Origin of the sequence: Mesorhizobium sp. M1252 (assembly GCF_040318265.1) — a bacterium.
Taxonomy (GTDB): domain Bacteria; phylum Pseudomonadota; class Alphaproteobacteria; order Rhizobiales; family Rhizobiaceae; genus Mesorhizobium.
Genome location: NZ_JAMYLX010000002.1, coordinates 113622 through 169702, shown reverse-complemented (window position 1 = coordinate 169702; position 56081 = coordinate 113622). Strand labels below are relative to the sequence as shown.

Below are 56081 nucleotides of genomic sequence, written 5' to 3'. Positions count from 1 at the left end.
TGCGCTACCACGTGCTCGGCGGCACGCTGTCGCCGCTCGACGGCATCGGTCCCGAACAGCTCAACGTGCGCTCGCTGGTCGACCGCGTTGCCGGCGGTGAGGTGAAGGAGGTGATCCTTGCCGTCAATGCCACCGTCGAGGGCCAGACGACGGCGCACTATCTCACCGACCAGTTGTCGGGCTTCGAGGTCAAGGTGACACGACTTGCCCATGGCGTGCCGGTTGGCGGCGAGCTTGATTATCTGGATGAGGGTACGCTGGCAGCCGCGTTGCGATCGCGGACGGCGTTTTGACGCAATTGGCGGGGATGCTCCGGAGATGACAGCATTCCTTCGGGCCCCCCTCTGTCCTGCCGGACATCTCCCCCTCAAGGGGGGAGATCAGCAGCTTCTCGGGCGGCATTCTTCTTTCAACGCTGGTGGTAGGCGAAAACCGAAGCGACAGCCAATCTCCCCCCTTGAGGGGGAGATGTCCGGCAGGACAGAGGGGGGCGCGACAGAACGCGGATCTTTCGGATTGGCGCTCGTTGCGCTCCTCGCATCCCTTGTTGCCCTGCTTTTTGTAGCCCCCGCCTCCGCCGCCAAAATCGACGACCAGTTCCGCGCCTGGCTGCAAACCGATCTCTGGCCGGAAGCCCAGACCAAAGGCATCTCCAAATCCACTTTCGACGCCGCTTTCGACGGCGTGAAGCCGAACCTCAAATTGCCCGACCTCGTCCTGCCCGGCGAGAAACCCAAAACTCCGCAAAAACAGCATCAGGCCGAGTTCGGTTCGCCCGGCGCCTATTTCGCCGAAAAGACGGTGCGCGCCGTCACATCAGGCGGGCGCACGCGCGAGGCGGCCAACGCCAGGACGCTGGCTGCGATCGAAAAGCGCTACGGTGTCCCGGGCGAGATACTGTTGGCGATCTGGGGCCGCGAGACCGGCTTCGGCGCGGCGAAAATGCCCTACGACGCCTTCGAGGTTCTCGGCACCAAGGCGTTCATGTCGACCAAGAAGGACTTCTTCCGCACCGAGGTACTGGCGGCGCTCGAGATCGTCGAGCGTGGGTTGGCGCCGGTCGGCGCCATGAAATCGTCCTGGGCCGGCGCGCTCGGCCAGCCGCAATTCATGCCGACCTCGTTCCTGAAGCACGCCGTCGACTACGACGGTGATGGGCACCCGGACATCTGGAATTCGACGCCGGACGTGCTGGCCTCGATCGCCAACTATCTCGTCCGCTATGGCTGGGTGAAGGGGCGTGTCTGGGGTTTCGAGGTGACGGTTCCGGAAAGCGTTTCCTGCTCGCTCGAAGGTCCCGACCAGGGCAAGAAGATCTCAGCCTGGGTGGCGATGGGAATCAGCCGCGTCGGCGGCAAAGCCTTTCCGGCCGGCGAACTGAAAGCGGAAGGATTCCTTTTGATGCCGGCCGGACGCAGCGGCCCCGCCTTTATCGCCACGCCCAATTTCTACGTGCTGAAACAGTACAACACCAGCGACCTGTACGCCCTGTTCATCGGCCATGGCGCTGACCGCATTGCACATGGCGATGCTGATTTCGTCGGCAACTGGGGTGCGGTTGGCGGCCTGCATCGTTCCGACATCGCCGCGCTGCAACGGGCGCTGGAGGCCAAGGGCTACGATGTCGGCAGCGCCGACGGCCTGCCCGGCTTCAAGACCCGCCGCTCGATCGGCAGCTGGCAGGAAAAGAACGGCCGCCCCGCCACCTGCTTCCCCGACGCCGATCTGGTTGCTGCCATCAAGTAACACCGAAAAGAGCAGATTTTTCCCCATCGGCGGCTGCAATTGGCTCGCCCATGCTTCGACGCGCACAGCATATTCCGGTCCAGTATGCCGGCTCGCAAAAATGCCCGTTGCCGGTTGGAGGGCTGCCGGATAGGGTGTTGACCAACTGGAAAAAAATCAACACGGTATGGGGTCTAACGGTCGTCCTCCGGCCGCGAAAAAGATTACTGCAGCCCTGAGCCGGGAACTCGGGGTCAACAATCAACAAAACAGGGAACAATCATCATGATGATGGAAAAGTTTGCTCTACGTTCGCGCGTCTGGCTCGCAGGTGCTGCCATGTCCGCTCTGCTCATTGGCGTCGCGCCGGCCTTTGCCGTGACCCCCGCCGACACGCTGGTCGAAGGTTTTGCCATCGACGACATCATCTCCATGGATCCGGGCGAGGCGTTCGAACTGTCGACCGCAGAGGTCACCGGCAACACCTATGATCTGCTGGTCCGCCTCGACCTCAGCGACACCTCCAAGGTCAAGGGCGACCTTGCCGAGAGCTGGACCGTTTCCGACGACGGCCTGGTCTATACGTTCAAGCTCAAGCCCGGCCTAAAGTTCGCTTCGGGCAATCCACTGACCGCGGCCGATGTCGCCTATTCCTTCGAGCGCGCCATCAAGCTGGACAAGCCGCCGGCATTCATCATCAACCAGTTCGGCATCAGCGGCGACAATGTTGCCGACAAGGCCAAGGCCGTCGACGACACCACCTTCCAGTTCACCGTCGACAAGGCCTATGCGCCGAGCTTCGTGTTAAACTGCCTGTCGGCAACGGTCGCTTCGGTCGTCGACGCAAAGCTGGTCAAGGAACATGTCGCCGCGGTGACGCCAAGTGCCGACTACAAATGGGACAACGATTTCGGCAACGCCTTCCTGAAGACCGGTTATGCCGGCTCCGGCGCCTACAAGCTGCGCGAATGGCGGGCCAATGAGGTCGTCGTGCTCGAGCGCAACGACAATTACAATGGCGAGAAGGCCAAGCTCGCCCGCGTCATCTACCGCAACATGAAGGAAAGCTCGGCACAGCGCCTGGCGCTCGAAGCAGGCGACATCGACGTTGCTCGCAACCTCGAGCCGAACGATCTCGACGCCATCGCCAAGAATGCCGATCTCACCACGACCAGCGCGCCGAAGGGCACGGTCTATTATATCAGCCTCAACCAGAAGAATCCGAACCTCGCCAAGCCCGAGGTTCGCCAGGCGTTCAAATATCTGGTCGACTACGATGCGCTGAGCACGACCATCCTCAAGGGCATTGGCGAGATTCACCAGACCTTCCTGCCCAAGGGCGTTCTGGGCGAACTGGACGAAAATCCGTTCAAGTTCGACGTCGCCAAGGCCAAGGAACTGCTGACCAAGGCCGGCCTGGCCGACGGCTTCAGTGTAACCATGGACGTACGCACGGGACAGCCGACCACCGGCATGGCGGAATCGATCCAGCAGACGCTTGGCCAAGCCGGCATCAAGCTGGAAATTATCCCCGGCGACGGCAAGCAGACGCTGACCAAATACCGCGCCCGCAATCATGACATCTATATCGGCCAGTGGGGCCAGGACTATTTCGATCCGAACTCCAACGCCCAGACCTTTGCCTCAAACCCGGACAATTCGGATGAAGGCAAGACCAAGACGCTGGCCTGGCGCAATGCCTGGGACATCCCGGACCTGACAAAGCAGACCGAAGCAGCCTTGCTGGAGAAGGATGCCGGCAAGCGCGCCGATATGTACAAGAGCCTTGAAAAGACGATCCTCGACACCAGCCCCTTCGTCATCATCCACCAGCAATTGGAAGTGGCAGGCCTGCGCAAAAACCTGAAAGGCTTTGCGCTCGGTCCGAGCTTCGACACCAACTTCGTCGGCCCGGTCTCCAAGGAATAGCGCCGGCGGACGCGCCCTGATGAGCGCGATTGAAAACCAGGCGACGGCGGGGCAGGGAAGCGCCCGCGCCGTCGCTATCTTGTTGGCGATCGGCCGCTTCCTGGTCATCGCCGTCACCACCTATCTCGGCCTGCTCGCGGTGACCTTTTTCATCGGCCGCGTCATCCCGATCGATCCGGTGCTGGCGGTGCTCGGCGACCGCGCACCGGCCAATGTCGTCGAGCGCACCCGCCGCGAGATGGGGCTCGATCTTCCGTTGATCGAGCAATTCTATATCTATCTCAAGCATGCGCTGAACGGTGATTTCGGCACCTCGGTGCTGACCACCAATCCGGTGATGACCGACATCCGCCGCGCCTTTCCGGCAACGATCGAACTGGCGACGCTGGGCACTCTGATAGGCTCGTTGATCGGCGTGCCGCTCGGCGTGCTGGCAGCGGTAAAACGCGGCAGTCTCATCGACCAGATCGTTCGCATTGTCGGCCTGATTGGCTATTCCGTGCCTATCTTCTGGATCGGGCTTCTGGGGCTTGTCCTGTTCTACGCCAAGCTCCAATGGGTAGCTTTTCCCGGCCGCCTCGACATCGTCTACGAGTACACATTCACACCGATCACCGGCTTCTACCTGCTCGACGCCGCGCTGCAGGGCCAGTGGGATGTCTTCTACGACGCTTACCGCCACATCATCCTGCCGGCAGGGCTGCTGGGCTATTTCTCGCTCGCCTATATCAGCCGAATGACGCGCTCCTTCATGCTGAACGAGCTGTCGCAGGAATACATCGTCGCCGCGCGCGCCAAGGGCCTGTCTGAAACGCGAATCATCTGGGGCCATGCGCTGCGCAACGCCGCGGTGCCGATGGTCACGGTGATCGCGCTGTCCTATGCCGGGCTGCTCGAAGGTTCGGTGCTGACCGAGACGGTGTTCTCCTGGCCCGGCATCGGCCTCTACATCACCAATTCGCTGCAGAACGCCGACATGAACGCCGTGCTCGGCGGCACCATCGTCATCGGTTCGGTGTTCATCGGCATCAATCTCCTGTCCGATGTTCTCTACAAGGTGCTCGATCCGAGGACGAAGACAGGATGAGCGCCGAAGCAATCCAAACGCGCCGCGATTGGCTGCTCAGCGATCGGCCGGCCTCGCGCATGCAGGCAAGGCTCGGCCGCGCCTATGTCGCCTGGCGGCGCTTTTCCGCCAACCGGCTGGCGTTTCTCGGCCTGCTCATCATCATCGCGCTGCTGCTGGTCGCCGCCTTTGCCGATGTGCTGGCGCCCTATTCGCCGACCATCGGCGATCTCAAGAACGCGCGGCTTTTGGCGCCGAGTGCGGCGCATTGGTTCGGCACCGACGATCTCGGCCGCGATATCTATTCGCGCATTCTTTTCGGCTCGCGCTGGACGCTCTACGTCGTCATTCTTGTCGCCGTCATCGCAGCCCCCATCGGCCTTTTGGTCGGCACCGTCGCCGGCTATGCCGGCGGCTGGACCGATGCCATTCTGATGCGCATTACCGACATCTTCCTCGCCTTTCCCAAGCTGATCCTGGCGCTGGCCTTTGTCGCGGCCCTTGGCCCCGGCATCGAAAACGCGGTGCTGGCCATCGCCATCACCTCGTGGCCGCCTTACGCCCGAATTGCGCGGGCCGAGACGATGACCGTGCGCAATTCGGATTACATCAAGGCGGTGCAATTGATGGGCGCCTCTCCGTTCCGCATCGTGCTGCGCCACATCATGCCGCTATGCATCTCTTCGCTCATCATCCGGGTGACGCTCGACATGGCCGGCATCATCCTCACCGCCGCCGGCCTCGGCTTCCTTGGCCTCGGCGCGCAGCCGCCGCTGCCGGAATGGGGCACCATGATCGCGTCCGGCCGTCGCTTCGTGCTCGACCAATGGTGGGTGGCCGGCGCGCCCGGCTTCGCCATCCTGATCGTCAGTCTCGGCTTCAACCTGCTGGGCGACGGCCTGCGCGATGCGCTCGATCCCCGGAGTGGCGACCAATGAGTGGTGACCAATGAGCGGTGCACTTCTCGATGTCGACGACCTGCGCGTCACCTTCCCGACTCGGACCGGCCTCATCCAGGCGGTGCGCGGCGTCACTTTTTCGCTTGGCCGAGAGCGGCTGGGCATTGTCGGCGAAAGCGGCTCCGGCAAGTCGCAGACCGGCCGCGCCATCATGGGGCTGACGCCGCCGCAGGCCCTTGTGTCGGCCAAGAAGCTCGCCCTCGACGGCATCGACCTTCTGGCCATACCGGCCCGTCAGCGCCGGGCGCTGCGCGGCAAACGCATCGCCATGATCCTGCAGGATCCGAAATATTCGCTCGACCCCGTGATGAGCATCGGCCGCCAGATCGTCGAGACGCTGCGCACGCATGAAAAGGTCTCCAAGGCCGAAGCGCGCGAGCGGGCGCTGGCCATGCTGGAAGCTGTGCAGATCCGCGATCCCTCGCGTGTCTTCGACCTGCATCCGCACGAGGTGTCCGGCGGGATGGGCCAGCGCGCCATGATCGCAATGATGCTGATCGCCGGACCGGAACTGATGATCGCCGACGAGCCGACCTCGGCGCTCGACGTCACCGTGCAGCTCGATGTGCTCGGCATCCTCGACCGCTTGGTCAGTGAGCGCGGCATGGGCCTGATCTTCATCTCGCACGACCTGCGGCTGGTCGCCTCCTTCTGCGACCGCGTCATCGTCATGTATGCCGGCAAGGTGGTCGAGCAGCTCAAGGCGTCGGAGCTGCGCGACGCCCAGCATCCCTACACGCGCGGCCTGCTCAACTGCATGCCCAGGATCGGTTACGAACGCCACCCGCTGCCGGTGCTCGACCGCAAGCCGGAGTGGGCGGCATGACGCCAGCCATTTCGATTGAAGGGCTGGAGGTGGTGTTCGACCGTTTTCGCGCGCTGAAAGGGGCGAACCTCGAGGTGAAGTCCGGCGAATCCTTCGGCCTGGTCGGCGAGAGCGGTTCCGGCAAGTCGACGCTGCTCAAAGCCATTGCCGGCCTGGTGCCTGTCGCATCCGGTACTATCACGGTCAATGGCAAGACGCTGGGAGCGCGCCGCGACAAGGCTTTTTATCGCGAAGTGCAGATGGTCTTCCAGGACCCCTATGGTTCGCTGCACCCGCGTCAGACCGTCGACCGCCTGCTACAGGAACCGCTCGCCATTCACGGCTTTGCCGATGGCGAGCAACGCATCCAGCGCGCCCTCGACGAGGTCGGATTAGGCAACGGTTTCCGTTTCCGCTACGCGCACCAGCTCTCCGGCGGTCAGCGTCAGCGCGTGGCGATCGCGCGCGCGCTCATCCTCGAACCGTCGATCCTGCTGCTCGACGAACCAACCTCGGCGCTCGACGCTTCGGTGCAGGCCGAAGTGCTCAACCTGCTGGAAGAGGTTCGCCGTCGGCGCAAGCTGACCTTCCTGATGGTCAGCCACGACCTCGCCATCATCACCCATATGTGCGAGCGCCTGATGGTGATGCAGAACGGCGAAGCGGTGGAAAATCTCACCGCGAGCCAGCTGATCGGGCATCGCGTAGAGAAGGATTATACGCGCAATCTGTTGAGGGCGAGCGAGGGGTTTGTGCGGACCGCTTGAATCTGGGGTTTCCTATGGCGGAATGGACGTTCGAAGACCCACCCAATGTCGCGGTGTTGTCGGACAGAAGCATATTTAAACGTGCTGACTGGATCGCATACGTTGTGCACGAAGCTGATGACGACGATAACCACAACGATGAGGGTGGCAGTTGGCAATTTCATAGCAACGACAAGCAAAATCGAGATGAACCCGAGCTAATGCTCGTCAGCCTCCAGAATGTGGTTCAGCGGGATGAGAGCATCCTGGAATTGGCCGATTTGCCAAAAGGCTGGCATGCTTGGCGCAGTTCAAAATTGTCGCCTTGGCAGCGCGCTAAATCACTCCCTGTACCCTCCAACGACAACGAGTGATGCAGGAGGGCTAAGTCGAGCTTTGCGCCAGTTCGCCGTTCTCTGGAACAGATGGTTCGTCCCCCTGCTTAGGCTCCTTGATCCTGAACCACGTCACATAAAGCGCCGGCAGGAACAGCAGCGTGATCGCCGGCGATGATGCCGCCCATCATGGCGTATGCCATCGGGCCCCGGAACACTTCGCGCGCGATCGGGATCAGCGCCAGGCTGGCGGCCGCGGCCGTCAGCGCGATCGGCCGCATGCGGTGCTCGGTCGCTTCGATACGGCTTCCCAGCGGTCTTGGCCCTCGGCCACCAGATCCTCGATCTGCACGATCAGGATCATCGAGTTGCGGATCAGGATGCCGATCAGCGCCAGGACGCCCAGAATGGCGACGAAGCCGAGCGGTGCGCCGCTCGGCACCAGGGCCGCGACCACGCCGATCAGGCCGAGCGGCGCCACCGCCACCACCAGGAACAGGCGCTGAAAACTTTGCAACTGGATCATCAGGATGGTCGCCATCACGAACAGCATCAGCGGCACCACCGCTGCGGCTTTTTGCGCTTTCTTCGACCGAGCCGGCGGTTGCAACGGAATAGCGGGCGGTAGTTTGGCGATGAAGGCGTCGACCGACGGCTTCAATTCGTTCACGACGGTGGCCGGCAGCACGTCGCCAACGAGGCCTGCGCGAACGGTGATCATCGGGATGCGGTTGCGCCGCCACACCGTCGGCTGTTCGAGGTCGTAGCGGAAGTTCGCCACCGCGGCGAGCGGGATCGCTTCGCCGTTCCCGGTGACGGGTGAGCTGTCACGGACTGCCCCGTACGTGTATCGGTCGGCTGGTTAAGACCGGTCTGTCGAAGTGGCCCGCATCGACGACAGGCCCAATCGCCCGGCGGCGGTGCCAACTTGAGGAAAACGTGAAATAAGGTCAGAAGAGGCCTTGGCATTCATCTAACGAGAACGGGCGTCGGCCCGATGAGGGACGAAATGAAGAACGCAGCCATTTCTGAGCGCAAGAACCAGTCGATCTCGCGCGGCGTCGGCATGACGACGCAGATCTATGCCGACCGCGCCGAGAATTCGGAGATCTGGGATGTAGAAGGCCGCCGATACATCGATTTCTCCTCCGGTATCGCCGTCGTCAACACCGGCCACCGCCATCCCAGGGTGATCGAGGCGGTCAAGGCACAGCTCGACCGCTTCACCCATACCTGCCACCAGGTCGTGCCCTATGAGAGCTATGTCAGGCTGGCCGAACGGCTGAACGGCATGCTGCCCGGCAAGTTCGAGAAGAAGACCATCTTCGTCACTACGGGTGCTGAAGCCGTCGAGAACGCCATCAAGATCGCCCGCAACGCCACTGGCCGCCAAGCCGTCATCGCCTTTGCCGGCGGCTTCCACGGCCGCACCTTCATGGGCATGGCGCTGACCGGCAAGGTCGTGCCCTACAAGGTCGGCTTCGGCGCCATGCCGGGCGACGTCTACCACGCGCCGTTTCCGGTGCCGCTGCACGGCGTGTCTACAGCCGATTCGCTGGCCGCACTCGACAAACTGTTCAAGGCCGATGTCGATCCGGCTCGCGTTGCCGCCATCATCATCGAGCCGGTCCAGGGCGAGGGCGGCTTCTACGACGCGCCGCGCGAATTCCTGACGGCGCTGCGCAAGCTCTGCGACCAGCACGGCATGCTGCTGATCGCCGATGAGGTGCAGACCGGCTTTGCCCGCACCGGCAAGATGTTCGCCATGGATCATCATGAGGTCGCGGCCGACATTACCACCATGGCGAAAAGCCTGGCCGGCGGCTTCCCGCTGGCGGCGGTCACCGGCCGCGCCGAGATCATGGATGCGCCCGGTCCTGGCGGGCTCGGCGGCACCTATGGCGGCAGCCCGATCGGTGTCGCCGCAGCACACGCCGTGCTCGACGTAATCGAGGACGAAAAGCTGTGCGACCGCGCCAATACGCTGGGCGCCCGGCTGAAACAGCGGCTGCAGTCGATCCGCGACGATGTGCCCGAGATTGTCGACATCAGGGGTCTCGGCTTCATGAACGCGGTCGAGTTCAACGACGTCAAGAAGGGCCTGCCGTCGGCCGAGATCGCCAATGCGATCCGGCTGAAGGCGCTCGACAAGGGGCTGATCCTGCTGACCTGCGGCGTCTACGGCAACGTCATCCGTTTCCTGGCTCCGATCACCATCCAGGACAATGTCATGAACGAGGCGCTCGACATTCTGGAAAGCTCGATCCGCGAAGTCTGCGCTGCCTAGCGCAAACCCTACCTCCCCCTTGTGGGGAGGTCGGACCGCAGGTCCGGGTGGGGGGCCTCGCGCCGACCCCAACCCCGCTGCTTCGCAGCGACCCTCCCCACAAGGGGGAGGGTAAGTGCGTCTAGCCCGCAGCCCGTGCCGGCTCATCCTGCTGGAACGCTGCCAGTGCAGCCTTCAGCCCGTCAGGTCCCTCAGCAATCGTCTGCGCCATCGGCGAAAACCCGGCCCCGAGCATCTTGCGGCCCAGCATATGGTCGCCCGGCCTGTTGACGGATTCGATGCCGAGCAGCCGGCTTCCAGCATAGTGGTAGATCGAGAACTTGTTCTCAGCGAGGTCGCCCAGCACGACATGGCTGTCGCCGCCCGAGGTCAGCCCGACCATCTGCAGTTTCATGTCGCCGATGTCAGACCAGAACCACGGCACCGCCGCATACGCGTCCGTATGGCCGGTGATCGTGCGTGCGGCAAGCCGCGCCTGGTCGGTGGCGTTCTGCACCGATTCCAGCCGCACGTCGCCGCCGGTCGACCAGTGGCGGTAGGAAGCGGCGTCGCCGATGGCCAGAATATCAGGCACTGAGGTGCGCATCTGTTGGTCGACGCGGATGCCATTGGCGACAGTCAGTCCGGCAGCCTGCGCAAGTTCGACATTCGGCACGGCGCCGATGCCGACGATGACCATGCGCGCGGGCAGCCTTTCGCCGGTGGAGGTGATGGCAGCGCAGACATGGCCGTTTTCCCCTTCCAGCCCGGCAATGGTGGTGCCGGTGAGGATACGCACGCCGATCGCCTCCAGCCGTTGGCGGACATGGCTCGCCACCACCGGCGCCACGGCGCGGCCAAGCAGCCGGTCGACAGCCTCGACCAGGGTGACGTTGCGGCCGGCGGCCCTCAGCGTTGCCGCGATCTCCAGCCCGATGAAGCCGCCGCCGAGGATGACCACGTCTTCGCTTTGGGCGCTGAGCGCGCGGATCAGCCGCGCATCGGCGATCGAGCGCAGCGACACCACGCCCGAGAGGTCGGCGCCCGGCAGCGGCAGAAGCCGCGGCCGCGAACCGGTGGCCAGGATGAGCCGGTCGAACGGCAGCACGCCGCCGCCCGCTACCTCCAGCTTGCAGCCTGCCGTATCGAGGCTGTCTATTCGGATGCCCGGCCTGAAGTCGATGGCGCTGCCGGTGTAAAAGGCCTCGCCGCGCAAGGGTTGCGGCTTGGCATCGGCGTCCTTGATGAAGGTCTTCGACAGCGGCGGCTTGTGATAGGGCAGATCGGTTTCGTCGCCGATCAGTATGACAGGCCCGTCATAGCCTTCCTCGCGCAGGCTGGCGGCCGCTTGCACGCCCGCATGACCCGCACCGACAATGACGACCCCGTTCTTCATCGCAACCCGAATTCCTGTTTCAAATCTGGAGCATGATGCCGAAAAGTGTGAAGCGGTTTTCGGACGACATCATGCTTTGATTGTGAGCCGTTCCGCCAGATGGCGATTGTCTGCCGCCGTCGCAAGAGCCCCGGTCCGGGTCGCACCCGGAACGGTCGCTTGTCAATCGCGGCGTCTCTCACCTTGGCTGCTGGCTACGATTTAAAGTTGATAGTGCTAGTTTAGAATAATTCTAAACTGTTGTTTCAATTGAATTTTCTAGGGTTCACCAGTTGACTTGCGGCCTCGCCATCGTTTTATGGAGGCTCGCGCGTCAGCGCATCCCTTTGATGTTTGGGCCTTGAACCCGTTCGATTGGAGGCATTTGGTGTCTTTCTCCCGTGAGCCGCAGAGCGGCGCGGCATCTGTGGTGTCCTACGGCATGCCTATGTCCCGGCACCGTTTGGCACGCGCGCCTTTTACCGAATCCCCTTTGGACTGGAGACTGATGATGACAGCGCGATATGGCGGCAGACTGGCTGCGATCGGTGCCACGGCTATGTTGACGGCGGCGGTTTTCATCCTGCCGGCCAAGGCGGCGGAGATCGATGCCAAGGCGGTCATCAAGACCTATTCCGACATCGCGCTGGCCAAGTACGAGGATTCGCTGACCACGGCGCAGGCGCTCGACAAGGCTGTCGACGCGCTGCTTGCCAACCCGTCGGCGGACACGCTGAATGCCGCCCGCGATGCCTGGAAGGCGTCGCGCGTGCCCTACCAGCAGACCGAGGTCTACCGCTTCGGCAACAAGATCGTCGACGACTGGGAAGGCAAGGTGAACTCCTGGCCGCTCGACGAAGGCCTGATCGACTACGTCGCCAAGAGCTACGGCACCGAGTCCGACGCCAACGCGCTCTACACCGCCAATGTCATCGCCAACAAGGACATCGAGATCGACGGCAAGAAGGTCGACGCCTCGAAGCTTTCGCCGGAGTTCCTCGCCGGCACGCTGCAGGAGGCCGGCGGCATCGAGGCCAATGTCGCCACCGGTTATCACGCCATCGAATTCCTGCTCTGGGGCCAGGATTTGCACGGCACCGGCCCGGGCGCCGGCGAGCGTCCGTTCACCGACTACGACCTCAAGAACTGCACCGGCGGCAATTGCGATCGCCGGGCCGAGTATCTGAAGTCGGCCAGCGATCTTCTGGTCTCCGACCTGCAGGAGATGGTCGGCAACTGGAAGGAAGACGGCGCCGCCCGCAAGAACCTCGTCGATGGCCAGCCGAACACCGCTATCTCGGTGATCTTCACCGGCATGGGCTCGCTGTCCTACGGCGAACTGGCCGGGGAGCGCATGAAACTCGGCCTGCTGCTGCACGATCCCGAAGAGGAGCACGACTGCTTCTCGGATAATACCTACAACTCGCATCTCTATGACGCCATCGGCATCCGCGCCGCCTATCTCGCCAGCTACACGCGCATCGACGGCACCGTCGTTTCAGGCCCGTCGGTGCACGATATGGTCAAGGCGGCCGATCCGGCGATCGACAAGGAACTGTCCGACAAGCTCGATGTCTCGGTCGCCAAGATGGAGGCGATCAAGGCGCGGGAAGTGGCCGGCGAGGCCTACGACCAGCAGATCGCCGAGGGCAACACCGAAGGCAATGCTACCGTGCAGGCGGCAATCGACGCGCTGGTCGACCAGACCAAGTCGATCGAACGCGCCGTCGGCGCGCTGAAGCTGAACAACATAGCCTTCGAGGGGTCCGACAGCCTCGACGCACCGGACAAGGTGTTCAAGTAGCACCCCAACCAACTACCAGCCAAACGGCGCGGAGGGGCGCCGTCAGCCAGAGCCAATCCATGCTGATCTGCCATTGCAACATCATCACCGAAAAGGAGATTGAGCAGACGATCGTCGATCTGCTGGATCAGGACCCCTGGCAACTGATCGTGCCGGCGAAGGTCTATCACACGATGCAAAAGCGCGGTCGCTGTTGCGGCTGCTTCCCAAATGTGGTCGAAACGATCATTCGGGTCACCGAAAATTACCACACCCGTTCGGAGGCGAGCGGCGTGGACATCGTTTCACACCTGGATCGCGTCAGAGGCCTGCGCGTCCAATATGGGAGCAGAATCCATGAAAGGCGAACCGCAGATCATCGAGCGGCTTAACGAGGCTCTGTTCCTGGAGCTTGGCGCCGTCAATCAATACTGGGTGCATTTCCGCCTGCTCGAAGATTGGGGATATGCCAAGCTGGCAAAGAAGGAACGCGCCGAATCGATCGAGGAGATGCACCATGCCGACCGGCTGGTGGCCCGTATCATCTTCCTCGAAGGGCATCCCAATTTGCAGTCCGTGGCGCCGTTGCGCATCGGCCAGAACGTCAAGGAAGTGCTCGAATCCGATCTCGCCGGCGAATATGACGCACGCACCGCCTACAAGCGTTCGCGCGAGATCTGCAACGAAGCCGGCGACTACGTGACGATGAAGCTGTTCGAGGAATTGCTGGCGGATGAGGAAGGTCACATCGACTTCCTCGAGACGCAGCTCGACCTCCTTGCCTCGATCGGCGAGGAAAAATACGGCCAGCTCAACGCCGCATCGGCGGACGAGGCGGAATAGGACCATGCAGGAATGCGGCGCCCCATAGATATTCTGCGCCGCTTGCGGCGGGCCGCCGGCCCGCTGCTCCTCAAAAACCCGCGATATCAGGCCTTTCGCGGGCTTTCGGTTGTAACCCTGGCGGCAATTTTGGCCCCGGCCCTGGCCGGATCGTCGGAACCGGTCGGCCTCGCCACGAGCCGCACCGACCTGACGCCGAAGGACCAGGCCCGCGTCCTTGCCGTTACCAGGCCAACCCAGGATTTCTCCAAGCCCGAATCCTTCGAAACGATGCAAGGCGGCGCCGGCACGTCGCGCAAGCAGGTCGACCGCGACGCCTTCTCGCAACCCTCTGAAAACATTACCTTCGAGGAACAGGGCAATTTCAAGCTCGGCAATGCGCTTTTCCGCAAGAACTGGGTGTCGTCGCCATCCTCGACCCAGGCCTCGGACGGTCTCGGACCCCTGTTCAACGAGCGCGCCTGCCAGAATTGCCATTTGAAGGATGGCCGCGGCCGCCCGCCGGCCGCCGACAGCCGCACCACGTCGATGTTCCTGCGGCTAGCGCGCGATGCGAGCACGGCCGAGGAAAAGACCGAGATCGCCGCGCACAAGGTGCTGAACTTCCCCGATCCGGTCTACGGCGCGCAGTTGCAGGAACTGGCGGTGCCCGGCCTCAAGGGCGAAGGCCGCATGTATGTCGACTATCGCGAGGAAAAGGTCACGCTCGGCGACGGCAGCGTGGTTTGGCTGCGCAAGCCGAGCTATTCGGTCGACGGGCTTGGCTACGGCCCGCTAGACCCGCGCACCACGCTGTCGCCGCGCCTGACGCCGCCAATGATCGGCCTTGGCCTGATCGAGCAGATCGCGCCGGCCGACCTCCTTGCCCATGCCGATCCCGACGACCGCGACGGCATTTCCGGCAAGCCCAACATGGTGCGTGACCTCAGCAGTGGGCAACTGACGCTTGGCCGCTTCGGTTGGAAGGCCCAGACCGCGTCGATCCGCCAGCAGGCGGCGGACGCCTTTGCCGGCGACATCGGCATTTCGACGCCGGAAGAGCCCAGTCACTGGGGCGATTGCACCGCAGCCGAAGAGGCCTGTTTGGCCATGCCCAATGGCGTGCAGAAGCGGCTCGGCCCGGTCGAGGCGCCACCACCGGTGATGGACCTCGTCACCTTCTATTCGCAGAACCTTGGGGTGCCGGCGCGGCGCGATGTCGGCGCACCCGCCGTGCTCGCCGGCAAGAAGCTGTTCTACGAGATGGGCTGCATTGCCTGTCATACGCCGAAATTCGTCACCATGCGCGGGAACAAGGCGCAGGGGTTCCAACTGATCTGGCCCTATTCCGACTTTCTGCTGCACGACATGGGGCCTGGCCTTGCCGACGGCCAGGCGGTGGGCGATGCCACGGGCAGTGAATGGCGCACCCCGCCGCTATGGGGCATCGGCCTGACAAAGACCGTCAACGGCAACGCTTTCTTCCTGCATGACGGGCGTGCGCGCACGCTTACCGAAGCGATCCTGTGGCATGGTGGCGAGGGGCAGAAAGCGCGCGATCGCTTCGCCGCCGCCAATACGGCCGACCGCGATGCTCTCATCAAATTCCTGGAGTCATTCTGATGCTCAAGCGGGTTTTGCCTGTTCTACTCCTCCCATTGGCTCTGTTCGGTGCGTCCCCGGCATCGGCCTCGGTGAAAGCCTCCGACGTGATCCAAAGAGCGATCGACGGCTTTGTCCGCCCCGCCTATGCCAGCCTGCATGGCCATGCCGGCACCTTGGCGAAGGCCATGGACGCGCTCTGCCAGGCGCCGTCGCAGGGTAACCTCGATGCCGCGCATGCCGGATTCTCGGCCACGGTCGCAGCCTGGTCGTCGGCTGAAATCATCGGCTTCGGGCCAATCAAGGAGAACAACCGGCTGGAGCGCATGCTCTACTGGCCGGACCGAAAGAGCATCGGCCTGAAGCAGGTGCAGGCGGCGCTGGCCGGCAAGGATCCGACCGTCACCGATCCGGCGCAGCTGGCGGGCAAGAGTGTCGCGATGCAGGGATTAGGGGCGCTTGAGTTCGTGCTTTACGGCGACGGCGCCGAGACGCTCGTCGGCAAGGACGAGCCCTATCGCTGCGCCTATGGCGCGGCGATCGCCAAGAATATCGAGACCATGGCGGCCGATGTCGACGCCGCCTGGAAAAAACCGGACGGTTTTGCAGGCCTGTGGGCCAATCCCGGACCCGACAATGCGCTTTACCGCGACGGCACTGAAGCGGTGACCGAATTGGTCGGCGTGTTCATCAATGAACTCGAAATGGTGCGCGACGTGCGCCTCAAAGGTTTTCTCGGCGCCAAACCGCAGGGTGACAAGCCGAGGCAAGCGATCTACTGGCGCTCGCAAAACACCGGCCTTTCATTAGCCGGCAACCTCTCCGGCATTGATGCGCTGTTCCAGGCCTCGAAGCTCGGCGACGCGCTGCCCGAGGATAGCAGATGGATGGCGGAATCCATCCATATCCAGCTCATCAATGGCGTTGCCACTGCCAAATCCATCCAGGGTCGGATCGACAAGACGCTCGCCGATCCCGCGGAGCGCGGAAAACTCGAACATTTCGCGCTGATCACCTCCAGCCTGTCGGGCTTGATCGGCACCCGGCTAACCGCCGAGTTCGGCCTGACCGCCGGCTTTTCGTCACTGGACGGGGACTGACCAATGGTTGCGACACGCACGCCGCTGATGGACCGCCGCGATTTTCTCAGAGCTGCCGGCGCCGGCTTCGTCGCGTCAATGGCGCCGCGGGCCTGGGCGGACACGCTTGCCGCCGATGCCGTCTTTGCCACCGCCTTCGTCAAGCGCGACGGCAGCTTTGGCGCCGCTGTGTTGTCGGAAGCCGGAAAAGTATTGCATGCGATCGACCTGCCCGACCGTGGCCACGACGTCACCTTCGATCCGGTCTCGAAGCGCTCCGTGGTCTTCGCCCGGCAACCCGGCACCTTCGCCGTGGTCTTCGACCATGCCGGCCGCGAGCCGCCGCTGACCATCGCCAGCATCACCGGTCGGCATTTCTTCGGCCACGGTGTGTTTTCCACCGACGGCGCGCTGCTTTACGTCACCGAAAACAATTTCGACAATGCCGCCGGCGTCGTCGGGATCTACGACGCACGGGCCAAGTTCAGCCGCATCGGCGAGTTTCCGACCTATGGCATGGGGCCGCATGAGCTCTTGCTGCTCGGAGACGGCCGGACGATCGCCATCGCCAATGGCGGCATCGAGACCCATCCCGACTATGGCCGCGCCGAGCTCAACATCGCCACCATGAAGCCGTCCTATGTGCTGGTCGATCGCACAACCGGCGATCTCATCGAAAAGCACGAACTGCCGCCGGCTCTGCACCAGCTGTCGATTCGCCACATGGATGCCGACCCCACAGGCACCATCTGGTTCGGCTGCCAGTACCGCGGGCCGGGCACCGAGCGGCCACCGCTGGTCGGCCGCGCCACGCGCGGCAAGGGGCTGCAGCTGCTCGACATGCCGCAGGACGTGCTATCCGGCTTCCGGAATTACATCGGCTCGGTCGCCGCCAACCCGATTGCCGGCACGGTCGCGGTGTCTTCGCCGGAAGGCAATTCGCTGGCCGTCATCGACGCCGCCAGCGGCAAGATCGTCGCCACCAAGGCGCTGGTCGAGGTCTGCGGCCTGGCGCCCGACGGCCCGGGCTTCATGGCAACCACGGGTGCCGGCGAAATCATCGAAGGCAGCGGCGCGACGCGCTCCGAGCCCGACTATGTCTGGGACAACCACATGCTGCGCATCGCGCCGGCGGCGTAAGCCGTCCGGCCTGCACCGAAGCGAAGCCGCTTAACAATTTACGCGCTGGCTCTTGCGGCGGCGCGCCGTGGCGGGCAGAGGGAGACTGTTTTTCGAACCGGTCGCCCATGAAACTGCTCGCCATCGACTGTGCCGCCAATCTCTGCGCCGCTTGCGTCTATGACGCATCGGGCGACAGAGAGCTCGGCCGCTCGGTACTCGATCTCGGCAAAGGCCACGCCGAACACCTGATGGCTGTCATTGACGAAGCGTTGAAAGCGGACGGCACCGATTATGCCGGCCTTGGCGCCGTTGCGGTCTCCATCGGTCCGGGTTCCTTCACCGGCCTGCGGGTGGGCGTCTCGGCGGCGCGCGGCCTGGCGCTGGCGCTGAAGATCCCGGCGATCGGGGTAACGACACTGGAGGCGCTGGCGGCCGAGGCGAGGGCGGCATTTCCCGGCCGCCCGATCCTGGCGGCTCTCGATGCAGGCCGCGAGGAGATCCATGCGGCGTTTTACGATGCGGAAGCGATTTTGCGCTATGGTCCGGCTGTGACCACACTTGCCCAAGCCGCGGGAATGGCGGCGGACAATCGTCCGGTGCTTGCCGGCACGGCCGCCGTGCAGATCGCAGCCGCGGCCGGTCGCGATTTCGATATCGGCCCGACGGCTGCCACCGCCGACATTGCCGTCTACGCCCGGCTCGCCGCTGCAAAAGGTGAGGGCGACAAGCCGAAGCCACTCTATCTGCGCGGCGCCGATGCCAAGGCGCAGGCCGGGTTCATCCTGTTGAGGCAGGAAAAGTGATGCGCATCCCTTTCCTCCAGCCGCGCCGCAGGGACTATGCGCTCGAGCCGCTGACCATCGCCGACAGCCCGGCAGCGTCGGTGCTGCACCGCGAGGATTTCGTCCGGCCCTGGACCGATGGCGAGTTCGCCGCGTTGCTCGAACAGGAAACCGTGTTCGGCTATGCCGCGCGCGAAATCGGCCAGGGCGCCAAGCCGCCGGTCGGCTTCGTGCTGGCCAGGCTTGCAGCCGGCGAGGGCGAGATTCTGACCGTGGCGGTGGCGCGCTCGCATCGCCGCCAGGGGCTCGGCTGGCAGTTGATGGACGCGGTACTGCGCGAATTGCATGCGCAGCGGGCCGAGGCGCTGTTCCTTGAGGTCGACGAGACCAATGTCGCTGCCATCGCCCTCTACCGGCGGCTGGGTTTCCGCCAGGTCGGCCACCGCGCCAATTATTACCGCTCGACCGAACATGGTCCTACCGGCGCGCTTGTCATGCGCCGCGATCTTCGCTAGCCAAAGTTTTGGGGCAGGGCCAAGCTGCATGATCGGAAAAATCAGGATCTTCCTGGCGCTGAGCCTCGTTGTCATCGGTTCGCTGGTCCTTGTGCCTTTGCAGCTGCTGTCGATGAAGACCGGAATCTGGCGCGAGACGGTCATTCTGAAGGCCTGGCACAGCCTCATCGTCCGGACGCTCGGCCTGCGCATCCATGTCAAAGGTGCGCTGTCCAGCCAGCGCCCGCTGCTGGTCGCCTCGAACCATATCTCCTGGACCGACATCATGGTGCTGGGCTCCTTTGCCGATGTGACCTTCATCGCTCGGGCGGACATGGAGGGATGGCCGCTGATCGGCTGGCTGTCGAAACTGCAGCGTACGGTCTTCATCGAACGCGAGCGCAAGCGGACAGCTGGCGACCAGGCCAGCGAGATCGCCAGCCGCATGGCCAAGGGCGACGCCATGGTGCTGTTTGCCGAGGGCTCTACCGGCGACGGCAACACCATCCTGCCGTTCAAGAGCACCTTGTTCGGCGCCGCCTCGATGGCGATTTCGGAAGGCGCGGCCGAGCAGGTCTTCATCCAGCCGCTGGCGATTGCCTACACGCGGGTGCACGGCGTGCCTCTCGGCCGTCGCCACCGGCCGCTCGCTGCCTGGATCGGCGATCAGGACCTGATGCCGCATCTCAAGGTGCTGATGGCCGAAGGCGCCATTGACGTCGAGGTGCATTTCGGCGAGCCCATCGCCTTTTCCAAGGGCTCGAACCGCAAGGAAACGTCGAGGCTGATGGAAAGCCAGGTGCGCGCCATGATGCAGGCCGCGCTCGCCGACCCGCGCCAGAGTCGGTAGCGCAACCTAGAATCGTCTGTTTTTTGTCACGGAAAGGCGTTAGAAGCCGCCGGATGGATTTGAACACGATAGAGCGGAACGAAACCGACAGCGCCTTGCAAAGCGCTGCTGTGGCGTCCGCCTCGGCCAAAAAGGTCTTCGTCAAGACCTATGGCTGCCAGATGAATGTCTATGACTCACAGCGCATGACCGATGCGCTGGCAGCCGACGGCTACACCGCGACCGATGTCATCGCCGACGCCGACCTGGTGCTGCTCAACACCTGCCATATCAGGGAGAAGGCGGCGGAAAAGGTCTATTCTGAGCTCGGCCGCATCCGCGACATGAAGGCTGAACGCGCAGCAGTTGGGCGCGAAATGCTGATCGGCGTCGCCGGTTGCGTCGCGCAGGCCGAAGGCGCGGAAATCATCCGCCGTTCGCCTGCTGTCGATCTGGTCATCGGCCCGCAGACCTATCACCGGCTGCCCGGTGTGCTGGCCCGGGTGCGTGGCGGCGAGAAGATCGTCGAGACCGAATACGCCATCGAGGACAAGTTCGAGCATCTGCCGCAGCCGAAGCGTGCCGAAATGATCAAGCGCGGCGTCACCGCCTTCCTCACGGTGCAGGAAGGCTGCGACAAATTCTGCACCTTCTGCGTCGTGCCCTATACCAGGGGCTCGGAAGTGTCGCGGCCGGTGGCGCAGATCGTCGCCGAAGCCGAGCGGCTGGCCGATGCCGGTGTGCGCGAGGTGACGCTGCTGGGGCAGAACGTCAATGCATGGCACGGCAAGGGTGAGGATGGCATGGAATGGGGGCTTGGTCGCCTGCTGTTCCGGCTAGCCGAGATTCCCGGCTTGGCGCGGCTGCGCTACACCACCAGCCATCCGCGCGACATGGACGACGAATTGATCGCTGCCCATCGTGACCTCCCGGCTTTGATGCCTTATCTGCACCTGCCGGTGCAATCCGGGTCAGACCGCATCCTCAAGGCGATGAACCGCAGGCACACGGCCAAGGACTATCTGGCGCTGCTCGAGCGCATCCGCGCTGCACGCGGCGACATCGCGCTGTCCGGTGACTTCATCGTCGGCTTCCCCGGCGAAACCGAGGCCGATTTCGAGGCGACGATGGGTCTGGTGCGCCAGGTGAACTACGCCTCGGCCTTCTCGTTCAAATATTCGCCGCGTCCCGGCACGCCGGGCGCCGATATGCCCGATCACGTGCCGGAAGCGGTCAAGGATGAACGCTTGCAACAGCTGCAGGCATTGTTGCTCAAGCAGCAGCAGGATTTCGGCCTGGGCCTGGTCGGCAGCACCATCGACACGCTGATCGAGAAGCCCGGCCGTCAGGCCGGCCAGAAGGTCGGCCGCTCGCCTTGGCTGCAGCCGGTTATTGTTGATGAAAAGGCCGGCGAAATCGGTGACATTATCCGGGTGCGAATCACGAAGACGGGCTACAATAGCCTGTTCGCCGAGTTGGCTTGATGGCCTCGGCAGATGAGGAGAGACGGTTGAGCGCTGCTGAAGTGAAGACTCTGCCCCAGAACCAGACATCCGGGGCCTCTGACATGGCGCACATCGTTCTGACTTTCGACAACAACAAGCTTGCCAGCGCCCTGTACGGTCAGTTCGACGAGAATTTGGCCCGGCTTGAGCAGAAGCTCGGCGTCGATATCCGCTCGCGCGGCAACCAGTTGACCATCAAGGGCTCGGCCTCGGCGGCCGAACAGGCGCGCCGCGCACTCGACAATCTCTACGGCATTCTCCAGAAGGGCACCGACATCGGCCAGTCCGACGTCGATGGCGCCGTGCGCATGGCGATTGCCGCCGACGACCAGCTGACGCTGCCGACGCTTGAACGCAAGGGCAAGGTTTCGGCCGCCCAGATCTCCACCCGCAAGAAGACGATCTATGCCCGTTCGCTCAACCAGGACGCCTATATGCGGGCACTGGAGCGTTCGGAACTTGTCTTCGGCATTGGCCCGGCCGGCACCGGCAAGACCTATCTGGCGGTGGCGCATGCGGCGATGCTGCTCGAACGCGGCATGGTCGAGCGCATCATCCTGTCACGCCCAGCGGTCGAGGCCGGCGAGCGGCTGGGTTTTCTGCCCGGCGATATGAAGGAAAAGGTCGATCCGTACCTGCGGCCCCTCTATGACGCGCTCTACGACATGATGCCGGCCGACAAGGTCGAGCGTGCTATCGCTGCCGAGGTCATCGAAATCGCGCCGCTGGCCTTCATGCGCGGCCGCACGCTGGCGCATGCCGCCGTCATCCTCGACGAGGCGCAGAACACCACGCCGATGCAGATGAAGATGTTTTTGACCCGCCTCGGCGAGAATTCGCGCATGATCGTCACCGGCGATCCGACGCAGATCGATCTGCCTCCAAGCACCAAGTCGGGCCTCGTCGAAGCCTTGCGTGTCCTTGACGGCGTGGCCGGCGCGGTAACCGTGCGCTTCAACGATGTCGACGTTGTGCGCCACCCGCTGGTGGCCGAAATCGTCAGGGCCTATGACCGCGACGCCAAGCTGGCGCGCGGCCTCGGCGCCGAGAGCTGATGTGACGATGCGGGCTCATGCCTGAAGACATAAGACCTGGCGGCGGGGATAGTTCGGTTCCCGTCGAGATCGATATGTCGGTCGAGGCCGGCGACTGGCCCGATGAGGCGGCGCTGACGCGTCTGGTCGATCGCGCCGTGTCGGCTGCCTTTGCCGAAACCGCTGCTGCCGGTCCTTCCGAACTCAGCATCGTCTTTTCCGACGATGCCCATATCCGTACCCTCAATGCCGGCTGGCGCGGCAAGGACAAGGCGACCAACGTCTTGTCTTTCCCTGTTTTTCCGTTCCCCAGGGGTGGCAAGCTGCCGCCCATGCTGGGTGACATCGTGCTGGCCGCCGAGACGGTGGCGCGCGAAGCAGCCCTGGAAGACAAGCCCTTCGAGAACCATATCACCCATCTCGTCATCCACGGCCTGCTGCATTTGCTGGGCTACGATCACGAGACCGATGCAGAGGCCGATGAGATGGAAGCCATCGAGCGCTCAGCGCTCGCAAGGCTTGCCATTCCCGATCCCTACACGTAATGACAAAAGACCAATTGACCGGACGACGATGAACGACAAACCAGAAACTGCCGCCCGCCCCGAGGCTGGCAGTGCGACAAAGCCTTCCGATACGACGGAAGAGGGATCGAGTCCGAGTCCCAGTTCCGGCAGCCCCGCTTCTGGTAGCATTGCCAGCGAGCCATCGCCTGCCGGTCCGTCCCTGTTCGACCGCGTCTTGGGCCTTTTCAGGCAGCGGAACGGCACCAGCCTGCGCGAGGAAATCGCCGGCGCGCTTGCCGAAACGACCAGCGATGCCGGGTCTTTCTCGCCCGGCGAACGCGCCATGCTCAACAACATATTGCGCCTGCGCGAGGTACGCGTCGAGGACGTCATGGTGCCGCGCGCCGATATTGAGGCCGTCGAGATCACCACGACGTTGGGCGATCTGCTCGGTCTGTTCGAGCAGTCCGGCCATTCCCGCATGCCGGTCTATTCCGAGACGCTCGACGATCCGCGCGGCATGGTTCACATCCGCGACGTGCTGGCCCACATCACCAAGGTCGCCCGGGTCAAGAAGGGCAGAACATCCAGGAAGACGCCGGCAACGACGCTTCTCGACCTCGCCCAGGTCGATCTCGGCCGCACCATCGGCGACCTCAATCTAATCCGCCCGGTGCTTTTCGTGCCGCCCTCGATGCTTGCCTCCGACCTGATGGGCCATATGCAGACGACGCGAACCCAGATGGCGCTGGTCATCGACGAATATGGCGGCACCGATGGTCTCGCCTCGCTGGAAGACATCGTCGAGATGGTCGTCGGCGATATCGAGGACGAGCATGACGAGGACGAGCCGCTGATCACCCAGACCGGCGAGGGCGTGTTCGTCGTCGACGGCAAGGCCGAGATCGACGAGGTCGCCAAGATGATCGGCGAGGACTTTACCGCCGGTGAGCATGGTGAATATGTCGACACGATCGGCGGCATGATCTTCAACACGCTGGGCCGCGTGCCCGCGCGTGGTGAGGTTGTGCAAGCCATCCCCGGCTTCGAATTCCACGTGCTCGACGCCGATCCGCGCCGCGTCAAGCGGGTGCGCATCGTCCAGAACCAGAAGGGCGAGCGTCGCCGCCGCGTGACCGCCCCCCGCACCGAGCAGGCCTAGGACAGAACGTCGCCCGGCCGATGACGATCGACGATCCCTTCAAGCACTCAACCTTTGGCTCGGGTGTGTTCTACAGGACCCGCGAGCCGCATTGAAATGGCTCGAAACGGCCTTCGGCTTCGAGCCGAGCATGGTGGTCAGCGACGCCGACGGACGGCTGGTCCATGCCGAAATGCGTTTTGGCGACGGCTACATCATCGTCGATTCCGAATGGGCCGATCATATTGCCAGTCCGGTAAGCGTCGGCGGCAAGAACACTCAGTCGGTCTGTGTGCATCTGAAAGACGGCCTGGACGTGCATTGTGGGCGGGCAATGGCGGCTGGAGCCCAAATCGTCGAGGAGCCTGCCGCCCATTTCTACGGCGAACGGCAGTATCGGGCGCGCGACCCCGAAGGCCATGTCTGGACCTTCACCCAGACCGTGCGCACCGTGCCGCGCGAGGAGGCCGAGCACCTGAGCGGGCTCACCATCGAGGGATGGCACCGATAGCGCAGCGATCGGCCGGTTCGCGTTTCAATAAATCTGATAAATCTTGGCTCCTGATTCGCGCGACTTGGGAAGTCTGTATGGAGCGCCTTGCCGGCCGGATAATTCTGCTTTGGGGCTGGCGGCGCGCGCTGGTGGCGTTTCTTGCCGGGGCGCTGGCGGTGCTCGCCCAGGCGCCTTACGATTTCTTCGCCGTCTGTTTCGTCTCGTTTCCACTGCTGGTCTGGCTGCTCGACGGCGCCACCGGCGAGGCTTCCGACGGCTGGCTCAGGCGCCTGCGGCCGACTTTTGCCATCGGCTGGTGGTTCGGTTTCGGCTATTTCCTCGCCGGCCTGTGGTGGATCGGCGAGGCGCTTCTGGTCGAGGCCGACAGTTTCGCCTGGGCCTTACCCTTCGCGGTCGTCGGCATTCCTTTGGCGCTGGCATTTTTCTACGGCTTCGCCGCCGTCGTCGCGCGGCTGTTATGGACCAACGATATTGGCCGCGTTGCCGCCCTTGCCTTTGCTTTTGGCCTGACGGAATGGCTGCGCGGCTTCCTGTTCACCGGCTTTCCCTGGAATGCCGTCGGCTATGCGGCGATGCCCGTGCCGCTGTTGATGCAAAGCGTGTCGGTGACCGGCATGGTCGGCATGAACGCGCTGGCGGTCTTTGTCTTCGCCATGCCGGCCTTGCTTGCAGCACGCCGGCATGTCCGTCTCGGTGTGGTCCTGCTTGCCATTCTCGTCGCCGCCCATGCTGGCTTCGGCTATTTCAGGCTCGCGACCCCCGACAAGCCGACAACCCGCACTCTCGATGTCCGTATCGTGCAACCGGATGTCGACCTCAGCGAAAAATGGGACGCCTCGGTGCGCGACCGCATCTTCGCCACGATGATGGGCCTGTCGGCCGCAGCGCCCGATCCCGGCCATAACAAACCGCAGTTGATCCTGTGGCCGGAGACCTCGGTACCCTTCCTGTTCACCGAGCGTCCGGACGCGCTGACCGCGGTCGGCGACATGCTGCAGCCTGGTCAGATGCTGATTGCCGGCGTCGTGCGCGAGGAGCGCGGATCCGGGGCGGATGCCGACAGCCGCTACTACAATTCGGTGGTGGCGATCGATGACAAGGGCGAAATCGCTGATGCCGTCGACAAGGTCCATCTGGTCCCGTTCGGCGAGTATCTGCCGTTTTCCGGTCTGCTCAGCCGCTTCGGCATCGGACAGCTCGTCGCCGGGCCGATGAATTTCGCCGCCGGCAACGAGCGCCATCCGATCGCTTTGCCCGGCGGCATCAGCGCCTTGCCGTTTATTTGCTACGAGGTGATCTTTCCTGATCTTGTGGCTGTTGACGCAACGTCATCCCAGCTTATTGTGAACGTCACCAACGACGCATGGTTCGGCGACACGCCTGGGCCGTACCAGCATTTCAGGCAGGCTCAGATTCGCGCGGTGGAAAACGGATTGCCGCTGTTGCGCGCCGCCAACAACGGCATTTCCGCCGTTGTCGATACGCGGGGACGCATCGTCGACGCATTGGCGGTCGATGCACGTGGCGCCATCGACGTGCGGGTGCCGATCTCCGGCCAAGCCTTCATCTCCGCCGCGGGGCGGCGCATTAACGGAATGCTGATCATGTTGGTGTTTGCCGCAATCGCCCTCAGCTTGAACGTAAGGCAACGGCTACGGGTGAATTGACAGTCGACACATTAGAAACTCATACTGTTACCGCCTAATTTTCTCGAAGTCGGTTGGTGTTTCTGTTGGGGCAGTTGGCTCCGGCTTCGTTTGGGCGAGAAAAATAGAAAAGGCCGGAAAAATTCGGCGAGGAAAAAATGACAGAAGAAAACAAGAAGAAACCGAATCCGATCGACATCCATGTCGGAAGTCGCGTCCGCCTTCGGCGCAATATGCTTGGAATGAGCCAGGAAAAGCTTGGTGAAAATCTCGGTATTACGTTTCAGCAGATCCAAAAATATGAAAAAGGAACGAACCGCGTCGGCGCCAGCCGTCTGCAGGCAATAGCCTCGATACTCAGCGTGCCTGTCGCCTTCTTTTTCGAGGATGCGCCAGGGCAGGAGCCGGTGGGTAATAGAGGATTTGCCGAGGACACTTCGATGGCTTTCGCCGTCGAATTCTGCGGCAGTCCGGAAGGGCTTCAGCTCAACCGCGCGTTCGTCAAGATCGCGGATGTGAAGGTGCGCCGCCGGATTATCGACCTTGTGAAGTCCCTTTCTGCCGAAGATGCCGAGTGATTCGGTGGGTCGATTGACCCATTGGCCCCAGTAATCCCCCGGGCCCGAGTAGCCCAGAGGCTCGACTGCCGGCGGCGCCAAGCCGCCGGTGGTACAAGATATATTGCTGCGGCACTCATGCCAGAACCGCGGCACCGCTTGACGAGCGGCGCCCGGCACCGTTAACACGTGGCGCGCCAAAATCGGCAGCCCTGCCGATCGTTTTTTCAAGAGGGGACACCCGTGACGCGGCAGAACTACTTCTTCACCTCGGAATCCGTGGCCGAGGGTCATCCCGATAAAGTCTGTGACCGCATCTCGGACGAGATCGTCGATCTGGTCTATCGCGAGGCCAAGAAGACCGGCATGGACCCGTGGAAAGTCCGCGTCGCCTGCGAGACGCTCGCAACCACCAACCGCGTCGTCATCGCCGGCGAAGTAAGGGTTCCCGATACTCTGCTGAAGCGGGACAAAGCCGGCAACATCCTCAAGGACGCCGCCGGGCATTCGGTCGTCAACCCGGCCAAGTTCAAGTCGGTCGCCCGCAAGGCGATCCGCGAAATCGGCTACGAGCAGGCCGGCTTCCACTGGAAGACGGCAAAGATCGAGGTTCTGCTGCACGGCCAGTCGCCCGACATCGGCCAGGGAGTCGACAACGCCGCCGACCGCCAGGGCGAAGAGGGTGCCGGCGACCAGGGCATCATGTTCGGCTATGCCTGCCGCGAGACCCCGGACCTGATGCCGGCGCCGATCTATTACAGCCACAAGATTCTCGAACTGCTCGCCGCTGCCCGTCACGAAAACAACGGCGAAGCCGGCAAGCTCGGACCCGACGCCAAGAGCCAGGTCACCGTTCGCTATGTCGATGGCAAAGCCGCCGAAGCGACGCAGATCGTGCTGTCGACGCAGCATCTCGACGCGACCTGGGATTCCAAGAAGGTCCGCAAGGTCGTTGAGCCTTACATCCGTGAGGCGCTCGGCGACCTCAAGATCGCCGACGATTGCATGTGGTACATCAACCCGACGGGCAAGTTCGTCATCGGTGGACCGGACGGCGACGCCGGCCTGACCGGCCGCAAGATCATCGTCGACACCTACGGTGGTGCTGCCCCGCACGGCGGCGGCGCCTTCTCCGGCAAGGACACCACCAAGGTCGACCGCTCCGCCGCCTATGCGGCGCGCTATCTCGCCAAAAATGTAGTGGCGGCCAAGCTCGCCGACCGCTGCACCATCCAGCTGTCCTACGCCATCGGCGTTGCCCAGCCGCTGTCGGTCTATGTCGACCTGCACGGCACCGGCAAGGTCGACGAGGCCAAGCTCGAGGAAGCGCTGCGCACGGTGATGGATTTGTCGCCATCCGGCATCCGCAGGCATCTCGACCTCAACAAGCCGATCTACGCAAAGACCTCGTCCTACGGCCATTTCGGCCGCAAGGCCGGCCGAGACGGGTCCTTCTCCTGGGAAAAGACCGATCTGGCCAAGGCGCTCAAGGACGCGATCGCTGCTTAGGCATGATTCCAAAAAGTGGTACCGGTTTTTGGAAAAGATCATGCTCCAACAAAGGATTAGATTGAGAATGAGATTTCAGCCAAATCTCATCTCAATCTAAGCGCGGCGCGCGACCAGGCCATGGATCCACAGGACAGGCGGAGCCGCGCGACCGAAGGGTTCTTCGGCCGCCGGCACGGCAAGACCATTCGCCCGCAGCAGGCCGCGGCGCTGGAAAGCGGTCTTGGAGCGTATGGCCTCGACCTCTCCGTCCAGGCACCGGCAGAATTGCGCGCGCTATTCTCAGCGGATGTTTCAACGGTTCGGCTGGAAATCGGCTTCGGCGGCGGTGAGCATCTGCTGCACCGTGCCACGGAGGCACCGGCGACCGGCTTCATCGGTGTCGAGCCGTTCGTCAACGGCATGGCCAAGTTGATGATGGCGGTGCGGGAAAAGCCGCTTGCCAATCTTCGCGTTTATGACGACGACGCCACGCGCCTGCTCGATTGGTTGCCGCAGGCGTCGCTCGACGGCATCGATCTGCTCTACCCCGATCCCTGGCCGAAGAAAAAGCATTGGAAGCGGCGCTTTGTCAGCCCGCTCAACCTCGATCGGTTCGCGCGCGTGCTGAAGCCGGGCGGAAAATTCCGCTTCGCATCCGACATCGACACCTATGTGAACTGGACCTTGTTGCACTGTCGGGCGCATGGCGCGCTCCTCTGGCAGGTGCAAGATGGGGCCGACTGGCATCGGCCCTATGAAGGCTGGCCGGGCACACGCTACGAGGCAAAAGCCATTCGCGAGGGCCGACGGCCGGCCTATCTCACCTTCATCAGAAAATAGTTCGATGCGGGAAAGTGTCCCGCATCGACAGCCGGTCTGGTTCAGAAACGGCCGATCTTGCCGAAAGCGGTCGGGTCCATGCCGAGCCGGCGCAGATCGTTGGCGCGCGGCTTGCGGCCGGCTTCGACGGCCCGCGAGGCGGCAACGGCGCTGCCGAACAGGGCAAAGGCGTCGCCTATGGCGGAAAACACGGTACGGTTGCTCATTGTCTTGACCTTTCGCGCGCCACCGCGCGCTCATCTTTGATTTGTGCAGTGCAACATAGATAGGGATGTGAAATCCGGGATCACAGGGCCGTTACCGCATAGCCGGCATGCGCCGCGCGCAATCCTGCCAGCCGTCCCCGGCTGCACTCTGCCCGGCCCGTCAACAGACTTGAAACACCGGCCGGGATCGTTTATATCAGCCTCAAATTCTTGGTCGGTATGACGAAGAGTGGGTCCACCCGGTCCCGCTCTTTTTTATTACCTGCCGGTCAGCCATCAGCAAAGAGATGGTTCGGGACGACGATCATCCTGATCCAGAGAACGACAGGAACCGCATGACTGCAACGGCAAGCGAAGCCGACGACCGCATCATCCGCGAAAGCGGTATCGATGCGCGCATCGCGCTGATCGTTCAGCCGGTGTTGCGAGGCATTGGCTTCCGCCTCGTGCGGGTGCATCTGTCGGGCCAGAACGGCCTGACGCTGCAGATCATGGCCGAACGCGAGGACGGCACCATGACCGTCGAGGATTGCGAAGAGGTCAGCCGCGCTGTGTCGCCGGCGCTCGACGTCGATGACCCGATCGAGAAGGCCTATCATCTCGAAGTGTCGTCGCCGGGCATCGACCGGCCGCTGGTACGCAAGTCGGATTTCGTCACCTGGACCGGCCATCTGGTGAAGATGGAAACCTCGGTGCCGGTCGCCGACCGCAAGCGCTTCAAGGGCAAGATCGCCGAAGCCGGCGAAGACGACATGCTGCTCGAGCGCGACAAGGCCGCCTACGGCGAAGAGCCGACGGTTCGCATTCCTTATGACGCGATCGCCGATGTGCGGCTGATCCTCACCGACGACCTTATTCGCGATGCCCTTTCGAAGGACAACCGGGAACGCAAGGAAGCCAAGAAACGCCGCGGCGAAGCTGATGATGCACCCGAAGGTGCTGAAGGCGGCGCGGAAGACGAAATCGAACAGGAACTATGATGAGCGGCCGGGCCTAAAAGCTCGGCAACAAGCTCGGGAGAAATAAGATGGTTGTAAGCGCCAACAGACTTGAACTGCTGCAGATCGCCGACGCGGTGGCGCGTGAAAAGTCGATCGACAAGTCGATCGTCATTGCCGCCATGGCTGATGCGATCCAGAAGGCCGCGCGCTCGCGCTACGGCCAGGAAACCAACATCCGCGCCGACATCAACGCCAACACCGGCGAGATGAAGCTGCAGCGGCTGATGGAAGTGGTCGAGAAGGTCGACGACTACGCCACCCAGATCGCCATTTCCTCGGCCCGCGAGCGCAATCCGGACGCCCAGCTTGGCGACTTCATCGCCGAACAGCTGCCGCCAATGGATTTCGGCCGCATCGCCGCCCAGTCAGCCAAGCAGGTCATCGTGCAGAAAGTGCGCGAGGCCGAGCGCGACCGCCAGTATGACGAATACAAGGACCGCATCGGCGAGATCGTCAACGGCACCGTCAAGCGCGTCGAATATGGCAACGTCATCGTCGATCTCGGCCGTGGCGAGGCGATTATCCGCCGCGACGAGTTGATCCCGCGCGAAAACTACAAGTACGGCGACCGCGTCCGCGCCTATGTCTACGACGTGCGCCGCGAACAGCGCGGCCCGCAGATATTCCTGTCGCGCACCCATCCGCAGTTCATGGCCAAGCTCTTCACCATGGAAGTGCCGGAAATCTATGACGGCATCATCGAGATCAAGTCGGTCGCCCGCGACCCAGGCTCGCGCGCCAAGATCGCCGTCATTTCGCGTGACTCGTCGATCGATCCGGTCGGCGCCTGCGTCGGTATGCGCGGCAGCCGCGTCCAGGCCGTGGTCGGCGAATTGCAGGGCGAAAAGATCGACATCATTCCGTGGTCGCCTTCGGCCGCGTCCTTCATCGTCAACGCGCTGCAGCCGGCGGAAGTCGCCAAGGTCGTGCTCGACGAGGATGCCGAGCGCATCGAAGTGGTGGTTCCCGACGACCAGCTGTCGCTGGCCATCGGCCGTCGCGGCCAGAACGTGCGTCTTGCCTCGCAGCTCACCGGCTGGGACATCGACATCCTGACCGAGGCCGAGGAGTCCGAGCGCCGCCAGAAGGAATTCGTCGAACGCTCGTCGCTGTTCATGGAAGCCCTTGATGTCGACGAGATGGTCGGCCAGGTGTTGGCCTCCGAAGGCTTCACCAGCGTCGAGGAAGTTGCCTACGTCGATTCGGGCGAGATCGCCTCGATCGACGGTTTCGACGAAGACACCGCTTCGGAGATCCAGACCCGCGCCCGCGAATATCTGGAGAAGATCGAAGCCGAGCATGACGACAAGCGCAAGGCGCTGGGCGTCACCGACGAACTGCGCGAGATCCCTGGCGTCACCACCGCCATGATGGTGACGCTCGGCGAGGATGGCGTGAAGACGATCGAGGATTTCGCCGGCTATGCCGCCGACGACCTGACCGGCTGGAAGGAACGCAAGGACGGCGAGACCAAGGTATTCCCGGGTGTGCTCGCCAATCACGGCGTGTCGCGCGCCGACGCCGAGCAGATGGTTCTGGCAGCCCGCCTCAAGGCCGGCTGGATCACCGAAGACGAGCTTTCAGCCGAACAGGTCCCGGCTGACGAAGCCGTTGGTGCGTGAGGTGAAACCGCATCGCACACAACCCGCCCCAGGACGAGATGAACGATCGCACCTGCATCGTCACGCGCAAGCAAGCCGAGCCGGATGAGCTGATCCGTTTCGTCGTCGGCCCGGATTCGGCCGTCGTTCCTGACCTGAAGAGAAATCTGCCCGGCCGTGGTTGTTGGGTGAGCGCCGACCGCCTACATATCGACAAGGCGGCGGCGAAGAACCTGTTTGCCCGCGCCTTCAAGGCGCAGGTCGTCGTGCCGCCCGATCTCGGCGGCATGGTCGACGGACTGCTTGCACGATCCGCTTTGGGTATGCTTGGCCTTGCCCGCAAGGCTGGCTCGATCGCACTCGGCGCAACCAAGGTCGAGAGCGCGGTGCGCTCGGGGTTGGCGCTTTTCGTGCTCCACGCGACCGAGGCATCCGACGATGGCGTGCGCAAGATCAGTCAGGCGCGGCGGGCAACTGTCCACCTCGGCGGGCCGGCAGTCCTTGCCTACAAACTTTTCTCCGAGGCCGAGTTGAGCTTGGCATTGGGGGGTACAAATGTGATACATGCTGCCGTTCTCGCGGGAGACGCGGGCAAGGCGGTTGAGAGGCGCATGGTTGCGCTCGACCGATATCGGGGCGGAACCCCCGACGATCTGGCAATGCTTGCGGCCGTTGCTGACGAAGATGATGCTGCAGAGGATATGGAATGAGCGATACGAAATCGGGCGACGACAAGACGTTGAGTGTTACACCGAAGAAGACCTTGACGCTGAAGCGCCCCGGTACCGAGCAGAGCGTCGTGCGACAGAATTTCTCGCATGGCCGCACCAAGCAGGTCCAGGTCGAGATCAAGAAGCGCAAATTCTCCATGCCCGGCGACAAGCCGGAGCCGGTGGCTGCACCCGTATTTACGCCCAAGCCCGCGGTAGTGGCAGCCCCCGTCGTGCAGGAAGCGCCCAAGGCGCCGCCTCCGCCGCCGCCGGCCGAACGCGGCGGCATGGTGCTGAACGAACTGTCGCGCAATGAAATGGAAGCGCGCCGCAGGGCGCTCGAAGGCTCCAAGGTTCGCGACGTCGAGGACCGCCAACGCGCCATCGAAGAGGCCAAGCGCCGCAACGAGGATGAGGAACGCCGCAAGCGCGAGCGCGAGGAATCCGCGCGCCGTCAGGCCGAGGAAGAAGCCCGCCTGCAGACCGAGGCCGAGTCCCGCCGCCGCGCCGAGGAAGAAGCGCGCCGCCGCGCGCCGCAGGCTGCCGAGCTTGTGGCAGCGGATGACGAGGAAGAGGTCAAGCCGAAGCGCACCGCCGCCGGCGCCCCGGTACGCCGTCCGGTTACGCCCGAAGTGGCGCGCCCGGCCAAGCCGACCAAGGCCGAGGAAGACCGTCGTCGCGGCAAGCTGACCCTCAACACGGCTCTTTCCGACGAGGACGCGCGCGCCCGCTCGCTGTCGTCGATGCGTCGCCGCCAGGAAAAATTCAAGCGCGCGATGCACAATGAGCCGCGCGAGAAGGTTATGCGCGAAGTGATCCTGCCTGAAACCATCACCATCCAGGAACTGGCGCAGCGCATGTCCGAGCGCGCTGTCGATGTGGTCAAGTACTTCATGAAGCAGGGCCAGATCCTGAAGCCGGGCGACATCATCGACGCCGACACGGCCGAGCTGGTCGCCACCGAATTCGGCCACACGGTCCGCCGCGTCGCCGAGTCCGACATCGAGGAAGGCCTGTTCAACATTGCCGACAATGCCGAGGACCTGGTGTCGCGGCCGCCTGTCGTGACCATCATGGGCCATGTCGACCACGGCAAGACCTCGCTGCTCGACGCCATCCGCAATGCCAATGTCGTCTCCGGCGAAGCCGGCGGCATCACCCAGCATATCGGCGCCTACCAGGTCGAGAAGAACGGTCAGAAGATCACCTTCATCGACACGCCCGGTCACGCCGCCTTCACGGCGATGCGCGCCCGCGGCGCTCAGGCGACCGACATCGCCATCCTGGTGGTGGCGGCCGACGACAGCGTCATGCCGCAGACCATCGAATCGATCAGCCATGCCAAGGCGGCCGGCGTTCCGATCATCGTGGCGATCAACAAGATCGACAAGCATGATGCCGATCCGCAGAAGGTGCGGTCGGAACTGCTGCGCCATGAGGTGTTCGTCGAATCGATGGGCGGTGAAGTGCTGGACGTCGAAGTGTCGGCGACCAAGGGCACCAACCTCGACAAGCTGCTCGAGGCGATCCTGCTGCAGGCCGAAATCCTCGACCTCAAGGCCAATCCGGACCGTACCGCCGAGGGCGTGGTCATCGAAGCCCAGCTCGACAAGGGCCGTGGCCCCGTCGCCACCGTACTGGTGCAGACCGGCACTTTGATGCCGGGCGACATCCTCGTCGCCGGCAATGAGTGGGGCCGGGTGCGCGCTCTGGTCAACGACCGTGGCGAGCAGATCAAGGAGGCGCCGCCGGCTATGCCGGTCGAGGTGCTCGGCCTGCAGGGCACGCCGCAAGCCGGCGACCGCTTCGCTGTCGTCAACAACGAGGCCCGCGCCCGCGAGATCACCGAATATCGCCAGCGTCTGGCGCGCGAGAAGGCAGTGGCTCGCCATGCCGGCCAGCGCGGCTCGCTCGAACAGATGATGTCGCAGCTGCAGACAAGCGGGTTGAAGGAATTCCCGCTGGTCATCAAGGGCGACGTGCAGGGTTCGATCGAGGCGATCAACGCCGCTCTCGACAAGCTTGGCACCGACGAGGTGCGTGCGCGCATCGTTCATGCCGGCGCCGGCGCCATCACCGAAAGCGACGTGTCGCTGGCGGAGACCTCGGGGGCCGCGATCATCGGCTTCAACGTCCGTGCCAACGTGCAGGCACGTGCGGCCGCGGCGGCCGCGGGCATCGAAATCCGCTACTACTCGATCATCTACAACCTCGTCGATGATGTGAAGGCAGCACTTTCCGGCCTGCTGTCGCCGGAACGCCGAGAGACCTTCATTGGCAATGCCGAGATCCTCGAGATCTTCGACATCACCAAGGTCGGCAAGATCGCCGGCTGCCGTGTCACCGAAGGCAAGGTCGAGCGTGGAGCGGGCGTGCGCCTGATCCGCGACAACGTCGTCATCCATGAAGGTACGCTGAAGACCCTCAAGCGCTTCAAGGATGAAGTCGCGGAAGTTCCGGGCGGCCAGGAGTGCGGCATGGCCTTCCAGAACTACGAGGACATGCGCGTCGGCGACATCATCGAGTGCTTCCGCGTCGAGATGGTGACCCGGACGCTCTGAGTTCGCATACTGTCGATACGACCGGGCGGTGGTCGAAAGACCGCCGCCCTAACATTAATGCCTGTCGCCCAAAAGTGCGGGATAAACGACATGCATAGAACAAATATGAGACATGGCGGCACGGTCCCATCCCGCGCCTCACGCTTTCCGGATTGAGAAAAATGCCCCGTCCAACCGCCTCCAGCCCATCCCAGCGCATGCTTCGCGTCGCCGAACAGGTGCGCCATGCGCTGTCGGAAACCTTGCAGCGCGGCGAGATTATCGACCCGCTGATCGAGAACACCGTGGTTTCGGTCTCGGAAGTGCGTATGTCCACTGATCTGAGGGTCGCAACGGCCTTCGTTTCGCCGCTCGGCGCCAAGGACACGGGTGCGGTCATCGACGCGCTCAACAAGCACGCGAAGTTCGTCCGTGGCCGCGTCTCCGGCGCGCTCCGCCAGATGAAGTTCATGCCGGAGTTCCGCTTCAAGCTCGATACGTCCTTCGACAATTTCGCCAGGATCAACGATTTGCTGAAATCGCCGGAAGTCGCGCGAGACTTGGGTACCGATGGCGAAGACAACGACAAGGACGAGAAATAGTGGGGCGCCGCGGCAAGAAGAAGGGCCGGCCGATCTCCGGCTGGGTGGTGCTGGACAAGCCGGTTGGCATGGGTTCGACCGAAGCCGTCTCCAAGATCAAATGGCTTTTCCAGGCCGAAAAGGCCGGCCATGCCGGCACGCTCGACCCGCTGGCCTCTGGCATGCTGCCGATCGCGCTGGGCGAGGCAACCAAGACCGTGCCTTATGTGCAGGACGGCGCCAAAATCTACCGGTTCACCGTCGCTTGGGGCGAGGAGCGTTCGACCGACGATCTCGAAGGCCCGGTGACGCAAAGTTCCGACCGCCGTCCGGCGGAAGAAGATGTCAGGGCGCTGCTGCCGAACTACACCGGCGTCATCATGCAGACACCGCCGCAATTCTCGGCCATCAAGATATCAGGCGAACGCGCCTACGATCTCGCCCGTGGGGGCGAGACAGTCGACATCCCCGCGCGCGAGATCGAGATCGGCCGTCTGGACATCGTCGAGCACGCTGCCGACCACACTTTGTTCGAGGTCGAATGCGGCAAAGGCACCTATGTGCGCTCGCTGGCCCGCGACATGGGCCGCGACCTCGGCTGCTTCGGCCACATCGCCGAATTGCGCAGGGTCGAGGTCGAGCCGTTCACCCAGGAGGATTTCGTCACCGTCGCCGAACTGGAAGCCGCCCGTTTCGGCGAACAGCGCGAAGCTGACAAAGAGGGCGACGCCGATGTTGCCGACGCGCCGATCGACTTTGGCGCAATCGATGCGCTGCTCGTCGACACGGCCGCCGCGCTCGACTGCCTGCCGCAGATTGCCATCAGCGACGAAGCGGCGACCAAGATCCGCCTTGGCAATCCCGTCATCATCCGCGGCCGCGACGCGCCCGTGGAAGCCGAGGAAGCCTGCGCCACCGCGCGCGGCAAGCTTGTCGCCATCGGCGCCATCGAGCAAGGCATGTTCAAGCCGAAGCGGGTCTTTGCCGGCTGACCACTCCCGTCTAGTTTTACGTCGACGTCACATCCGAGGGGCACATGGCAAAGGCTGAGGCGGTGAAGAAGCGGGCGCCGGTGACAACGCGCCGGCCGCCGGTTGGAGCCTCGCCCGGCACGCTGATCGCCGATCCGGCGGCGCGACGGTCCGAGCTGCGGCTGACGCTGATTTCGCCTGAAAAATTCAAGACCATCAACGATGCCAGCATCGACGATCTCAACACCCATTGCGACAACTGGCCGGTCGTCTGGTTGGACTGCACCGGTCTCGCCAACATCCAGCTGATCGAGGAGATCGGCCGGATCTTCAACCTGCATCCACTGGCTCTGGAAGATGTCGTCAACACCGGCCAGCGGCCGAAGGTCGACTTCTTCGAGGACCACGCCTTCGTCGTCATGCGCATGATCGACGACGTCAAGGTGCATCGCTATGAGCAGATCGCGGTGTTCTTCGGCAAGAAATTCGTCGTCACCTTCCAGGAGCGCGAAGGCGATCCGTTCGACCCCGTGCGCAAGCGCATCGCCGCAGCGTTGCCCAACCGCTTGCGGATGCGCGGCGCCGACTATCTGGCCTATGCGCTCATCGATTCCATCGTCGACAGCTATTTCCCGCCGATTGAGGCCGCTAGCGAGGAGGTCGATGGCATCGAGGACGAGATGCTCAACACGCCTCACAAGCATCAGATGCGCCAGCTGCACGAATTGCGGCGCGACGCCAATGTGCTCAAGGGCGTGCTGTGGCCGATGCGCGACACGCTGGCGACGCTGATCCGCAACGACGTGCCCTATGTGAAGCCGGAGACGAAAATCTTCTTCAACGACACGCTCGACCACGCATTGCGGCTGATCGAGCTGGTCGAGAACCAGCGTGATATGCTGACCGGCTTGATCGAAATGCATTTGTCGCTGAGCCAGGCGCGCACCAACGACGTCATCTCTTATCTCACCATCGTCTCGGTGATCTTCATGCCGCTAACCTTCCTGGTCGGTATCTGGGGGATGAATTTCGATCCCGATATCTCGCCGTGGAACATGCCGGAACTGAAAGCCTACTATGGCTACCCGGCTTCGCTGCTGTTCATGCTGGCCGTTGCTGTCGGGCTGATCGTCTTCTTCAAAAGCAAGAAGTGGCTGTAAGCTTCCGGTGTCAGGGGAATCCTGGATTCCCGAGCAAAGGCTGCGACAAGCCGGCTTTATGAATGGGCTGGTGTTTTCCGGGGAATTGCCCTATATGCGCCGCAGCATCGCGCCATGTCGCTTTGCTTGCACCGGCCCCTGCTGGACGACATCCCGGCTGAGGGCGACCCGTTTCCTCAAACAGATAAGGAAAACACGATGTCGATTACTGCCGAGCGCAAACAGGAATTGATGGGTGAATTCGCAACCGCCAAGGGCGATACCGGGTCTCCGGAAGTCCAGGTGGCCATCCTTTCCGAGCGCATCAAGAACCTGACCGACCACTTCAAGGACCACAAGAAGGATAACCATTCCCGCCGTGGTCTGCTCGCTCTCGTCTCCCAGCGCCGCAGCCTGCTTGATTATCTCAAGCGCAAGGATGACGCGCGCTATCAGACGTTGATCGAGAAGCTCGGTCTGCGCCGTTGACGAATTGACCGGCGGGCTTTCGAAGGAGAGCCCGCCGGTCGCGCATTCTGCCAGTCGCATCGATTGGCCAGACCCGGTTTCGAGCGTGCAGAGGCCACTCGAAACCGCCCATGGACGGTCATGGGGCAGGATTGCAGGACGCTCGTGCGCTAACCAGCGCCGAAATTTACCGAGCTTCCCGTTGTCTTGCCCGTGGCTGCCCGAGAAAGGAAGCCAGGGAAAGGGCATCCGCGCACCGTGAAACGGCGCGGCCCTTTCCGCTTATTAAGGACAAGATATGTTCAACTACCACAAAGTGGAAATCGAATGGGGCGGCCGTCCGCTCATCCTGGAAACCGGCAAGATCGCACGTCAGGCTGACGGCGCGGTGCTTGCGACCTACGGCGAAACTAAGGTTCTCGCCACCGTCGTTTCGATGAAGGAGCCGAAGCCAGGCCTCGATTTCTTCCCGCTGACCGTCAACTACCAGGAAAAGACCTACGCCGCCGGCAAGATCCCGGGCGGCTACTTCAAGCGCGAGGGACGTCCGAGCGAAAAGGAAACGCTGGTTTCCCGCCTGATCGACCGCCCGATCCGCCCGCTCTTCGCCGACGGCTACAAGAACGACACCCAGATCGTCGTCACCGTCGTCCAGCATGACCTCGAGAACGATCCCGATATCCTGTCGATCGTCGCCACCTCGGCCGCTTTGACGCTGTCGGGCGTTCCCTTCATGGGCCCGATCGGCGGCGCCCGCGTCGGCTACATCAACGGCGAATACGTGCTCAACCCGCATGTCGATGAGATGCAGGAATCCAGGCTGGACCTGATCGTCGCCGGCACCACCGACGCCGTGCTGATGGTCGAGTCCGAAGCCAAGGAACTCGGCGAAGAGCTGATGCTCGGCGCCGTCATGTTCGGCCACAGGGGCTTCCAGCCGGTCATCGACGCCATCATCAAGCTGGCCGAAGTTGCCGCCAAGGAGCCGCGCGATTTCACGGCGCCGGACTACTCCGCGCTTGAAGCCGAAATGCTGAAGATCGTCGGCGACGAGCTCAGCAATGCCTACAAGAACGTCGACAAGCAGAAGCGTTACGCCGCCGTCGACGCCGTCAAGGCGAAGGTCAAGGCAGCGTTCGCCCCGGCCGAAGGCGAAGACGCCAAGTACACCTCCGAGCAGATCGGTTCGGTGTTCAAGGAACTCCAGGCCAAGGTCGTGCGCTGGAACATCCTCGACACCGGTTCGCGCATCGATGGCCGTGACCTCAAGACTGTCCGCAAGATCGTCTCGGAAGTCGGCGTCCTGCCGCGCACGCACGGTTCGGCGCTGTTCACCCGCGGCGAGACCCAGGCGCTGGTCGTTGCCACGCTGGGTACCGGCGAGGACGAGCAGTATGTCGATTCGCTGACCGGCATGTACAAGGAGAAGTTCCTCCTTCACTACAACTTCCCTCCCTACTCCGTCGGCGAGACCGGCCGCATGGGTTCGCCGGGCCGCCGCGAAATCGGCCACGGCAAGCTCGCCTGGCGCGCTATCCGTCCGATGCTGCCGAGCGCGGACCAGTTCCCCTACACGCTGCGCGTCGTCTCGGAGATCACCGAGTCCAACGGTTCGTCGTCGATGGCCACCGTCTGCGGCACATCGCTGGCGCTGATGGATGCCGGCGTTCCGCTGGCCAAGCCGGTTGCTGGTATCGCGATGGGCCTGATCAAGGAAGGCGAGCGCTTCGCGGTTCTGTCCGACATCCTGGGTGACGAAGATCACCTCGGCGACATGGACTTCAAGGTTGCCGGTACCGAAGGCGGCATCACCTCGCTGCAGATGGACATCAAGATCGAGGGCATCACCGAGGAGATCATGAAGATCGCGCTGGACCAGGCCAAGGACGGCCGCCAGCATATCCTCAGCGAGATGGCGCATGCTCTGACCGGCGCCCGCCCCGAACTCGGTGAGTTCGCACCGCGCATCGAGGTTATGCACATCCCGACCGACAAGATCCGCGACGTGATCGGCTCCGGCGGCAAGGTTATCCGTGAGATCGTCGAGAAGACCGGCGCAAAGATCAACATCGAGGACGACGGCACGGTCAAGATCGCTTCGTCGAACGCCAAGGAGATCGAGGCGGCCAAGAAGTGGATCCATACCATCGTCGCCGAGCCGGAAGTCGGCGAAATCTACGAAGGCACGGTCGTCAAGACCGCCGACTTCGGGGCTTTCGTCAACTTCTTCGGTCCGCGTGACGGCCTCGTCCACATCTCGCAGCTTGCCAACGACCGGGTCGCCAAGACCTCGGACGTCGTCAAGGAAGGCGACAAGGTCTGGGTCAAGCTGATGGGCTTCGACGAGCGCGGCAAGGTCCGCCTGTCGATGAAGGTCGTCGACCAGGCCACCGGCAAGGAAATCGCCCGCGACAAGAAGGCCGAAGGCGAAGAAAACGCCGCCTGAGTGGTCTGACAATAGAGTTGAACGGGCGCGGCTTATGTCGCGCCCGTTTTCGTTTAATACCCGTCTACGACATGAGAATCGAAGAATGGCCGCTGAGCCGCTGAAGACACTGTTCCATCCCTTCGAGGCCGAGGGGTTCCCTCTGCCGCAAAAGGGCGAGCGTGTGTTGTTCCTGGGTGCGGAGCCCGGCTTCCGCTTGCCGGAAGGCTTCGAGGCAGAGCTCCATCTTGCACAGGGTTTCCGGCCGCATCTCCGAGCGCTGGAGCGTGCCGGTCACAAGGTAACGCCGCGCGCGGAAGGCGATGCATTCGATGCAGCGCTCGTGCTTGCCGGCCGCCATCGTGGGCTAAACGAGATGCGTATTGCCGAGGCGATCGAACGCGTCACGCCGGGCGGTCTGATCATTGTCGCCGGCGGTAAGGACGAAGGCATCGCCAGCCTGCGCAAGCGCATCGACGAGCTTGTTCCCATCGAAGGGCATCTGCCGAAATATCACGGCATCGCCTTCTGGCTTCGCCGTCCGGCCGATCTGGCGCCTGCGGAAAAACTGCGCGTCGCCAATCCCGCCTTGGTCGTAGAGGACCGCTTCCGTACCGCGCCTGGCATGTTCTCCTTCGACCGGATCGACGTCGGCTCGAAACTTCTGGTCGACAACCTGCCCAAAGACCTGCGCGGCAACATTGCTGATTTCTGCGCCGGCTGGGGTTATGTCGCCGCCGAGGTCGCGGCACGTTCATCCGGCATAACGGGGCTCGACCTTTACGAAGCGGATTTCGACGCGCTTGAGGCGGCCAAGGGCAATATCGGCCAGACAGGCTTCGAGCCCGGCTTCTTCTGGACCGATCTGCTGAGCGAGCCGGTCGAGCGGCGCTATGATGCCATCGTCATGAACCCGCCCTTCCATCGCAGCCGGGCGGCCGAGCCGGAAATCGGCGCCGGCATGATCCAGGCGGCGGGCAAGGCGCTGAAGCCGGGCGGGCGGCTGTTCATGGTGGCGAACCGTCAGCTGCCTTACGAACCGGTTCTGAAGGCTGTCTTCTCCAGCCATGCCGAACTCGCCCGCGACGGCATGTTCAAGGTTTTCTCCGCGCGCCGATAGGACGGTGCCGGTCGCCTCAATGCATGCTGACGATGCGCGCCGGCTCGTGGACGGGAATGGTCGGTCTGATATCGCCAGGCTTGATCTTGAGCGGCGCCGGCCTGCCGAACAGATAGCCCTGCACCATCTCGCAACCAGCTGCTCGCAAAAGCGTCGCCTGGTTCTCGGTCTCGACGCCTTCGGCGATGATGCCGACGCCGAGCGCCCGCGACAGGCCGACGATGGTAGAGACGACGGCGCCCGAATTGGAATCGGTGTCGATGCGGCTGACGAAGGAGCGGTCGATCTTCAGCTTGCCGAAGGCGACGTCGATCAGGTAGCTGAGATTGGAATAGCCGGTGCCGAAATCGTCGACGGCCACCGAAATGCCCATGTCGGCAAGCTGCTGCAGGATGATGGCGGCGCGGTCGCGGTCCTGCATCATCGCCGTCTCGGTCACTTCGAGCTCCAGCCGCGACGGCTTGATGCCGGTGCTGGCCATCGTGTCGCGCACGATACCGACGAAATCCTTGGTCCTGAACTGGACCGGCGAGATGTTGACGGCAACGAAGCAGTCCTCGGGCAAATGACGGGCATCGCTGCAGGCCTTGTTCAGCACCCAATTGCCGATCGGGTGGATCATGCCGGTCTCTTCGGCGATCGGAATGAATTCCATCGGCGGGATCATGCCGCGTTCCGGGTGCTTCCAGCGGATCAGCGCCTCGTAGCCGACGACACGGCCGGTCGGCAGGTCGAGCTGCGGCTGGTAGTGAAGGTCGAAATCGCCACGGTCGAAGGCGATGTGCAGTTCGGATTCGATCCAGTGGCGGTAGTCGGCGACCTGGCCCATGTCGGAATGGAAGACCGACCAGTTGCCCACGCCGCCGGCGCGGGCATTCTGCAGCGCCAGGTTGGAGCGGCGCAGGATGAGGACCGGATCGACGCCATCCTTTGGCATCGCCACGATGCCGACCGACAGGCCGACCGACTGCAGGTGGGAATCGAGCTGGTACGGCTTCAGCATCTCCTCGATCATGGTTTCGACGGTGCTTTCCATGGACCTTTGGAGTTGGTGTTCCCAGACAAGGATAGCGAACTCGCCGGCGCCGATGCGCCCCATCACCGCGCCTTCGGGCATGCAGGCCTTCAACCGCTTGGTGAAGCCGCGGATCAGTTCGTCGCCATGGCTGTAGCCGATGGCGTCGTTGATCTGCTTGAAGCGGTCGATGTCGATGTCGATGAGGAACACCGGCTCACCGGTCCTGATCGTCGCGGACGCCGCGTCGGCAATCCTGCCGACCATCGCCGGCCGCGCAAAAAGCCCGGTCAGCTTGTCGAAATGGGTTTCGTTGAAAACGTAGTCCACCGATTCATCGACGCCGGCGAAGAAGGACAAGGCAGCACCGGCGGCGGCCAGCGCGCATAGCGCCGACGCGATGCCGATCATGGTTTCCGCCTGCATGCCGGCAAAGCCGTCCCCGAAACCATGCCGGAGGCCCCAAAGCCCAAGGATGAAACTGCCAAGGCCCGAACTGGCGACGGTGAGCAGCCGGAACACAGGTGTTCGCTTCGGGTTGCTGACAGCAGGCATTGCTCAGTCCCTGTCGCATGATCCCGAAATCAACTCGACTTCGGGAAATATCAAGCGCAAATTCATAAAGGCTAAAGCATCCTTTGCGCCCAGCAAGAACGCGCAGAGCCCAAGCCCATAGGACTTCTAGCGGATATCTCCTTAAAATGAGTTTCCGCCCATGCATCTAATTTTACTGGTGAATTAATCGCGTACGCTGTCGGTCTGCTTCAACTCATCCAGGGTTGGCATCGACACGATGTGATAGCCGGAATCCACATAATGGATTTCGCCGGTGACGCCTGACGAGAGGTCGGACAAAAGATAGAGCGCCGAGCCGCCGACCTCGTCGATGGTCACCGTGCGGCGCAGCGGCGAGTTGCGCTGCTGGTAGGAGTACATGTGGCGGGCGTCCGAGATTCCGGCGCCGGCCAAAGTACGCACCGGTCCCGCCGATATGCCGTTCACCCGAATGCCGCGCGGGCCATAGTCGTTGGCGAGATAGCGCACGCTGGCTTCCAGTCCGGCCTTGGCGACGCCCATGACGTTGTAGTTCGGCATGACGCGGACAGAACCGGCATAGGTCAGCGTGATCATCGCGCCGCCTTCGCTCATCAGCGGGGCGGCATGGCGGGCGACCTCGGTGAAGGAGTAGCAGGAGATGACCATGGTGCGGACGAAATTGTCGCGGCTGGTGTCGGCGTAGAGCCCCTTGAGCTCGTTCTTGTCGGAAAAGCCGATGGCGTGGACGACGAAGTCGAGCCCGCCCCATTCCTTGCCGAGCGTCTCGAAGGTGGCGGCGACCGATGCGCTGTCCTCGACGTCGCACGGCACCACCAGAGACGCCCCAAGCTTCTCGGCAAGCGGCTTGACGCGGCGCCCGAATGCGTCGCCCTGATAGGTGAAGGCAAGCTCCGCTCCGTGTTCGGACAATTTCCTGGCGATGCCCCAGGCGATCGAATGATCGTTGGCGACGCCCATGACAAGCCCGCGCTTGCCCTTCATCAGTCCGTCCATGGCCGGCAATCCCCCTACAAAAAAACGCTGGCCTTATGCGGAATAGCGCTGGAAAATCAGCGTTGCGTTGGTGCCACCGAAGCCGAACGAGTTGGACAAAACCGTGTCGATCCTGGCGTCGTCGATGCGCTTGCGCACGATCGGCATGCCCTCGAATTCGGGATCGAGGTTTTCGATATGGGCGCTCTCGCCGATGAAGCCGCCTTGCATCATCAGGATCGAGTAGATCGATTCCTGGACGCCGGCGGCACCCAGCGAATGGCCGGTCAGCGACTTGGTCGAGGTGATGAACGGCATCTTGTCGCCGAACACCTCTCGGATGGCGCCCATTTCCCGGGAATCGCCGACCGGCGTCGAGGTGCCGTGGGTGTTGATGTAGTCGACCGGCGTGGACACCGTCGCCAGAGCCTGGCGCATGCAGCGCACCGCGCCTTCGCCCGACGGCGCCACCATGTCGTAACCGTCCGACGTCGCGCCATAGCCGACGATCTCAGCGTAGATCTTGGCCCCGCGCGCCTTGGCGTGTTCGAGCTCCTCCAGGATGAGGACGCCCGCGCCACCCGCGATGACGAAGCCATCGCGGGTGGCGTCATACGCGCGTGACGCTGTTGACGCCTTGTCGTTATACTTCGACGACATCGCCCCCATGGCATCGAACAGGTCCGACATCGTCCAGTCGAGGTCCTCATGGCCGCCGGCAAACATCACATCCTGCTTGCCCCACTGGATCAGTTCGTAGGCGTTGCCGATGCAATGCGCCGAGGTCGAGCAGGCCGACGAGATCGAATAGTTGACGCCGTGGATCTTGAACCAGGTGGCGAGCGTCGCCGACGCGGTCGACGACATCGCCTTCGGCACCGCGAACGGACCGATGCGCTTGGGGCTGTTGTTCTTGAGCGTGGTCTCGGCCGCCTCGACGATGGTGCGGGTCGAGGGGCCACCCGAGCCCATGACGATGCCGGTGCGCTCATTGGTGATGTCGCTTTCGCCAAGCCCGGCGTCGGCGATCGCCTGGTCCATCGCGACATGGTTCCAGGCCGCGCCCTGGCTCAGGAAGCGCATGGCGCGCCGGTCGATCATAGGGGTCGGGTCGAGCGTCGGCGCGCCCCAGACCTGGCAGCGGAAGCCGTGTTCGGCGAAGGAATCGGAGAAGCTGATGCCTGATTTGGCATCGTGGAGCGAGGATTGCACCTCGTTGGCGTTGTTGCCGATCGACGATACGATGCCGAGGCCTGTGACGACGACCCTTCTCATTCGCAACTCCTTCCAGCGGATGATCCCGAAACCCTAGTCGGTTTTCGCCGGCGATCATACGCAAAACCAAAATGCCGCAGCGTCGTTGCGCGTCCGGGAACGCCCTGCTGCAGTGGCGCCGGTCAGGCGGCCGATTGCTTGGACAGCCCCACTTTGAGGTCTGTCGCCGCGTATATGGGTTCGCCGTCGGCTTTAAGCCAGCCATCGGCGATGCCGAGAACCAGGCGTCCGCGCATGACGCGCTTGAAATCGATGCCGTATTCCACTTTCTTGACCGAAGGCGTCACCATCCCCTTGAACTTCACTTCGCCGGTCGACAGCGCCATGCCCTTGCCCGGCTCGCCGAGCCAGCCGAGGTAGAAACCCGTCAATTGCCACATGGCGTCGAGGCCCAGGCACCCCGGCATGATCGGATTGCCGATGAAATGGCAGGCGAAGAACCACAGGTCCGGTTTGATGTCGAATTCGGCACGGATGAAGCCCTTGTCGTGGGCGCCGCCGGTCTCGCTGATCTCGGTGATGCGGTCGAACATCAGCATGGGCGGGTAGGGCAACTGGGCGTTGCCGGGCCCGAACAGCTCGCCGCGGGCGCAAGCGAGCAATTCCTCATAACCGTAGCTGGATTTAGTACCCGCCATATGTCTCGTCCCCATATTCGTCCCGGGCGGTGGGGCGCCCTTTTCGTTGGTTTCCTAACACAATCCCTTTCGGGCCGGAAACCGGCGTTTGCGCTTAACCCGCCCGTCTGCCCGGGTCAATGCGCGCTCTCGCATCGGCCGGAAATCGATTTCGATTTTCCGGAAAGCACGATGCGACGCCAAAAAGTGATAGAGCGCACTTAGTGCGTCCAACTGGACGCATGTCGCTCTATTGATCGCATTCGGCCAACAGAATATATGTCGAGAGGTATCCAGTTTCGGTCGATGACGTTTTTTCGCCACTCTGGGCGTGTCTTGAGGCAGAACTGTGGGCTTGGACGGATAGATGGATCTGGGCTGCCGGAAGGAAAATGTCGCTGTGGACAAGCGGGTTCGCGAAGCCGGCCTGAGGCCGACGCGCCAGCGCATTGCGCTGGCCGATCTGCTGTTTGCCAAGGGCGACCGCCACCTTTCGGCCGAGGAACTGCATGAGGAGGCGATCGCCGCCGGCGTGCCGGTTTCGCTTGCCACCGTCTACAACGCGCTTCACCAGTTCACCCAGGCCGGCCTGCTGCGCATCCTGGCGGTCGAGGGGTCGAAGACCTATTTCGACACCAACACCTCCGATCACCATCATTTCTACATCGAAGGCGAAAACCGGATCTTCGACATCGAAAGCGGTCCGGTGACCGTTTCCAACCTGCCGGAGCCACCCGCAGGCATGGAGATCGCCAATGTCGACATCGTGGTGAGGCTGCGCCCCAAACGCAGCGTTTAAGCTGCACCCCATGAAACCTGTCGATCTTGCTATCCGGCTCGAATGGGTTGCGGTCGCGGTGGTGGCGATCGTCTTCTATGCTGTGTCAGGCGTTTCCTGGTGGCTGTTTGCCCTGCTCATCCTGGCGCCTGACCTGTCGATGCTGGGCTATCTCGCCGGGCCGCGTGTCGGCGCCGTCGCCTACAACGCTTTGCACATCCTGATTGTCCCGCTTTTTCTGGCGCTCGCCGGATATGTTCTGGCCAATTCGACGGCGACCGCTATTGGTCTGATCTGGATCATCCACATCGCCATCGACCGCGCGCTCGGCTACGGTCTCAAACTGTCGACCGGTTTTCAGGACACCCATCTCGGCCGTATCGGCCGTTAGGCCTCCAGCAATCTCAATTCTTGACGTGCTCGCCGGGATAGGCGCCCCACACCTGCGACTGGGCGATCCAGCCGGTGTGGCCGTCGAAGGTCATTTCGCACCACTGGCCATCGCAGGTTTTGATCGTGCCCGTAACGCCCGGCTCGATGATGGCGATGACGCTGGCGTCCTTGTCCGCATCGTCGAGCAGATTGATTCGGCCACCTTTGGTGCGTTGCCAGGGGGCGACGATCGCGGTCCGGCGGCCGGACAGCAGCGACTGGTTGATCCAACCCTCCGAGCCATCGGCATCGCGCACGCGCCGCCAGGTATCGAATTCCTGGATGATTTCCATCGGCAGGCCGGCCTTTGTGTACATCCAGTCGACGGAATAGTTGGCGCCGGGGCCAACGCGCGAGTTGACGCGAGCCGATTTCAGGCTGACGAAACGCGGCAGCGGCAGGCCGCTCGGCCCGAGCGTGACCGTCTGCACAGGTGCCGCGGCTCCTTGCGCCGCGGCTTGCGGGGAATGCAGGAGAGCGCCGAGAAGCGCTGCGCTGAGGATCAGGCGAAGCGACGCGAAACCAGACACTTTCATTCCTTTCGGCGCGTGCCCTTTGGTCCGGGCGCCCCTTTTTCTTTGTCTTCGGCGGCACCGCTTGTTACAGGAGTGGCAGGCACCGCGACCGGTATTCAGTTTCGCCTGTCTTGGTTAAAGAGGTCTCAACGAGATCGGGTTCGAGGAAACAATGGCAGGCAAAAAACGGCCTCTCGTCGTCATCACGCGCAAGCTGCCCGATCCGGTCGAGACCCGCATGCGCGAACTCTTCGACGCCAGGCTGATTGTCGAGGACCGCCCGATGACGCAGCCGGAGTTGGTCGCGGCGATCAAGGAAGCCGACGTGCTGGTGCCGACCATCACCGACCAGATAGACGAGGCGCTGATTGCCCAGGCCGGCGACAACCTCAAGCTGATCGCCAATTTCGGCAATGGTGTCGACAAGATCGACGTGGCGGCGGCGGCCAAGAAAGGCATCACCGTCACCAACACGCCGAACGTGCTGACCGAAGACACCGCCGATATGACCATGGCGCTGATGCTGGCTGTGCCGCGACGGCTGGCGGAAGGCGCCGCCGTGCTGACCAGCGACAAGAAATGGGCCGGCTGGTCGCCGACCTGGATGCTCGGCCGGCGCATCTGGGGCAAGCGCCTCGGCATTGTCGGCATGGGCCGCATCGGCACCGCGGTGGCGAGACGCGCCAAGGCCTTCGGCCTGTCGATCCACTACCACAACCGCCATCGCGTGCTGCCGGCGGTCGAGGAAGGGCTGGAGGCGACCTATTGGGAAAGCCTCGACCAGATGCTTGCCCGCATGGACATCATCTCGGTCAATTGCCCGTCCACCCCGGCGACTTTTCATTTGCTGTCAGCGCGGCGCTTGGCGTTGCTGCAACCCACAGCTTACATCGTAAACACCGCACGCGGCGACATCATCGACGAGGAGTCCCTGGTCAAGCTGATCCAGGACGGCAAGATCGCCGGCGCCGGCCTCGACGTCTACGAGCACGAGCCGGCGCTGAACTCGAAGCTGCTGAAGCTCGCCGCCAAGAACAAGGTCGTGCTGTTGCCGCATATGGGCTCGGCGACGCTCGAAGGCCGCATCGACATGGGCGAGAAGGTGATCATCAACATCCGCGCTTTCTTCGACGGCCACCGTCCGCCGGACCGCGTGCTGCCGCTGCGGACGTGAGATAAGCGATCAGGCGGCGCTTGTAAGGGCGCCGTCCTCAGCCACACTTACATGCTTGCCACGGTAGGCCTCAAACGCATCGCGTCCGAGCCTGAGCGCCAGCGGCGTCCGCCAGCCCATTTCCCTGGCAACGATCAGCCCCAGCAGCAGGATCGCGTCCGGCTCGTGCAGCACGAGTGCCGCCGGTGCATGGCCATTGTGGACCAGTTCCATCAGCACGGCGGAGGCCGAGGACGAGCCGATCGTGCCCGGCAGGAACAGCACGCGTCCGGCAATGGTCTCGCCATGTTGCGGGTGGCGGACATCGGCGATACGGCCGCTCTTCGGATCGACGCCGCCCCAGAAGCTGATCGGGGCGGTCAGCACCAGTGCGACGCCTTCGCCACCGCTGCCCTGCACCAGGATTTCGGCGACGGCGCTCATGCGGCGATATCCGTAAACCTTGGTTTACCGGCAACCGCGCTTTCGACGCAGTCGGCCAGCGAGCCGTAAAGCACGGCGTAACCGATATTGCCCGGCGCGTATTGCGCGAATTTTCCCGAATTGGTCATCAGTACACCGCCGGCAAGCTCCGGCAGGATCGGCGTCACCACAACGCAGGTGTCGGCGACGATGATCACGCCGCTGGCCTCAAGCGTCTTGCGCTGTCCGCTCTGTTCCAGCGTTGTCAGCACGTGCCGGCCGGTGCAGGCGTAAATCGGGACGCGCAGCCGCCGCCCGCCGATCAACTGCTCCAGCGCTTTGAATTCGGCCGCCGACAGATGCGGACTGCCGATCGCTACCGCATCGATGACGGTTTGCGTGGCTGCCGTTGACAGGCCCGCGCGGGCTTTGGCGGCCATTTCCGGCGTGACGCGGATCACCGTTTCCGACCTGCCGCTGGTCAGGATGGTCTCGGCGTCGGGCGCCTCGGGCGTCACGCCGGCAATGTGGAAGAGGCCGACTGCGCCCGACGATGCCGCTGCCGCGCCGAAGGCTTTCAGCGCGTCCTCGCCGGGATGGTGGGAGATGCCGGTGACGACGCCGACGGCACTACCCACCTCGCGGCCATAGAGGCTGCCCAGCACCGGCCAGGCGATCTCCGAATCAAGGAACGAGGCGGACAGGCCGGAGACGTCGAACACCAGCCTGGCCTGCCGGTTCTCGACGCGGTGCAGGCCGTAATAAGGCGCGCGGCCCGATATGGCGCAGGCAATGTCGAGGAAATCGCCATAGCGGTTGGTGCGCGCGCCCAGCACCGAATTGCAGAACACCACGGCGTTGGATTCACCCCAGGCGACATCGCTGCCAAGCGCCGGCCTGTGGCCAGCCTGATAGGGCGCGCAGGTCCAGCTCTGCTCGCAGCCCAGTTTGCGGTAGGCCTCCATCATCCGCCGGGCCATGCCGCGCGCCGGCTCTTCGAGGCGCACGCGCGAGCAGCCCATCAAATCGAGCGCGCCGACATTGAGCGTCGAACGCACGGCAACGCGCGCGCCGCCCTCGACCAGCCTTTCGGCAAACAGCGTGCCGGAATCGCCGTGATAGAGCGCGCCGTCTATATGCGTCGAGGCGATCGGGATCAGCCGCGGCGCGCCAAGCAGCGCAGCGCTTTCGGCAACGATGCGCATCGCCATCGCCGCTCCGTCGTGGCCGGAGGCGATTGCCTGCTCCTGCGCGCTGAGGGCGAGGCTCACTTGAGCTCCTTGCGCATGGTGATCGAAGTCGGCCGGTCATAGCCCTGATGTGCGGTGCGTGCGGTTTCGCGAAAGCCGAGACGGGCGAAGGTCGCGTGGTTTGCGGTGAGTTCGACCCGGGTCTGGAGTTCGATGGCTGACTTGTTGCGGCTGCGGGCAAGATCCTCGGCAGCCTGCATCAGCCGCCGGCCGATGCCTCGCCCCTGGAGCTCAGGCTGGATGGCGAGCTTGCCGACATAGAAGTCAGCGTCCCTTTCCGAGGCGAAGACGCAGCCGGCGATCCTGTCATCCTGCAGCGCCAGGAACACCGTCTCCTGGCTGGCTTTGTCTCGGAGGCTTTCGGCGCTCAGCAGATGCGCCGAGGATGGCGGGTCTATGACGCCGTCCATTGGCGCAAAGGCCTGCATGATCAAGCTGAGCAGTTCGTCCCAGCGATCGAAGCCGGGGGCAAGCCGCGTGACCAAAACGCCGGCGGGCTGATCCATGCGCTCAGTTTCTCTTGTAGCGGATCGTATCGAAGCGCGCCGACAGCGCATCGTAGAGCAGCAGCCGGCCGACCAGCGGTTCGCCGATGCCGGTGATCAGCTTGATCGCTTCCATCGCCTGCAGCGTGCCCACGACGCCGGTCAGCGCGCCAACGACGCCGGCAACGGCGCAGGACGGCACCAGCCCTTCAGGCGGTGCCTCGGGGAACAGATCGCGATAGCCTGGGTTCGGCCTGCCGTCGGCGCCGGTCGCGAACGGCATCAAGACGGTTACCGAGCCGTCAAAGCGGCCGACCGCCGCATGCACCAGCGGCCGCTTCTCCGCCGCGCAGGCATCGGCCACGACATAGCGCGTCTCGAAATTGTCGGAGCCGTCGACGACGATGTCGTAGCGTGCAATGAGAGCAGCGGCGTTGTCGGCCGTCAGCCTGAAATCGTGCAGTTCCACCGCGACGTGGGGATTGATCCGGGCGATCGCCGCCTTGGCGCTGCCGGTCTTTGCCGTGCCGATCGTGTCGGTGGCGTGGATCACCTGCCGTTGCAGGTTGGACAGCGAAACGGTGTCATCGTCGACGATGCCGAGCGTACCGACGCCGGCGGCGGCGAGATATTCCAACACTGGCGCGCCGAGCCCGCCGGCGCCTATCACCAGTACACGCGCCCGCTTCAGCCTCTGCTGGCCGGCGCCGCCGATTTCCGGCAGCACAATGTGGCGCGCATAGCGCTCGAGCTCTTCGTCGGTGAGGGCGGCAGTCATTGCCGGAGCATATAGCGGTGGGAAAATCTTGTCAGGAGCCTTCGGTTGGCCCAACCGTGCCGTGGACGACCGTCAGGAACTGCGCGCGTCCCCTGAGGCTGGAAAACAACGCCGCGTCGGTTCCGGTCATGAAGGCCTGGCAGTTCAGCTCTTCCAGGATTGAGAACAGTGCGGCGCGCCGGCCGGCGTCGAGATGGGCGGCGATCTCGTCGAGCAGCAGGATCGGCGTCATCCCCGACATCTCGCCCGTAAGCCTCGCATGCGACAGCACGATGCCGACCAGCAGCGCCTTCTGCTCGCCGGTCGAGCAGAGTTCGGCCGGCATCGCCTTCGGGCGGTGGCGCACGAGGAGATCGGAACGGTGCGGGCCGTCCAGCGTGCGTCCGGCGGCGCGATCGCGCTCCCGGCCATCGGCGAGGGCGGCGCGATAGCGTTCCTCGACATCCACGGCGGGTGCTGTGGCGACGTCGCTTTCGAGATCTCCGGAGAGGCTGATATCAGCTAGCGGAAACGGCCCGCTGCTGGGCAGCCTGTCGATCATGGCGGCGAGCAGGCGCACCAGTTCGGCACGCGCCGCGGCGATCGCCACACCGGTCTCTGCCATCTGCATCTCGATGGCGTCGAACCAAGCGCCGTCGCGCGAGCCTTCCGTAAGCAATCGGTTACGACCGCGCATCGCCTTCTCATAGTCGAGCGCCCGCTGGCCGTGGCCGGGATCGATCGCCAGCACCAGCCGGTCGAGAAAGCGCCGCCGGTCTGCGGCCGGACCGGGAAACAGGCCGTCCATGGCCGGCGTCAGCCAGACGACGCGCAGCCACTCCAGCATGGCATCGGCCGAGCGCGCCGGCGCACCATTGATGCGCACCTTGCGGCCGCCCTCGCCGGTGGCCTCGCCACCGGTGACACCGGTGCCGATCTCGACCTGTCCCTCAGGCCCGTCTAGCCTTGCATGCAGCGCAAAACCGCCATCGCCACCTTCGCGCGCGACGTCGGCATAGGGCGCGCGGCGCAGGCCGCGACCGGGCGTCAGCAGGGATATGGCTTCCAGGAGATTGGTCTTGCCGGCGCCATTGTCGCCGGAAAACACCACGGCGCCCGGGGAAAAGTCGATCGAGAGCGCCGCATAGTTGCGGAAATTAGTAAGTGTTAGCTTACTTATGTGGTTTTGCTCGCGCAACCGCTATCCGCCTGTAGAAGTCGCCGCAATCGTCGCGCCGAAGGTTTGCCGCAGCGCGGCTACACCCGCATCGGCATCAGCACGTAGAGCGCGGTCTCGTCGGCCATGTCGTGGATCAGCGTTGGCGAACCGGCATCGGCCAGCATGAACTTCGCTTCCGTGCCGGTCAGCTGGGCGGCGACGTCGAGCAGATACTTCGCATTGAAGCCGATCTCGATCGGGTCGGACGAATAGTCGGCGGCCAGTTCTTCGGTGGCGCTGCCCGAATCCGGATTGTTGACGGCCAGCGTGACCTGGCCCTCGGCGATCGAAAGCTTCACCGCGCGGCCGCGTTCGGAGGAAATCGTCGAGACGCGATCGACAGCGGCGGCAAAGCTCTGGCGGTCGATGATCAGCTTCTTGTCGTTGCCGGTCGGGATGACGCGCTGATAGTCGGGGAAGGTGCCGTCGATCAGCTTCGAGGTCAAAACCACGCTGCCGATGGTGAAGCGGATCTTGGTGTCGGACAATTCGGTGGTGACAGCGACATCCGGATCGTCGACCAGCTTCTGCAGTTCGCTGACCGTCTTGCGCGGAATGATGATGCCCGGCATGCCTTCGGAACCAGCCGGGGCGTCGATTTCGGCGCGCGCCAGGCGATGGCCGTCGGTTGCCACTGAACGGAGCTTCAGCTTGCCGCCGGCTTCATGCGTGTGCAGGTAGATGCCGTTCAGATAGTAGCGCGTCTCCTCGGTGGAGATGGCGAACTGGGTCTTCTCGATCAGGCCTCTCAAGGCGACGGAATCGAGCCGGAAGATATGCGAGAAGGATCCGGCCGAAAGCTCGGGAAAATCGGACTGCGGCAGGCACTGAAGGCGAAAGCTCGAGCGGCCTGACGTCACCGTCATGGCATTGCCGTCCTCGTCGGTCTTCAGCATCACTTCGGCGCCGTCGGCCAGTTTTCGCACGATGTCGTAGAGCAGGTGCGCGGGAACCGTCGTCGCCCCGCCGCGCTCGACCTTTGCGGGTGTCGCCTCGGTCACTTCGAGGTCGAGGTCGGTGGCTTTCATTTCAAGGCTGGCGCCCTCGGCGCTGAGCAGCACGTTCGACAGGATCGGTATGGTATTGCGCCGCTCGACCACGCGATGAACGTGGTTGAGCGACTTCAGGAGATTGGACCGTTCCAGGATAACACGCATGACGAAACAGGCTCGCTTGAATGAATGGACGGGTCACCAGTGGGCGGCGCCCCGCGAAAGGTCTGAACAGGCTCAGAATCTATGCAAACTGACAGGAAAAAGCCAGCAAACGCAAGTCCGGGCCACCGGTTCGCGCCGGTTAAGCGGGCTTTCTGGGGATAAAGCGGACGTTGGCCGGCAACCGATGCATGTCGCCGAAAACTGCGCAGCGGTTTTGGGACAACGACATGCATCAAAACAAGAAAATTTAAAGCGCGACGACCGTTTGCCGCGCCGATCAGGCTTGGTCGTTGATCAGCCTGCGCAACAGTTCCAGTTCCTGCGCCAGCGTGTTGTCGACGCCGGAAAGGTCCTCGATCTTGCGCACCGCATGCAGCACCGTGGTGTGGTCGCGCCCGCCGAACCGCCGGCCGATCTCCGGCAGCGAGCGCGGCGTCAATACCTTCGACAGGTACATGGCGACCTGCCTGGGCTTCACGATGGTGCGCGTGCGCCGGTTGGACAGCAACTCGGTCTTCGACACATTGTAGTGGCGCGCCACGATGCGCTGGATGTCCTCGATGCGCACCCGCTTCGGCTCGCCAGAGCGATAGATGTGCCCCAGGATCTCGTCGATGCGGTCGATGGTGATCGCCGGCTCGAACGACTGACGAAACAGCAGTTGGTTGAACGCGCCTTCCAGCTCACGCCCGCTGCCGGTGACGGTACGGGCGACATGGTTGAGGATCTCCTCCGAAATATTGAGCGACGCATCGTCGACTTTGGCCGTGGCAAGCCGCAGCTTGAGCATGCCGATGCGCATGGCGAAGTCCGGCGCCGACATTTCCAGCGCGACACCGCCATTGAGGCGCGAGCGCACCCGCGGTTCCAGCGATTCCAGTTCCGACGGCGGCCGGTCGGCGGCAACCACCACTTGCTTGGCGCTGTCGAGCAGCATGTTGATGAGATGGCAGAATTCGTGCTGGATCGACTTGCCCTGCAGGAACTGCATGTCGTCGATGATCAAGAGGTCGATGTCGCGCAGCTGTTCCTTCAGCGTCAGCGCATTGTTGTCGCGGATCGCGGTGGCGAAGCGCCACATGAAATATTCGGCCGTCAGATAGACGACGCGCGATTTCGGGTTCTGTTTCAGGGATTCGGCCGCAATCGCCTGCAAAAGGTGCGTCTTGCCGAGCCCGACGGTTGCATGAAGGAACAGCGGGTTGAAGCGCACCGCGCTCGACTGCGATTCCGCCACGGCTTTGGCTGCGGCGAAAGCCACCCGGTTCGACGGGCCTTCGATGAAGGAGCCGAACGTGTAGCGCGGGTCGAGCGGCGACCCCAGCACATTGTGCCGGAATTCGCTCTCGATCGGCGTGCCGGGACGAGGGGCGGGCGCCCGCTCCATCCTGCCGGGGCCGACCGTGCCGGCCGCCAATGCGGTCTGCGTATGCTTGGTCATCTTGCGCGCCGGCACGACCTCGGGTTCGACGCCATTGCGGGCCGGACGGGTCGCGGTGCGCACGACCATCTCGATCTTGAGGATTTCGGGATCCTCGTGCTTCCACAGATCGGCGATGAGATCGAGATAATGGCCATTGATCCACGAGCGCAGGAAGGCCGTGGGCACCGAGATGCGTACAATGCCCCGGGAAGCCTCAGCCACCTTCATACGGCCGAACCAGCTCGAATAGACCTCGGTTCCCAGGCGCGCCTTCAACTGGGCCTTGACCCGGTCGAACTTCTGTTCCGCGTCGTTGGAAGCCGCCATATCGTGCGCT

55 protein-coding genes and 1 pseudogene (2 of these 56 cut by a window edge) are annotated in these 56081 nt (G+C 63.3%); 40 read left to right on the top strand and 16 right to left on the bottom strand.

Annotated elements, in window-relative coordinates:
* From recR to NKH22_RS04350, 8 genes are all read left to right on the top strand, one after another.
* Positions 1–293, top strand: partial view of a recombination mediator RecR gene (gene recR, locus NKH22_RS04385; protein WP_023688760.1) — the 3' portion only. 313 nt of this gene lie to the left of the window's left edge; 293 of the gene's 606 nt are visible here — the last part of the coding sequence; its start codon lies off the left edge, out of view; the stop codon is at positions 291–293.
* Positions 294–468: 175 nt separating this feature from the next.
* Complete coding sequence (locus tag NKH22_RS04380) at positions 469–1746, top strand: lytic murein transglycosylase (protein ID WP_352537283.1); 1278 nt, start codon at positions 469–471, stop codon at positions 1744–1746.
* 264 nt (positions 1747–2010) lie between these two features.
* The gene (locus NKH22_RS04375) at positions 2011–3654 is read left to right on the top strand and encodes an ABC transporter substrate-binding protein (protein ID WP_023725785.1); all 1644 of its coding nucleotides are present in this window, start codon (positions 2011–2013) and stop codon (positions 3652–3654) included.
* 19 nt (positions 3655–3673) lie between these two features.
* A complete protein-coding gene (locus NKH22_RS04370; protein WP_023669524.1) occupies positions 3674–4741 on the top strand; it encodes an ABC transporter permease in 1068 nt (355 codons plus the stop codon).
* Positions 4738–5658 (top strand): nickel transporter permease, encoded by a 921-nt coding sequence (nikC, locus tag NKH22_RS04365; protein WP_023682024.1) that lies wholly within the window; start codon positions 4738–4740, stop codon positions 5656–5658. The genes NKH22_RS04370 and nikC overlap by 4 nt, the downstream gene beginning before the upstream one ends.
* Positions 5659–5668: 10 nt before the next feature.
* Complete coding sequence (locus NKH22_RS04360; protein ID WP_023682023.1) at positions 5669–6505, top strand: ABC transporter ATP-binding protein; 837 nt, start codon at positions 5669–5671, stop codon at positions 6503–6505.
* A complete protein-coding gene (locus NKH22_RS04355; protein ID WP_023682022.1) occupies positions 6502–7251 on the top strand; it encodes an ABC transporter ATP-binding protein in 750 nt (249 codons plus the stop codon). Before NKH22_RS04360 ends, NKH22_RS04355 begins: the two co-directional genes overlap by 4 nt.
* Positions 7252–7265: 14 nt before the next feature.
* Positions 7266–7604, top strand: a complete 339-nt coding sequence (locus NKH22_RS04350; RefSeq protein ID WP_352909016.1) for a hypothetical protein — start codon at positions 7266–7268, stop codon at positions 7602–7604.
* A 68-nt stretch (positions 7605–7672) separates the two neighbouring features.
* Here the strand turns inward: NKH22_RS04350 and NKH22_RS04345 are convergent, their stop codons facing one another.
* Both NKH22_RS04345 and NKH22_RS04340 read right to left on the bottom strand, forming a co-directional pair.
* Positions 7673–7846 carry a hypothetical protein gene (locus NKH22_RS04345; protein WP_023682020.1) on the bottom strand — a complete coding sequence of 58 codons (174 nt, stop codon included), beginning with the start codon at positions 7844–7846 and terminating at the stop codon, positions 7673–7675.
* Positions 7828–8364, bottom strand: a pseudogene (locus NKH22_RS04340) (efflux RND transporter permease subunit); the annotation flags it as partial. The gene NKH22_RS04345 and the pseudogene NKH22_RS04340, both read right to left, overlap by 19 nt.
* 210 nt (positions 8365–8574) lie before the next feature.
* Between NKH22_RS04340 and NKH22_RS04335 the strand changes: the two are divergent.
* Positions 8575–9852: a 4-aminobutyrate--2-oxoglutarate transaminase gene (locus NKH22_RS04335; RefSeq protein ID WP_023669533.1), complete on the top strand. Its 1278-nt coding sequence runs from the start codon at positions 8575–8577 to the stop codon at positions 9850–9852.
* 121 nt (positions 9853–9973) lie between these two features.
* On the opposite strand, the gene NKH22_RS04330 is transcribed toward NKH22_RS04335, so the two are convergent.
* A complete protein-coding gene (locus NKH22_RS04330; protein ID WP_023669534.1) occupies positions 9974–11227 on the bottom strand; it encodes an NAD(P)/FAD-dependent oxidoreductase in 1254 nt (417 codons plus the stop codon).
* Positions 11228–11717: 490 nt separating this feature from the next.
* Between NKH22_RS04330 and NKH22_RS04325 the strand changes: the two genes are divergently transcribed.
* The 18 genes from NKH22_RS04325 (at position 11718) to trmB (ending at position 28953) form a co-directional block, all read left to right on the top strand.
* Positions 11718–13010 carry an imelysin family protein gene (locus tag NKH22_RS04325; protein ID WP_023682018.1) on the top strand — a complete coding sequence of 431 codons (1293 nt, stop codon included), beginning with the start codon at positions 11718–11720 and terminating at the stop codon, positions 13008–13010.
* Positions 13011–13069: 59 nt separating this feature from the next.
* On the top strand, positions 13070–13381 hold the full coding sequence (locus NKH22_RS04320) for a (2Fe-2S)-binding protein (protein WP_023669536.1): 312 nt from the start codon (positions 13070–13072) through the stop codon (positions 13379–13381).
* Positions 13347–13832 carry a bacterioferritin gene (bfr, locus tag NKH22_RS04315; RefSeq protein WP_023669537.1) on the top strand — a complete coding sequence of 162 codons (486 nt, stop codon included), beginning with the start codon at positions 13347–13349 and terminating at the stop codon, positions 13830–13832. Before NKH22_RS04320 ends, bfr begins: the two co-directional genes overlap by 35 nt.
* Positions 13833–13844: 12 nt before the next feature.
* Entirely contained in the window at positions 13845–15434 is a 1590-nt protein-coding gene (locus tag NKH22_RS04310; RefSeq protein WP_023669538.1) for a di-heme oxidoreductase family protein, read from the top strand.
* Positions 15434–16513: an imelysin family protein gene (locus NKH22_RS04305; RefSeq protein WP_023669539.1), complete on the top strand. Its 1080-nt coding sequence runs from the start codon at positions 15434–15436 to the stop codon at positions 16511–16513. Before NKH22_RS04310 ends, NKH22_RS04305 begins: the two co-directional genes overlap by 1 nt.
* 3 nt (positions 16514–16516) lie before the next feature.
* Complete coding sequence (locus NKH22_RS04300; protein ID WP_023669540.1) at positions 16517–17632, top strand: DUF1513 domain-containing protein; 1116 nt, start codon at positions 16517–16519, stop codon at positions 17630–17632.
* 107 nt (positions 17633–17739) lie between these two features.
* A complete protein-coding gene (gene tsaB, locus NKH22_RS04295) occupies positions 17740–18417 on the top strand; it encodes a tRNA (adenosine(37)-N6)-threonylcarbamoyltransferase complex dimerization subunit type 1 TsaB (protein WP_023711441.1) in 678 nt (225 codons plus the stop codon).
* Positions 18417–18911 (top strand): ribosomal protein S18-alanine N-acetyltransferase, encoded by a 495-nt coding sequence (rimI, locus tag NKH22_RS04290; RefSeq protein ID WP_023669542.1) that lies wholly within the window; start codon positions 18417–18419, stop codon positions 18909–18911. The genes tsaB and rimI overlap by 1 nt, the downstream gene beginning before the upstream one ends.
* Before the next feature lie 28 nt (positions 18912–18939).
* A complete protein-coding gene (gene olsA, locus NKH22_RS04285; protein WP_023696735.1) occupies positions 18940–19740 on the top strand; it encodes a lyso-ornithine lipid O-acyltransferase in 801 nt (266 codons plus the stop codon).
* Between the two features lie 53 nt (positions 19741–19793).
* On the top strand, positions 19794–21203 hold the full coding sequence (gene miaB, locus NKH22_RS04280; protein ID WP_023696734.1) for a tRNA (N6-isopentenyl adenosine(37)-C2)-methylthiotransferase MiaB: 1410 nt from the start codon (positions 19794–19796) through the stop codon (positions 21201–21203).
* Between the two features lie 83 nt (positions 21204–21286).
* Positions 21287–22279, top strand: coding sequence for a PhoH family protein (locus NKH22_RS04275; protein WP_027049340.1), 993 nt, complete (start codon positions 21287–21289; stop codon positions 22277–22279).
* A 17-nt stretch (positions 22280–22296) separates the two neighbouring features.
* The gene (ybeY, locus tag NKH22_RS04270) at positions 22297–22803 is read left to right on the top strand and encodes an rRNA maturation RNase YbeY (protein WP_023669546.1); all 507 of its coding nucleotides are present in this window, start codon (positions 22297–22299) and stop codon (positions 22801–22803) included.
* Between the two features lie 28 nt (positions 22804–22831).
* Positions 22832–23926 (top strand): hemolysin family protein, encoded by a 1095-nt coding sequence (locus tag NKH22_RS04265; RefSeq protein WP_023682011.1) that lies wholly within the window; start codon positions 22832–22834, stop codon positions 23924–23926.
* A gap of 91 nt (positions 23927–24017) precedes the next feature.
* Positions 24018–24416 carry a VOC family protein gene (locus tag NKH22_RS04260; RefSeq protein ID WP_352909012.1) on the top strand — a complete coding sequence of 133 codons (399 nt, stop codon included), beginning with the start codon at positions 24018–24020 and terminating at the stop codon, positions 24414–24416.
* Between the two features lie 77 nt (positions 24417–24493).
* Positions 24494–26086 carry an apolipoprotein N-acyltransferase gene (gene lnt, locus NKH22_RS04255; RefSeq protein WP_023669549.1) on the top strand — a complete coding sequence of 531 codons (1593 nt, stop codon included), beginning with the start codon at positions 24494–24496 and terminating at the stop codon, positions 26084–26086.
* A 137-nt stretch (positions 26087–26223) separates the two neighbouring features.
* The gene (locus NKH22_RS04250) at positions 26224–26643 is read left to right on the top strand and encodes a helix-turn-helix domain-containing protein (RefSeq protein ID WP_023669550.1); all 420 of its coding nucleotides are present in this window, start codon (positions 26224–26226) and stop codon (positions 26641–26643) included.
* Between the two features lie 222 nt (positions 26644–26865).
* Entirely contained in the window at positions 26866–28131 is a 1266-nt protein-coding gene (metK, locus tag NKH22_RS04245; RefSeq protein WP_023669551.1) for a methionine adenosyltransferase, read from the top strand.
* 120 nt (positions 28132–28251) lie between these two features.
* A complete protein-coding gene (gene trmB / locus NKH22_RS04240; protein WP_023669552.1) occupies positions 28252–28953 on the top strand; it encodes a tRNA (guanine(46)-N(7))-methyltransferase TrmB in 702 nt (233 codons plus the stop codon).
* A 41-nt stretch (positions 28954–28994) separates the two neighbouring features.
* Here trmB and NKH22_RS04235 read toward each other — a convergent pair whose 3' ends face one another.
* The gene (locus tag NKH22_RS04235; protein WP_023669553.1) at positions 28995–29159 is read right to left on the bottom strand and encodes a hypothetical protein; all 165 of its coding nucleotides are present in this window, start codon (positions 29157–29159) and stop codon (positions 28995–28997) included.
* Positions 29160–29494: 335 nt separating this feature from the next.
* On the opposite strand from NKH22_RS04235, the gene rimP reads away from it, so the two are divergent.
* From rimP to NKH22_RS04185, 10 genes are all read left to right on the top strand, one after another.
* Entirely contained in the window at positions 29495–30139 is a 645-nt protein-coding gene (rimP, locus tag NKH22_RS04230; RefSeq protein WP_023669554.1) for a ribosome maturation factor RimP, read from the top strand.
* Between the two features lie 47 nt (positions 30140–30186).
* Entirely contained in the window at positions 30187–31782 is a 1596-nt protein-coding gene (nusA, locus tag NKH22_RS04225) for a transcription termination factor NusA (RefSeq protein ID WP_352909011.1), read from the top strand.
* 38 nt (positions 31783–31820) lie between these two features.
* Positions 31821–32471: an RNA-binding protein gene (locus NKH22_RS04220; protein WP_023669556.1), complete on the top strand. Its 651-nt coding sequence runs from the start codon at positions 31821–31823 to the stop codon at positions 32469–32471.
* Positions 32468–35032 (top strand): translation initiation factor IF-2, encoded by a 2565-nt coding sequence (infB, locus tag NKH22_RS04215; protein WP_352909010.1) that lies wholly within the window; start codon positions 32468–32470, stop codon positions 35030–35032. Before NKH22_RS04220 ends, infB begins: the two co-directional genes overlap by 4 nt.
* A gap of 161 nt (positions 35033–35193) precedes the next feature.
* Positions 35194–35613 (top strand): 30S ribosome-binding factor RbfA, encoded by a 420-nt coding sequence (gene rbfA, locus NKH22_RS04210; RefSeq protein ID WP_023692585.1) that lies wholly within the window; start codon positions 35194–35196, stop codon positions 35611–35613.
* A complete protein-coding gene (truB, locus tag NKH22_RS04205) occupies positions 35613–36584 on the top strand; it encodes a tRNA pseudouridine(55) synthase TruB (protein WP_023692584.1) in 972 nt (323 codons plus the stop codon). Before rbfA ends, truB begins: the two co-directional genes overlap by 1 nt.
* A gap of 44 nt (positions 36585–36628) precedes the next feature.
* Positions 36629–37723 carry a magnesium/cobalt transporter CorA gene (gene corA / locus NKH22_RS04200; protein WP_023692583.1) on the top strand — a complete coding sequence of 365 codons (1095 nt, stop codon included), beginning with the start codon at positions 36629–36631 and terminating at the stop codon, positions 37721–37723.
* A 198-nt stretch (positions 37724–37921) separates the two neighbouring features.
* Positions 37922–38191: a 30S ribosomal protein S15 gene (gene rpsO / locus NKH22_RS04195; RefSeq protein ID WP_006202929.1), complete on the top strand. Its 270-nt coding sequence runs from the start codon at positions 37922–37924 to the stop codon at positions 38189–38191.
* A 277-nt stretch (positions 38192–38468) separates the two neighbouring features.
* On the top strand, positions 38469–40616 hold the full coding sequence (gene pnp / locus NKH22_RS04190; RefSeq protein WP_023688738.1) for a polyribonucleotide nucleotidyltransferase: 2148 nt from the start codon (positions 38469–38471) through the stop codon (positions 40614–40616).
* Positions 40617–40701: 85 nt separating this feature from the next.
* Positions 40702–41715, top strand: coding sequence for a class I SAM-dependent methyltransferase (locus tag NKH22_RS04185; protein WP_352670020.1), 1014 nt, complete (start codon positions 40702–40704; stop codon positions 41713–41715).
* Between the two features lie 16 nt (positions 41716–41731).
* Here the strand turns inward: NKH22_RS04185 and NKH22_RS04180 are convergent, their stop codons facing one another.
* From NKH22_RS04180 to fabA, 4 genes are all read right to left on the bottom strand, one after another.
* Entirely contained in the window at positions 41732–43285 is a 1554-nt protein-coding gene (locus tag NKH22_RS04180) for a putative bifunctional diguanylate cyclase/phosphodiesterase (RefSeq protein ID WP_352909008.1), read from the bottom strand.
* 183 nt (positions 43286–43468) lie between these two features.
* The gene (gene fabI, locus NKH22_RS04175) at positions 43469–44281 is read right to left on the bottom strand and encodes an enoyl-ACP reductase FabI (RefSeq protein ID WP_023669564.1); all 813 of its coding nucleotides are present in this window, start codon (positions 44279–44281) and stop codon (positions 43469–43471) included.
* 33 nt (positions 44282–44314) lie between these two features.
* Complete coding sequence (fabB, locus tag NKH22_RS04170) at positions 44315–45535, bottom strand: beta-ketoacyl-ACP synthase I (protein WP_023736148.1); 1221 nt, start codon at positions 45533–45535, stop codon at positions 44315–44317.
* Between the two features lie 122 nt (positions 45536–45657).
* Positions 45658–46173 (bottom strand): 3-hydroxyacyl-[acyl-carrier-protein] dehydratase FabA, encoded by a 516-nt coding sequence (gene fabA / locus NKH22_RS04165; RefSeq protein WP_023692579.1) that lies wholly within the window; start codon positions 46171–46173, stop codon positions 45658–45660.
* Positions 46174–46519: 346 nt separating this feature from the next.
* Between fabA and irrA the strand changes: the two genes are divergently transcribed.
* The gene (gene irrA, locus NKH22_RS04160; protein ID WP_023692578.1) at positions 46520–46951 is read left to right on the top strand and encodes an iron response transcriptional regulator IrrA; all 432 of its coding nucleotides are present in this window, start codon (positions 46520–46522) and stop codon (positions 46949–46951) included.
* A gap of 10 nt (positions 46952–46961) precedes the next feature.
* Complete coding sequence (locus tag NKH22_RS04155) at positions 46962–47321, top strand: DUF4260 domain-containing protein (protein ID WP_352909007.1); 360 nt, start codon at positions 46962–46964, stop codon at positions 47319–47321.
* Between the two features lie 13 nt (positions 47322–47334).
* Here the strand turns inward: NKH22_RS04155 and NKH22_RS04150 are convergent, their stop codons facing one another.
* The gene (locus NKH22_RS04150) at positions 47335–47892 is read right to left on the bottom strand and encodes an SH3 domain-containing protein (protein ID WP_023669569.1); all 558 of its coding nucleotides are present in this window, start codon (positions 47890–47892) and stop codon (positions 47335–47337) included.
* Between the two features lie 157 nt (positions 47893–48049).
* Here NKH22_RS04150 and NKH22_RS04145 point away from each other — a divergent pair, with 157 nt between their 5' ends.
* Positions 48050–49051, top strand: coding sequence for a 2-hydroxyacid dehydrogenase (locus NKH22_RS04145; RefSeq protein ID WP_352909005.1), 1002 nt, complete (start codon positions 48050–48052; stop codon positions 49049–49051).
* A 9-nt stretch (positions 49052–49060) separates the two neighbouring features.
* Here NKH22_RS04145 and NKH22_RS04140 read toward each other — a convergent pair whose 3' ends face one another.
* The 7 genes from NKH22_RS04140 to dnaA all read right to left on the bottom strand — a co-directional run.
* On the bottom strand, positions 49061–49474 hold the full coding sequence (locus tag NKH22_RS04140; RefSeq protein ID WP_023692574.1) for an aconitase X swivel domain-containing protein: 414 nt from the start codon (positions 49472–49474) through the stop codon (positions 49061–49063).
* Positions 49471–50724: an aconitase X gene (locus tag NKH22_RS04135; protein WP_023692573.1), complete on the bottom strand. Its 1254-nt coding sequence runs from the start codon at positions 50722–50724 to the stop codon at positions 49471–49473. Before NKH22_RS04135 ends, NKH22_RS04140 begins: the two co-directional genes overlap by 4 nt.
* Positions 50721–51209, bottom strand: coding sequence for a GNAT family N-acetyltransferase (locus NKH22_RS04130; RefSeq protein WP_023692572.1), 489 nt, complete (start codon positions 51207–51209; stop codon positions 50721–50723). The genes NKH22_RS04135 and NKH22_RS04130 overlap by 4 nt, the downstream gene beginning before the upstream one ends.
* Positions 51210–51213: 4 nt before the next feature.
* Positions 51214–51966 carry a molybdopterin-synthase adenylyltransferase MoeB gene (locus NKH22_RS04125; protein WP_023692571.1) on the bottom strand — a complete coding sequence of 251 codons (753 nt, stop codon included), beginning with the start codon at positions 51964–51966 and terminating at the stop codon, positions 51214–51216.
* Between the two features lie 31 nt (positions 51967–51997).
* Positions 51998–53143 carry a DNA replication/repair protein RecF gene (recF, locus tag NKH22_RS04120; RefSeq protein WP_023692570.1) on the bottom strand — a complete coding sequence of 382 codons (1146 nt, stop codon included), beginning with the start codon at positions 53141–53143 and terminating at the stop codon, positions 51998–52000.
* Positions 53144–53202: 59 nt separating this feature from the next.
* Positions 53203–54321 (bottom strand): DNA polymerase III subunit beta, encoded by a 1119-nt coding sequence (dnaN, locus tag NKH22_RS04115; RefSeq protein ID WP_023692569.1) that lies wholly within the window; start codon positions 54319–54321, stop codon positions 53203–53205.
* A gap of 277 nt (positions 54322–54598) precedes the next feature.
* Positions 54599–56081 carry the 3' portion of a chromosomal replication initiator protein DnaA gene (gene dnaA / locus NKH22_RS04110; RefSeq protein WP_031198220.1) on the bottom strand. 62 nt of this gene lie beyond the right edge of the window, so only the last 1483 of its 1545 coding nucleotides appear in the window; its start codon lies beyond the right edge, outside the window; it ends in the stop codon at positions 54599–54601.

What these genes read in the sequence shown, in the direction of transcription:
- NKH22_RS04220 (WP_023669556.1), top strand. Translation starts at nt 31,821, where the DNA reads ATGAACGATCGCACCTGCATCGTCACGCGCAAGCAAGCCGAGCCGGAT.
- NKH22_RS04370 (WP_023669524.1), top strand. Translation starts at nt 3,674, where the DNA reads ATGAGCGCGATTGAAAACCAGGCGACGGCGGGGCAGGGAAGCGCCCGC.
- NKH22_RS04300 (WP_023669540.1), top strand. Translation starts at nt 16,517, where the DNA reads ATGGTTGCGACACGCACGCCGCTGATGGACCGCCGCGATTTTCTCAGA.
- NKH22_RS04360 (WP_023682023.1), top strand. Translation starts at nt 5,669, where the DNA reads ATGAGCGGTGCACTTCTCGATGTCGACGACCTGCGCGTCACCTTCCCG.
- corA (WP_023692583.1), top strand. Translation starts at nt 36,629, where the DNA reads ATGGCAAAGGCTGAGGCGGTGAAGAAGCGGGCGCCGGTGACAACGCGC.
- bfr (WP_023669537.1), top strand. Translation starts at nt 13,347, where the DNA reads ATGAAAGGCGAACCGCAGATCATCGAGCGGCTTAACGAGGCTCTGTTC.
- NKH22_RS04155 (WP_352909007.1), top strand. Translation starts at nt 46,962, where the DNA reads ATGAAACCTGTCGATCTTGCTATCCGGCTCGAATGGGTTGCGGTCGCG.
- NKH22_RS04330 (WP_023669534.1), bottom strand. Translation starts at nt 11,227, where the DNA reads ATGAAGAACGGGGTCGTCATTGTCGGTGCGGGTCATGCGGGCGTGCAA.
- nikC (WP_023682024.1), top strand. Translation starts at nt 4,738, where the DNA reads ATGAGCGCCGAAGCAATCCAAACGCGCCGCGATTGGCTGCTCAGCGAT.
- NKH22_RS04125 (WP_023692571.1), bottom strand. Translation starts at nt 51,966, where the DNA reads ATGACTGCCGCCCTCACCGACGAAGAGCTCGAGCGCTATGCGCGCCAC.
- NKH22_RS04310 (WP_023669538.1), top strand. Translation starts at nt 13,845, where the DNA reads ATGCGGCGCCCCATAGATATTCTGCGCCGCTTGCGGCGGGCCGCCGGC.
- trmB (WP_023669552.1), top strand. Translation starts at nt 28,252, where the DNA reads ATGGATCCACAGGACAGGCGGAGCCGCGCGACCGAAGGGTTCTTCGGC.
- NKH22_RS04275 (WP_027049340.1), top strand. Translation starts at nt 21,287, where the DNA reads ATGGCGCACATCGTTCTGACTTTCGACAACAACAAGCTTGCCAGCGCC.
- NKH22_RS04350 (WP_352909016.1), top strand. Translation starts at nt 7,266, where the DNA reads ATGGCGGAATGGACGTTCGAAGACCCACCCAATGTCGCGGTGTTGTCG.
- nusA (WP_352909011.1), top strand. Translation starts at nt 30,187, where the DNA reads ATGGTTGTAAGCGCCAACAGACTTGAACTGCTGCAGATCGCCGACGCG.
- dnaN (WP_023692569.1), bottom strand. Translation starts at nt 54,321, where the DNA reads ATGCGTGTTATCCTGGAACGGTCCAATCTCCTGAAGTCGCTCAACCAC.
- NKH22_RS04335 (WP_023669533.1), top strand. Translation starts at nt 8,575, where the DNA reads ATGAAGAACGCAGCCATTTCTGAGCGCAAGAACCAGTCGATCTCGCGC.
- olsA (WP_023696735.1), top strand. Translation starts at nt 18,940, where the DNA reads ATGATCGGAAAAATCAGGATCTTCCTGGCGCTGAGCCTCGTTGTCATC.
- NKH22_RS04130 (WP_023692572.1), bottom strand. Translation starts at nt 51,209, where the DNA reads ATGGATCAGCCCGCCGGCGTTTTGGTCACGCGGCTTGCCCCCGGCTTC.
- rimI (WP_023669542.1), top strand. Translation starts at nt 18,417, where the DNA reads ATGCGCATCCCTTTCCTCCAGCCGCGCCGCAGGGACTATGCGCTCGAG.
- miaB (WP_023696734.1), top strand. Translation starts at nt 19,794, where the DNA reads ATGGATTTGAACACGATAGAGCGGAACGAAACCGACAGCGCCTTGCAA.
- rpsO (WP_006202929.1), top strand. Translation starts at nt 37,922, where the DNA reads ATGTCGATTACTGCCGAGCGCAAACAGGAATTGATGGGTGAATTCGCA.
- fabI (WP_023669564.1), bottom strand. Translation starts at nt 44,281, where the DNA reads ATGGACGGACTGATGAAGGGCAAGCGCGGGCTTGTCATGGGCGTCGCC.
- NKH22_RS04250 (WP_023669550.1), top strand. Translation starts at nt 26,224, where the DNA reads ATGACAGAAGAAAACAAGAAGAAACCGAATCCGATCGACATCCATGTC.
- rimP (WP_023669554.1), top strand. Translation starts at nt 29,495, where the DNA reads ATGACTGCAACGGCAAGCGAAGCCGACGACCGCATCATCCGCGAAAGC.
- NKH22_RS04375 (WP_023725785.1), top strand. Translation starts at nt 2,011, where the DNA reads ATGATGATGGAAAAGTTTGCTCTACGTTCGCGCGTCTGGCTCGCAGGT.
- NKH22_RS04305 (WP_023669539.1), top strand. Translation starts at nt 15,434, where the DNA reads ATGCTCAAGCGGGTTTTGCCTGTTCTACTCCTCCCATTGGCTCTGTTC.
- NKH22_RS04145 (WP_352909005.1), top strand. Translation starts at nt 48,050, where the DNA reads ATGGCAGGCAAAAAACGGCCTCTCGTCGTCATCACGCGCAAGCTGCCC.
- rbfA (WP_023692585.1), top strand. Translation starts at nt 35,194, where the DNA reads ATGCCCCGTCCAACCGCCTCCAGCCCATCCCAGCGCATGCTTCGCGTC.
- NKH22_RS04355 (WP_023682022.1), top strand. Translation starts at nt 6,502, where the DNA reads ATGACGCCAGCCATTTCGATTGAAGGGCTGGAGGTGGTGTTCGACCGT.
- ybeY (WP_023669546.1), top strand. Translation starts at nt 22,297, where the DNA reads ATGCCTGAAGACATAAGACCTGGCGGCGGGGATAGTTCGGTTCCCGTC.
- lnt (WP_023669549.1), top strand. Translation starts at nt 24,494, where the DNA reads ATGGAGCGCCTTGCCGGCCGGATAATTCTGCTTTGGGGCTGGCGGCGC.
- infB (WP_352909010.1), top strand. Translation starts at nt 32,468, where the DNA reads ATGAGCGATACGAAATCGGGCGACGACAAGACGTTGAGTGTTACACCG.
- NKH22_RS04180 (WP_352909008.1), bottom strand. Translation starts at nt 43,285, where the DNA reads ATGCCTGCTGTCAGCAACCCGAAGCGAACACCTGTGTTCCGGCTGCTC.
- pnp (WP_023688738.1), top strand. Translation starts at nt 38,469, where the DNA reads ATGTTCAACTACCACAAAGTGGAAATCGAATGGGGCGGCCGTCCGCTC.
- NKH22_RS04345 (WP_023682020.1), bottom strand. Translation starts at nt 7,846, where the DNA reads ATGCGGCCGATCGCGCTGACGGCCGCGGCCGCCAGCCTGGCGCTGATC.
- NKH22_RS04235 (WP_023669553.1), bottom strand. Translation starts at nt 29,159, where the DNA reads ATGAGCAACCGTACCGTGTTTTCCGCCATAGGCGACGCCTTTGCCCTG.
- tsaB (WP_023711441.1), top strand. Translation starts at nt 17,740, where the DNA reads ATGAAACTGCTCGCCATCGACTGTGCCGCCAATCTCTGCGCCGCTTGC.
- fabA (WP_023692579.1), bottom strand. Translation starts at nt 46,173, where the DNA reads ATGGCGGGTACTAAATCCAGCTACGGTTATGAGGAATTGCTCGCTTGC.
- irrA (WP_023692578.1), top strand. Translation starts at nt 46,520, where the DNA reads ATGGATCTGGGCTGCCGGAAGGAAAATGTCGCTGTGGACAAGCGGGTT.
- NKH22_RS04265 (WP_023682011.1), top strand. Translation starts at nt 22,832, where the DNA reads ATGAACGACAAACCAGAAACTGCCGCCCGCCCCGAGGCTGGCAGTGCG.
- NKH22_RS04140 (WP_023692574.1), bottom strand. Translation starts at nt 49,474, where the DNA reads ATGAGCGCCGTCGCCGAAATCCTGGTGCAGGGCAGCGGTGGCGAAGGC.
- NKH22_RS04325 (WP_023682018.1), top strand. Translation starts at nt 11,718, where the DNA reads ATGACAGCGCGATATGGCGGCAGACTGGCTGCGATCGGTGCCACGGCT.
- fabB (WP_023736148.1), bottom strand. Translation starts at nt 45,535, where the DNA reads ATGAGAAGGGTCGTCGTCACAGGCCTCGGCATCGTATCGTCGATCGGC.
- NKH22_RS04320 (WP_023669536.1), top strand. Translation starts at nt 13,070, where the DNA reads ATGCTGATCTGCCATTGCAACATCATCACCGAAAAGGAGATTGAGCAG.
- NKH22_RS04185 (WP_352670020.1), top strand. Translation starts at nt 40,702, where the DNA reads ATGGCCGCTGAGCCGCTGAAGACACTGTTCCATCCCTTCGAGGCCGAG.
- NKH22_RS04380 (WP_352537283.1), top strand. Translation starts at nt 469, where the DNA reads ATGTCCGGCAGGACAGAGGGGGGCGCGACAGAACGCGGATCTTTCGGA.